Here is a 43,231-nt window from a genome sequence, read left to right as displayed (position 1 = left end):
GCAGGAGCGCTGGGCCGGAGCGCGGCGTCGCGAGCGCCGGCCGCGCCCGGGTCAGATAGGCGCGTACGGCGGCGAGCGCCGGCACGCCGAACGGGACGACTCGCTCCTTCGCTCCCTTCCCCAGCACCCGGACCGTGAGCCGCTCGAGGTCGACGTCGTCGACGTCCAGGCCGACCAGCTCGGAAACGCGGATCCCCGAGGCATACAGCAGCTCGACGATGGCGACATCGCGAAGCGCCTGGGCGTCGCCGTCCTGGGCACGCTGCGCGAGGGAGGTGAGGATCCCGTCCATCTGGGCTCGCGAGATGACCCGGGGCAAGGTCTTGTCGGGCTTGGGCGCGCGGAGGCGCGCCGCGGCATCGACCGGCGCCTCGGCCTCCTCGTCGCCACGCAGACCCGCGCCCGGACCGGCATCGCCGTCCCCGCGGCGACCCGCGCCCGCTCCGATGGGGGCGGCGGCACTGTTGCGCGCGGCCCACGAGCTGAAGCCGCGCGCCGCCGCCGAGCGGCGCGCCAGGGTGGCCTTAGACAGCTGGCGCTGGGAGGCCTCCCACAGCCAGTCTCGGTAATGGTCGAGGGTGAGGTCTCCCACCGTCCGGACGCCGCGCGTCTGGACGAACACGGCGAGCGCCTCCAGGTCCGACCGGTACGCGCGGACGGTACGCGGCGAGTACCCGCGCTCCACCTCCAGGTGTCGCGTGTACCGCTCGATCGCGTCCCGCAGTTCCACCCGTACAGCCTGCCCCGCTCCGCCCCGATCGGGCCGCAGCGACGCACCGCCAGGCAGCCGTCACCCTCGAGGTCGCGCGACCCACCCGTCGTGGACCTCGGCCGCGGCGCCCAGGGCCTCAAGGCGTCCGAGGGCGGCCCGCACCTCCCATGCCGACAGTCCGGTGCGGGACGCGATTCCCTCCGTCGACGTGCTCACGGTGCGGCGCATGGCGGCGAGTACCCGGTCATCGGATGAACCATGTGTCAGCGGCGGGTCGCCGGTCTGGACGTTCCCTCCCTCCCGGTCGGCACCGGTCTCCGCGGTGAGCGGTCCTGCGAGTTCCGCCATCTCGTCGACCGTGGTGACGCAGGTTGCGGCGTACTCGCGGATGAGCCGGTGGCAGCCGGCCGAGGCCGGCGACGTCACGGGCCCCGGCACCGCGCCGAGCGGGCGGCCCATCTGCGAGGCGTGACCGGCCGTGTTGAGGGACCCCGAGCGGTAACCCGCCTCGACGACGACCGTCGCGTTGCTGACCGCCGCGATGAGCCGGTTCCGCATGAGGAAGCGCCACCGTGTCGGCGTGGAACCGCAGGGGAGCTCCCCCACCAGGACGCCGGTGTCCGCGATCCGGCGCAGGAGGTCGCTGTGGCCGGCCGGGTACAGGCGGTCGACCCCGCCCGCGAGGAAGGCGACCGTCGGGTGCCCGGCGGCCAGCGCCGCACGGTGGGCGGCTCCGTCGATCCCGTAGGCGCCGCCCGACACGACTGCGAACCCGCGGGCACCCAGACCGGCGGCGCTCTCCATCGCGACGTGCTCGCCGTACCCCGTGGCCGCCCGGGCGCCGACCAGTGCGATCGACCGCTGGAGCACCGCCAGGCGCTTCACGTCGCCGCGGACCCAGAGCGCGAGCGGCTCCCCCGCGTCCAGGGCGGCCAGCCCCTCCGGCCACGACTCCCCCTCCGGCGTGACGAGCGACGCATGCACATGCGCTGCCGACTCGAAAGCCCGGATCGCCGTCGTCTGCGAGAGGCGGCCGCGCCAGCGCGTGAGCGCGTCGGTGAGGCGGCGGACCGCGCGCTTCTTGTCGGCGCTCTCCGCCGTCCCCGGAGGTACCGACCGCTCGGCTGTCTTCGTCCCGTCGGGAGCCACCGCCCAGTCCGAAATCACCGCCCGCTCGGGAAGCACTGCCCGCTCGGGAAGCACCGCCCGCTCGGGAAGCACTGCCCGCTCGGGAAGCACCGCCCGCTCGGGAAGCACAGTCCGTTGGGGATCTGGCACCCTCTCGGGCATGGCAGCCCCCTGTGCGAACACCGACGCGCCATCCGCGTGCGGGACGGCGGCGTTCCAGTCTGCGGCGAGGTCGTCGCCGGCGTCAGTCGCCACCGGCGTCCGGTGCGGCTGTTCGCCCGCGGGCGGTCGAGCCGGCGCGGCCACATCGTGCGGAGCGGCCTCCGCTGACCAGGTGCCCGCTGCGTACGCCAGGACCTGGGCCGCATCCCATCCGTCCACGATCGCCCGGAGCGTGTCGGCGGGGCCGAGCGCGTCGACCAGGTGGTGCGCGTCGGTGTCTCCCGGTTCGACGACGGTGGTCAGAGCGCCACGCGCGAACGCCGCGGCGAGCATCGCTCGGATGTCGCGATCTTCCGGGGGCGATCCCGGCCCGTGCCACGCTGCGAGATGCGGGGCTCCGACAGGAGCGAGCAACTCCTCCAGTCGCGTGTACGAGACGCCGAGGAAGGCGTCACGGGCGGCGGCGGGTGCCGTACCGTGCGTCCACGAGGCGGGGACGGCCGCCGACTCAGACATGCTCGTCCGCTCCCGTTTCCTGCCGCTCGCCGGGGCGCTCCACGGATCGAGCCAACGCCGACCTCGCGATGACCGCTGTCACCGGGCAGCGATCACACGGGCGGATCGGCACCAGGACCGCCGCTGAACGGCGCGCCTCCGACGGCTGCCGCCCGCTCATGCGGCGATCCCTCGGCGAAGGAAGAGTGCTCGGCCCACATGATCGGGGGTCGGCGACACGGCGCCGTCGAGGTCGGCCAGGGTCCAGGCGAGACGCAGGGTGCGGTCGTAGCCGCGCATCGTGAGCGATCCGCGTTCGAGGGCGCGGTCGAGCGGCGAGATCGCGGCCGGGCCGGGGCGGTGCTCCGGGGCGCGCAGCCAGCTGCCGTCGGCGTCGGCGTTGCGCGTCCACCCTGTCCCGGCAAGACGCGCTGCGGCGGCCGACCGGGCCGCCTCGACCCGGGCCCGCAGTGCCGCGCTCGTGCGCTCGCTCCGGCTGGATGGCGATGCCGGGTCACCCGGCTTAGCCGCCATGCCCATCGTCGCCGGGCCCTGTGCCGAAGCCTGCGCGCCATCCGAATGTGCGGAGGTCGCCAGGCCAGCCGAGTGCAGCGAACCCGCCATGCCAGCCGAGTGCAGCGAACCCGCCATGCCAGCGTCGTGCGGCGACCCCGGCAATCCTGAACCCTCCGCCGGCGACTGCACGTCCTCCCACGCCTGCAGCGCGTCCGGCGCCTGCCGCCCCTCCGCCGATGCGTGCAGCGCCGCCAGGCCGAGTCGGCGGACGGTGAGGCGGATGTCGATGCGGTCGAGCAAGGGTCCCGAGAGCTTGGCGAGGTAGCGGCGCCTGGCCATCGGCGAGCATGTGCATTCCTCGTCCGTGGAGCCGTAGCGGCCGCACGGGCACGGGTTCGCCGCGAGTACCAGCTGGAAGCGGGCCGGGAACGTGGCGGCGCCGATCGAGCGGTGGATGCTGATCGTGCCCTGCTCCAGCGGCTGCCGGAGGGCGTCGAGCACCGAGGCCGGGAACTCCGCCGCTTCGTCCAGGAACAGGACGCCGTTCGCCGCCCGCACGATCGCGCCCGGAGTGATCCGGCCGGACCCGCCACCGACCAGGGCGGCGGCCGACGCGGTGTGGTGCGGGGCCTCGAACGGAGGCCGGACCACCAGCGAGCCGCCGACGCCGAGACCCGCGAGTGACCGGATGGAGGTCGCCTCCAGCGCCTCCTCCGGGGTGAGGTCCGGCAGGAGCGACGGCAGGCGCCGCGCGAGCATGGTCTTGCCCGCACCTGGCGGTCCGACCAGGGCGGGGGGGGGCCCGCCGGGGGCGCCCGCGACCAGGGCCTCCACCGCCTCGTCGTTCCCCGCGATGTCGGCGACGTCGGGCTCGGGTGCGGCGACGACCGTGCCGCGCGGCCCGGGAACCGGATCGACGTCGATCGGGTCGAGCTCGGCACCGTGGGCGATGGCCGCCGCACGCAGCCCGGGGACCGCCACGATCTCCATGTCGTCGACCAAACGGGCTTCGTCGGCGTTCGCCGTCGGCACGAGCACCCGGCGGAAGCCGGCTTCACGGGCGGCGAGCACGGCCGGCAGCACCCCTGGCACCGGTCGCAGCCTCCCGTCGAGTCCGAGCTCGCCGAGGTGGACGGCCGCCGCTGCGGAGGTGCTCGGCACCTCGCCCGCCGCGGCCAGCGCGGCGATCGCGATGGCCAGGTCGAAGGCACTCCCTTGCTTTCGCAGCGACGCCGGGGACAGGTTGACCGTCAGCTTGCGCTGGGTCAGCGGACACCCGGCGTTCGCTGCCGCCGCCGTGACGCGCTTGCGCGACTCCCCCAGGGCGGCGTCCGGCAGCCCGATGAGGACGAACGCCGGCAGCCCGGCGGAGATGTCGGCCTCCACCTCGACGATGTCGCCGTCGACGCCGGTGAGCGCCACCGCGAACGTGCGTGCGAGCGCCATCACGCCACCCCCGCCAGGTGCTCGACCCGCGGTGCGGCGCTCCAGGCGTCGATCACCGCGACCGCGTCGATGCGGACAGGACCCGGCAGCGGGCCCTGTTCTCGGCACCACTCGGCGGCGAGCCGACGCAACCGTGCGGCCTTCCCCGCCGTGATCGCCTCGAACGGATGCCCGAACGCCACCGACGTGCGCGTCTTGACCTCGGCGAACACCGTCGTGGCGTCGCGGCGCACGATCAGGTCGATCTCGCCGGAGCGGCACCGCCAGTTGCGGTCCACCACCACGAAACCGCGCGCCTCGAACCACCTCGCCGCGACCAGCTCCCCGCGGCGGCCCAACTCGTCTTTCCATGCCATTGCTTCCTCCCGGGACCAGCCTCGCGGGAGGCGGGATCAGGAGGGACGGCGGGCGTGGATCAGTGGAGAAGTCGGCGCGGAGAGCGGCCTGTGGAGAAGCGTCGACGCACCCGGCGGCCGCGCCTGGTCACTCGTCGAGCGCCAGCTCCTTCGGGAGCTCGAACTCCTTGCTCGAGAGCTCCTCGATGTTGACGTCCTTGAAGGTCAGCACGCGCACCGACTTCACGAACCGGTCGGCGCGGTACACATCCCACACCCACACGTCGTTCATCGTCAGCTCGAAATAGAAGTCGTGCTCGGTGTCGCGGCGCACGAACTCCACCTCGTTCGCGAGGTAGAACCGCCGCTCGGTCTCGATCACGTACTTGAACTGCGAGACGACGTCCCGGTATTCGCGGTACAAAGCCAGCTCGACCTCGCGGTCGTAGTCGTCGAACTCGTCCTCATCCATCGTCCGTCAAGTCTATGCCGCTCTGACGGGAAGGTGAGCCGTTCTTGTCAGGCCGGCAGCTCCAGCTCGCGCAGCGCCGCCTCCGCGGCGGCCTCGGCCTCAGCACCCTCCGCCTCCACGACCTCCTCGAACGGCAGGTCGAGCGTCGGCGGCTTCAGCCAGGTGAGGCGGTGGAGGGCCGTCGGGCCGAGCGCGTCGATGGCGGCGAAGTGCTCCGGCGTCGAGTAGCCCTTGTTGCCCGACCAGCCGTACCCCGGATACTCGGCGTCGTGCGCGATCATCATCCGGTCGCGGTGCACCTTGGCGATCACGGACGCGGCGGCGACCGACGCGCAGTCGCGATCGGCCTTGATCCGGGTGACCACGCGCGCCGGCCGCATCAGCAGCGCATTCAGGTAGTCGTGGTTGCCGTCGAGGATGAGCGTGCTGTCGTGCACGGGTGCGCCCTGCTGCTCCAGCTGGGTGAAGGCGCGCGCACCGGCGAGGCCGAGGCAGTGGATGATGCCGAGCGTGTCGATCTCCTCCGCCGTCGCGATGCCCACGGCGTGATGCAGCGCCCAGCGGCGGCAGGCCGGCTCCAGCGCCTCCCGCACCGGCTCGGGCAACAGCTTCGAGTCACGGAGTCCGGGCGGGATGCGCTTGACCGCGGTGTCGATGACGACCATGCCGACCGCGACCGGGCCGGCGAGCGCGCCGCGGCCGACCTCGTCCACGGCGACGATCGACGTCACGCCCTGCCGGAAGAGGCCCTTCTCGAACCTCAGCGACGGCGTCACCGGTGCCATCATGACGTGCTTCCCTCCACAGCGCCGAGACCTCCGGCGCCCCGGCATCAGGATAGCTCGCGAACCTCCGCACGGCCGCCCGGAAACGCACGAGCTCCCGGCCCTGAACGGACCGGGAGCTCGTGATGCTGTTGCGCCTCGGGCGCGCGAGCGGCTGCGGACGACCGCGGCTCAGTTCTCGCGCTTCTCCTTGATCTTCGCCTTCTTGCCGCGCAGCTCGCGCAGGTAGTACAGCTTGGCGCGACGGACGTCACCGCGGGTGACGACCTCGATCTTGTCGATGACCGGCGAGTGGACCGGGAAGGTGCGCTCGACGCCGACCTGGAAGCTGACCTTGCGGACCGTGAAGGTCTCGCGGACACCCTCGCCGGAGCGTCCGATGACGACGCCCTGGAAGACCTGGATACGAGAGCGGCTGCCCTCGATGATGTTGACGTGCACCTTGACGGTGTCGCCGGCGCGGAAGGCGGGGATGTCCTGCTTGAGGGACGCGGCGTCGACCTGGTCGAGGATGTGCATGGCTGTTCGCTCTCTGTACCCGCCACAGGTCGGGGACGGACTCGGGGCTCCGGTCGCGCTCAGGCGCGGCTCGGGCCGTTCATTCGGTTGGGGTTGTGCGCGAGAGGTGCTGGCTCCCCTGAGGCAGAGCCTGGCCGCGGCACGAACAACAATTCTGCCATGCGCGGCGGGTTATCACCAAAAGCGACGGTCCCCGAGCGCCCCCGTGCTCAGCGCTCGGGGCGCTCCCGGCGCTCCTGCACGACGATCACCTCGGCGTCCTCGACGATCGTCGCCTCCGGCTGGCCGACCTGATGCGGCTGGGCGGCCTGCTCGTACGCGGCGAAGGTCTGCGCCACGCGCGCCTTCGCCTCGGTGACCAGCTCGTAGAGGACCAGCCAGAACAGGCCGAGGAAGAACAGGATGGCGAGCACCGCGAACCAGCCCGTCGCTCCGGGCTGGAAGAACCCGAAGCCGATCAGGGAGAGGTGCCAGCCCGCGAGGAGCCCGGCGTCTGGCCACGAGACCGCCCTCTGCAGCCGGGCGCTGCGGCGGGCGACGACGAGTCCGCCGACCGCGAGCATCGCGATGAACAGCACCGGGCAGAGGATGAGGAGGCCGAGCAGCGACCAGCCGCTCCCCTGATTGAATGCCGCCCAGCCGATCAGAAGCCAGGCGGGCAGCACCACGGCGGACGGGAAGAGCCACCAGTAGAACGCCCTGCGGATGATCACGCGACCAGAGTAGCCGCGGCCGGCTGTGCGGGGGCTGCGGGTTCGCCGAGGGCGCACCTCCCGTCGCCGGAAACGTGATGCCGCCGACGCGCGCATGGAAGACTGAGAGCGTGATCGAGTTGAGGACCCCCGCCGAGATCGAGCAGATGCGACCGGCCGGACGCTTCGTGGCCGACGTGCTCGCCGCGACCGCTGCCGCCGCGAAGGAGGGCGTCAACCTCCTGGAGCTGGACGGCATCGCCCACGACATGATCCGCAGCCGCGGGGCCGAGTCGTGCTACATCGACTACCACCCGTCGTTCGGCGCCAGCCCGTTCGGGAAGGTGATCTGCACCTCCGTCAACGACGCCGTGCTGCACGGGCTGCCGCACGACTACCGGCTGCGCGACGGCGACCTCCTCACCCTCGACTTCGCCGCAGGCGTCGACGGCTGGGTGGCCGACGCGGCCGTCTCGCTGGTCGTCGGGACGCCGCGCGACGAGGACCTGCGCCTGATCGACACGACGCGGCGCGCGCTCGCCGCCGGGATCGCCGCCGCACAGCCGGGGGGCCGCATCGGCGACATCTCGGCGGCCATCGGCGCCGTCGCCCACGCCGAGGGGTACTCGGTGAACCTGCAGTTCGGCGGCCACGGCGTGGGCCGGACCATGCACGGAGACCCGCACGTCGCCAACGACGGCCGCGCCGGGCGCGGCTATCCGCTGCGGCCGGGGCTCGTGATCGCGATCGAGCCGTGGTTCCTGCAGACGACCGACGAGATCTTCACCGATCCGGACGGCTGGACGCTGCGCAGCGCCGACGGCTCCCGCGGCGCGCACTCCGAGCACACCGTCGCGATCACCGAGAACGGCCCGCTGGTCCTGACGGCCCCCTAAGCCGCGAGTACGCGCGAATTCGGCCAGAACCCACCGAGTACGCGGACAATCTGCGTACTCGGCGGTTGCCCACAGGTCAGGGCAGGAGGTCGGGGCGGACGCGGCGCGTGCGCTCCAGCTGCTGCTCGTGGCGCCAGGCGGCGATCGCGCCGTGGTTGCCCGAGAGCAGGATGGGCGGCACCTCGTGGCCGCGCCACACCGCGGGCTTGGTGTAGCTGGGATATTCGAGGAGGCCGTCCTCGTGCGACTCCTGCACGAGGCTCTCCGGGTTGCCGACGACGCCCGGGATGAGCCGGCCGATCGCCTCGATCATCGCCATGGTCGCGACTTCTCCCCCGTTGAGCACGTAGTCGCCGATGCTCATCAGCCGCACCCGGGCGCGGGAGGCGGTGTCGTCGACCACACGCTGGTCGATGCCCTCGTACCGGCCGCAGCCGAACACCAGGTGCTGCTCCGCCGCCAGCTCACGCGCCGTCGCCTGCGTGAAGACCTCGCCGGCGGGCGACGGGAAGATCACCACGGGGTCGCCGCCGGTGCCGAGGATGCCGTCGAGGGCCTCCCCCCAGGGCTCCGGCTTCATCACCATGCCGGCGCCCCCGCCGTAGGGCGTGTCGTCGACGGTGCGGTGCCGGTCGTGGGTGTGGTCGCGGAGGTCGTGCACGCCCAGCTCGATCAGCCCGGACTCGCGGGCCTTGCCGAGCAGGGAGATGTCCAGCACATCGAAGAAGGTCGGGAAGATCGTGACGATGTCGATGCGCATGCCATGAAGTCTATTCAGGCGGGCACGGCCTCCAGCTCGCGGTCCCGCGGCACCAGCGGTGTCGCGACGGCCGGGCAGAGCGCGACCAGCGCGAACGCGGCCGGGTAGCCGAGCCAGCCGATCAGCGCGCCGACCGCGGGCCCGACGACCGACGCGGCGAGGAACTGGCCGGTGTTCTGCGTGCCGAGCGCCCGCCCCGACCAGAACGGCCCCGCGATCTCGGCGACGGACGTGTACGCCAGGCCGTTGTCGGCCACGGTCACGACGGCCGCGACGATCAGGATGATCGCGGCGGCGACGACGCCCAGCGCCGAGGCGACGGCGAGCAGCAGCATCACCGCGACCGCGGCGAGCGAGACCCAGCGCAGCGGCCGCAGGTGGCTGCCGACGCGGTCGCTCAGCACGCCGACGCCGATCCGTCCGATCGCGCCGGCGAACTGGCTGACGCCGATGATGACGCCCGCGGCCAGCGAGGGCACGTGGAGGCCGGACACCAGCCACACGAGCCCGAACGTCGACACCGTGAACTGCGGGACCACCAGCAGCATCGACACCGCGTGGATGCGCCACAGCAGCGTGGTCTCCCGGTACGGCCGCCACACCGCCTGCGGATGCGCCTCCTCCCCCGCGGCGGCACGAGGAGGACGCGGCGGGTCGACGATCCCGACCGCGCACAGCACGGCGGACACCGCGCACAGCACCGTCGGCACGAGCAGCGCCAGCGCCACGCCTCCCGCCGCGGCGAGCGTCGGGACGGTGACGGCCGCGATCGCGACGCCGAGCGGCTGGCACATCTGCCGGATGCCCATGGCCAGACCGCGGCGCTCCTTCGGGAACCAGCCGATCACCACGCGCCCGCTCGCCGCGTTCGGGCTGGCGGACGCCATCCCGCCGACGAGGAACAGCGCCGCCAGCCCCACGTACGACGACACCAGCATCGCCCCGAGCCCCGCCAGGGCGGTCAGGGCGAGACCCGACGCGATCACCCAGCGCTCGCCGATCCGGTCGCTCAACGCGCCCCACGCGATCAGCGTGAGCACCAGGCCGAGGGTCGGCGCCGAGGCCAGCAGCCCGGCCTGCGCGAGGCTGAGGCCCCGCTCGGTGTGGAGCAGCGGGATGAGGAACGCGGGCGTCGAGACGAAGACCGTGGAGCTGGCCTGCGCCGCGACGCCGAACGCCAGCATCAGCCAGGGGCGAGGGGTGCGCGATCGGGCGGTCATGCGGTATACATTAGCGGTATACCGCCACGGTATACCAAGGGAGCGTTCATGACCGAGCAGCCGACCGTCTACGACCGGCTCCGCGCCGAGATCCTCGCGCTGGAGCGCCTGCCGGGGTCGCGCGTGACCGAACGCGGGCTGGAGGCCGAGCTCGGCGCCTCCCGCACCCCGCTGCGTGCCGCGCTGCAGCGCCTGGAGGCGGAGGGACTCGTCGCGCACGAGGGCCGCGGCTGGCAGGTCTCCCCCATCGACCTCGGCGAGATCGGGCGGCTCTCCGAGCTCCGGGACGCGCTGGAGTCCTCGGCCGTCCGATACGGCTGCGCCCGCGCGAGCGACGACGAGATCACGGCGGTGGCACGATCACTCGGCGGCGAGGCGGACGCGCGCGATCACGACGCCGCGGTGCGCGCCGGCGAGGACTTCCACGTCCGGCTGGCCGCGCTCTCGGGCAACCACTTCTTCGCGGACGCGGTCCAGTCGGCCATGACCAGGCTCTCCAGGACCCGCTGGCTGGAGGTGCGCACCGAGCAGACCCGGCGCGCGGCGTGGGAGGAGCACCGCGCCATCGTGGAGCTCGTCGCCGCGCGGGACGCCGACGCCGCGGCCGAGCGCATCCACCGGCACATCGTCGCGACGCACGACCGCCTGCTGGCCGCGCTGGACGCGGACACGCGCGGGTTGCGCGCCCGGGGCCTCGCCATCGTGCGCTGACCCGAGCGCGCCAGGAACGACGAAGAGGGCGACCCGTGCGGGTCGCCCTCTTCGCGTGTTCAGTCCTGCGGCTCCTCGCCGTCGGGCTCGTCGCCCCCCGGCTCGTCGCCGTCGGGCTCGTCGCCGTCGGGCTCATCGTCGTCAGGCAGCTCCTCGAAGAGGCCGGCCGGCGGCGTGAGCGTCAGCGTCCCGGCGGCGATGTCGACCTCGGGCACGATCGCCTTGACGAACGGCACGAGGACCTCGCCGCTCCCCGTCGTGATCGCCAGGAGGTCCTGGGCGGGCAGGTGGTCGACGCGCGCGACCGTCCCGACGGGCTGCCCGTCGCGGAGCGCCGACAGGCCGACCAGCTGATGGTCGTACCAGGCGTCGTCCTCGTCGGGCAGCTGCGCGGCGTCCTGGCTCACCCAGAGGATGGCCTTGACCAGCGTCTCGGCCTCGTTCCGGTCCTCCACGCCGGCGAAGAAGCCGACCGGGTGACCGTTGTACCAGCGGAGCTCGCGCAGCTCCAGCGTCTTGCCGTGCCACTTGGAGGCCGTGGGCACCTGGAGGGTGAACACGGCTCCCGGCACGAACCGCTTCTCGGGCTCGTCGGTGTAGAGCTCCAGCTTCAGGGCGCCCTTGAGGCCGTGCGCCTTCGTCAGCCGGCCGACGCGCAGCTCGGTCTGACCGGGCCGCGGGGCGACGTCCCTGCGGGGCAGTTTGTGCTCCGACACCTCAGTCGTCGACGACGTCGACACGGACGCGCCGGCCGTCGGCCAGTGCGGTCACCACGGTGCGGAGGGCCTTGGCGGTCCGGCCGGAGCGGCCGATCACCCGGCCGAGGTCCTCGGGATTCACACGAATCTCGAGGACCTCGCCACGCGGGGAGCCCTTGGCCACGACGTGCACGTCGTCCGGGTGGTCGACGATGCCCTTGACCAGGTGCGTGAGCGCGGGTGCGAGCAAGGTGTTACGCCTTCTCGCCGTCGGCCTCGGCGGCCTCTTCGGTGATCTCTTCGGCCTCGGCGACGACCTCGGCCTCAGCGGCCTCCTCGGACTCGACCTCGGCCTCGACGACGGCCTCGGCCTCGGCGGTGACGTCGGCCGGGGCGGCCTTCGGCTTCACGACGGACGACTTCTTCTCGTCGGCGACGAACTCGGCCTTGGCGTCGGCGGTGCGGACGGTGCTCACGGCGTTCTTGTCGCCCTTGAACTTGCCCCAGTCGCCGGTGAGCTTCAGCAGCGCGAGGACCTGCTCGGTCGGCTGCGCGCCGACGCCGAGCCAGTACTGGGCGCGCTCGGAGTCGACCTCGATGCGCGACGGCTCCTCGGTCGGGTGGTAGAGGCCGATCTCCTCGATGACGCGGCCGTCACGCTTGGTGCGCGAGTCGGCGACGACGATGCGGTAGTACGGAGCGCGGATCTTCCCCAGGCGCTTCAGGCGGATCTTGACAGACACAATTCTCCTGTTTCGATGAGTGATGTTATGTCGAACTGACTGCCGTGGGCGTGGGGGCACACTCGGCAGGAGGTCTCTGGTCATCCCGCCGCACCGGATAGAGGGTCGGGTACGGGGAACTCAACTAGCTATTCTGTCAGAAACCGCCCCGGTCGGGCCAATCGAGCCCATCCGGCCGACGAGAACGGACGTCCCACCCCTCATGCAGATCGAATTCTCGCCGTCGGAGCGCTCGACCGTGGGCGTCGAGTGGGAGCTCGCCCTGGTCGACGGCACGACCGGCGACCTGGTGCAGATCGCCGACGACGTCCTCCGCGAGCTGGGCACGCCGGACGGCCGTGAGCACCCGCAGATCACGCACGAGCTGCTCCTCAACACCGTCGAGCTCGTCAGCAGGGTGCACCACACGGTCCCGGCCGCCATCGCCGACCTCCAGGGCCTCATCGACCTCGTCCGCGGCGTCACCGACCCGCTCGGGGTCGAGCTGATGTGCGCGGGGACCCATCCCTTCGCCCAGTGGTTCGACCAGCGGATCACGCCGAACGAGCGCTACGACCGGCTGCTCGACCGCACGCAGTGGTGGGGCAGGCAGATGATGATCTGGGGCATCCACGTGCACGTCGGCATCGACGCCCGCGACAAGGCGCTCCCCATCGTGAACGGCCTGCTCGCCTACTACCCGCACCTGCAGGCGCTGAGCGCGTCGAGCCCGTTCTGGGGCGGCGCGAACACGGGGTACGCCTCCAACCGGGCGCTGATGTTCCAGCAGCTGCCGACCGCCGGCCTGCCGTGGCAGTTCGGGACGTGGGCGAACTACGAGGAGTACGTGCAGGACCTCGTCACCACCGGCGTCGTCACCGACCACAGCGAGGTCCGCTGGGACATCCGGCCCTCGCCGAAGTGGGGAACCGTCGAGATGCGCGCGTGCGACGGCCTGTCGACCACCGACGAGGTCGGCGCGGTCGCCGCGCTCATCCACTGCCTGACCGACCGGATGTCCGGCCGGCTCGACGAGGGCGAGGAGCCGATGACGCTCCAGCCCTGGTTCGTGCGCGAGAACAAGTGGCGCGCCGCCCGCTACGGCCTGGACGCCGAGATCATCGTGGCGCCGGACGGCGCCGAGCGGCTGGTGTCCGACTGCCTCCTGGAGCTCGTCGACGATCTCGCGCCAGAGGCCGAGCGGCTCGGGTGCGTGGAGGAGCTGCAGACCATCCCGCGCATCCTGGAGGCCGGTGCCAGCTACCAGCGGCAGCTGCGGGTCGCCGAGGCCAACGGCGGCAGCCTGCAGGCCGTCGTCAGCTCGCTCACGCACGAGCTCCGCTCGGGACTGGGCCGCTGAGGCGCCGTACGCTGTCGGCATGACAGCACGCCGGGCCCTGGCCGCCGTCGCGCTCGCAGCGGCGGGCGCCCTCGCGCTCGCGGGCTGCACCTCCCCCACGGCGGGTGCCGCGAGCGTCGGCGATCCGGAGGGCGCCGTCCCGGCGGCGGGACCGGCGGACGGACTGCGGGTGGCCGTCATCGGCGACTCGATCGCGGCCGGGCTCGGGGTGCGGGCGCGCGACGCGTGGCCGGCGCTGCTGGGCGACGAGTACGGGTGGAGGCTGTCCAACGTCAGCTCCTCGGGCGCCGGCTTCGTCGCGACCGACGGCGACGGCGACGACTTCGGGGCGCAGGTGACCGCGGCGATCCGGGCGGACGCGCAGCTGGTCCTCATCGGCGCCTCCGACAACGATCTGGGCGCCGACGACGACGAGGTGCGGCGGGCCTCCGCCGACGCCGTGATGCGGCTCCGGGCCGGACTCCCCCTGGCGCAGCTCGTCGGGTATGGGGCGCTCACCGGCGAGGCCACCGCCGAGCAGCTCGCGCCCGTCGACCGGGCTCTGCGCGACGCCGTCACGGCCGCGGGAGGGACGTGGCTCGACCTCGGTCAGCCGTACCGCTCGCAGGAGGGCCTGGTGCAGGACGACGGGGAGCACCCCACCGCCGCCGGCCAGCGGGCCATTGCGGACGCGGTGCGTTCGGCGCTCGCGGCGGCGCAGGTGACGGTCACGGGGACGACCGCTTCCGTCTCCTCGGCCCCGGGCCCCTGAACCCGGCCTGACGACGCGCCGCGCGACGCACAGGCTTTTGGCAGGTAGCGCGTTCTACCCTCGCACCGTGCCCTCGTCAACCCCCAGCGGTGCGCGCCCGAATCGCCGCCGCAGCGCGTCGCTCGCGCTCGCCCTGGGGGCGCTCGTCGCCCTCGCCGCCGCCGGCTGCACAGCAGCGCCTGCACGGCCCGTCGCCGCCGACGGCGCCGCCGCCGCTGCCGCCCCCGCCGACAGCGACCGCCCGCAGGTCGTCGCGATCGGCGACTCCATCGCATTCGGCAAGGGCGTCGCACCCGACGAGGCCTGGCCCGCCGTCATCGCCGAGCAGCACGGCTGGGGGCTCACCGACCTCGCGGTCTCCGGCTCCGGCTTCGTGAAGCCGGGCTGGAACGGCACGACCTACGCCGACCAGGTCGACCAGGCGCTCGACCTGCACCCCGACTACATCCTCATCGCGGCCACCCGCAACGACCGCGCCTCCGACCCGGCGCTCGTGACGGAATCGGCCGACCGGCTGCTCGGCGAACTGCGCGATGCCTTCCCGAAGGCGCACATCATCGGGATCACGACGGTCTGGGGCGCCGACGCCCCGCCGCCCGAGGTCGCGCGCGTGAACGGCATCGTCGGCGCGGCGGTCCGCGATGTCGACGGCGACTTCCTGGACATCGGCTACCCGCTCGCCGGGCACCCGGAGCTCGTGCAGCAGGACGGCATCCACCCGAACGCGGCCGGCGAGCGCGCGGTCGCCGCGGCGATCGAGGAGCAGCTGGCGCCGCTCTCGAAGACGCTCTAGCGACGCACGCCGCGGGCGAGAACCTTCCCGCCCGCGGGCAGGCCCGCTACCGACCGAGGAACTTCTGCAGGGCCGCCATCTCGTCCTCGCTCGGACCGCCGGCCGGAGCCGTTGCCCCGCCGCCGCCCAGCCCGAAGCCGCTGCCCGACGGCGTGGAGCCGCCGCCGACCTTGCCGCCCGACGCCAGGGCGGCGTTCTCGGCGGCGCGCTTGGCCGGGTTGCCCGAGCGGGAGCCCTTCTTCTTCTGCGCCTGCTTCTTGCCGCGCCCGCCCGCGAAGCCCGCGCCGGGGATCGGGCCCATGCCGGGGACGTTCGGGACGCCGCCCTTGGCCACGGTCTTCATCATCTTGGCGGCCTGCTCGAAGCGCGTCACGAGCTGGTTGACCTCGGTGACCGTCGTGCCGGAGCCCTTCGCGATGCGGAGGCGGCGCGAGCCGTTCAGCAGCTTGGGGTTGGTGCGCTCGGCCGTCGTCATCGACTGGATGATCGCCTCGGTGCGCACGATCTCCTTCTCGTCGAAGTTGTCCAGCTGCTGCTTCATCTGGCCGGCGCCCGGCAGCATGCCCATCATCTTCTTGATGGAGCCCATGTTGCGCAGCTGCTGCATCTGCTTGAGGAAGTCGTCGAGCGTGAAGCTGTCGGTCGCGAACTTCTCGGCGACCTTGCGCGCCTCCTCCTCGTCGAACGCCTGCTGGGCCTGCTCGATGAGGGTCAGGATGTCGCCGAGGTCGAGGATGCGCGACGCCATGCGGTCGGGGTGGAACGGCTCGAAGTCGTCGAGGCCCTCACCCGTGGAGGCGAAGATGATCGGGCGGCCGGTGACGGAGGCCACGGACAGCGCAGCACCGCCGCGCGCGTCGCCGTCGAGCTTGGAGAGGACGACACCGGTGAAGTCGACGCCGTCCTGGAAGGCCTTGGCGGTGGCGACCGCGTCCTGGCCGATCATCGCGTCGATGACGAACAGCACCTCGTCGGGGTCGGTCGCCTTGCGGATGTCGGCGGCCTGCTTCATCAGCTCGGCGTCGACGCCGAGCCGGCCGGCGGTGTCGATGATGACCGTGTCGAACTGCTTATCGGAGGCGTACTTGAGGCCGTCCTTCGCGACGCGCACCGGGTTGCCGACGCCGTTGCCGGGCTCGGGGGCGAACACCGCGACGCCGGCCTGCTCGCCGACGATCTGCAGCTGCTGGACGGCGTTGGGGCGCTGGAGGTCGGCCGCGACCAGCAGCGGCGTGTGGCCGTCCTTCGCGAGCCACTTGCCGAGCTTGCCGGCGAGTGTGGTCTTGCCGGCGCCCTGGAGGCCGGCGAGCATGATCACCGTCGGCGGGCGCTTCGCGAACTCGAGCCGGCGCTGCTGCCCGCCGAGGATGCCGATGAGCTCCTCGTTGACGATCTGCACCACCTGCTGGGCGGGGTTGAGGGCCTTGTTGACCTCGTCGCTCAGCGCGCGCTCGCGCACCTTGCCGGTGAAGTCCTTGACCACCTCGAGCGCGACGTCGGCGTCGAGCAGCGCGCGGCGGATCTCGCGCACGGTGCCGTCGACGTCGGCAGGAGAGAGCTTGCCCTTGGTGCGCAGGTTCTTGAAGGTGTCCGCCAAGCGGTCGGACAGCGTCCCGAAAGTAGCCATGATCCTGTCAGTCTACCGGGGCGGGCTGGGCGTCAGTTCTGCGTCTCCACGGCGACCACGTCGCCGCGCACGTCGAAGGACACGGTGAGCAGCGAGTCGGTCTCGTCCGGCGCGATCGAGTAGTCGAACGTGGCGAACACCTCGTCCTCGTCGCTGTGGTCCGGCTGCAGCACCACCCGCATCAGCTGGAGCGACCGCAGCACGTCGATCGCGATGTCGCCCGAGTTGTACACCAGGAGGTCGAGGAGGCTCTCGCCCAGCTTGTCCACGTGCTCGTCGATGTAGCTGGTCGTCGCCGACTGGCGCGAGCTCAGCTCGGCGACGAGGGCGTCGCGCGCACGGGCGTCGAAGCCGTCGAGCGCCTGGAGGAGCGCGGCGGCGGCATCGAGGGCGAAGGCGGAGACCGCCTTCTCGTCGTCCGCGATCAGCTCGATGTCGACGTTCTGGTCGGCGAGCTCGACGCTGTCGTCCCAGGCCAGCCCGCCGCTGGCGGTCTCGTCGATGACGCCGAAGAAGTCGTGCTCGATGGCCATGTCGAGACCCTATCCGACCAGCTGCTGCGCGAACACGTGCGGGGTGAAGCCGGTGAGGTCGTTGATCCCCTCGCCCTGGCCGATCAGCTTGATCGGGAGCCCGGTGCGCTCCTGCACGGCGAGCACGAAGCCGCCCTTGGCCGAGCCGTCGAGCTTGGTGAGCACGAGGCCGGTGACGCCCGCGTGCTCGAGGAACGCCTCCGCCTGCGCCAGCCCGTTCTGCCCGGTGGTGGCGTCGAGGACGAGCAGGACCTCCGAGATCGGCGCCTGCTTCTCGACGACGCGCTTGATCTTCGACAGCTCGTCCATCAGGCCGCCCTTGGTCTGGAGGCGGCCCGCGGTGTCGATGATGACGATCTCGGTGCCGTCGTGCTTGGCCTTCTCGACCGTCTGGAACGCGACGGAGGCCGGGTCCTGGCCCTGCTGCTGCGGCCGCACGATGTCGGCGCCCGCGCGCTCGGCCCACGTGGCGAGCTGCTCGACCGCGGCGGCGCGGAAGGTGTCGGCCGCGCCGACGACGACCGACCGGTCGTAGGTGCGCAGGAACTTCGCGAACTTGCCGATCGTCGTGGTCTTGCCAACGCCGTTCACGCCGACGACGAGCACGATGGCCGGACGCTCGCTCAGCTTCAGCGTGGTGTCGAGCTTCGACAGCCGCTCCTCCAGCGTCTCGCGGAGCATCCGCTGCAGGTCGGCCGGGTCGGTGGTGTGATAGCGCTCGACCTTGGCGCGCAGGTCGTCGACGACGGCCTCGGTGACGTCCGGTCCGAAGTCGGCGGTGATGAGCGCCGTCTCGAGGTCGTCCCAGGTGTTCTCGTCGATGGTGCGCTTGGCGAACAGGCCCCGGAGGGCGTTCGACAGCGACCAGGGGGTGCGTTCGGCCATGACGTTCAGACTAGTTGGTAGCGTGTGGGCATGTTCTCCCTGGTGGCGGTGTCGGCCCAGCTCGCGGAGCAGCTCGTCGCGATCGAGACCGGGGGCGACGACGCCGTGCACCAGGCGCGCACCCGCGTCCGCCGCCTCCGCAGCATCCTCTCGGTGTACCGCAAGGCGTTCGACCGGGAGGAGGCGGCCCGGCTGCGCGAGCGGCTGAAGCAGCTGGGCGACCGGTTGGGAGCGGTCCGCGACCTGGAGGTGCGCGCGCTGGCGGTGGAGGAGCTCGTGCCGTCCGCCGGCGACCCCGTCGAGACCGGGCGCGCCCGTGCGCTCGCCACCGCGCTCTGGGCGGAGCACCAGGACGCTCTGAACGGCCTCCTGCACCACCTGCAGGGGCGCAGCCAGCGGCGGCTGCTCGCCGACGTGCAGGCGTTCGCCGCGGAGCCGCCGTTCTCGGACGCCGGCCGCGATGATCCAGAACGGATCGAACGCAAGGGACTGAAGAAGGCTCGCAAGAAGGCCCTCCGCGAGCGCAGCGGCGACGACCTCGCCGCGCTGCACGAGACCCGCAAGGCGGCGCGGCGCCTCCGCTACGCGGCGGAGGCCGTCGCCGACGACCTCGGCCGCGACGCCGTGCACCTGGCGGCCGCCGCGGAGTCGGTGCACGACGCGCTCGGCGACCACCGCGACCTCGTGCTGCTCGCCGGCTACCTGCGCGAGCACGGCCTCCCCGGGCTGGCCAGGCGCTGCGACCGCGACGCCGAGGCGGCGCTCGACCGCGGGCGTCAGGCGCTGGAGGCGCTGGCCCAGGTCTGACCGGAGGCGCTAGCTCGCCTGCTCCTGCGCGATGCGCTGGCCGACGACCGCCGAGACGCCGTCCTGCCGCATGGACACGCCGTACAGCGCGTCCGCGATCTCCATCGTCCGCTTCTGGTGCGTGATCACGATGAGCTGGCTGTTCTCGCGCAGGTCCTCGAAGATCGTCAGGAGGCGGCCCAGGTTCGCGTCGTCGAGCGCGGCCTCCACCTCGTCCATGATGTAGAAGGGGCTGGGGCGCGCCTTGAAGATGGCGATCAGCAGCGCGACGGCCGCGAGCGAGCGCTCACCGCCGGACAGCAGCGAGAGCCGCTCGATCTTCTTGCCCGCCGGCTTCACCGCGACCTCGATGCCGGTGGTGAGGAGGTCGTCGGGGTTCGTCAGCGAGATGCTGCCGGTGCCTCCCGGGAAGAGGATCGGGAACACCCGCTTGAACGCCTCCTCGGTGTCGGCGAACGCGGACTCGAAGATCGTCTGCATCTTCTCGTCGATCTCCTCGATGATGGTGAGGAGGTCCTTGCGGGTGTTCGTGAGGTCGGTGAGCTGCTCGGTGAGGAACTTGTGCCGCTGCTCCAGGGCCGCGAACTCCTCCAGGGCGAGCGGGTTCACCCGGCCCAGCTGGCCGAGCTTGCGCTCGGCCTGCGCGAGGCGCTTCTGCTGCTGCTCGCGGACGAAGGGGACGGTCGGGACCTCGTCGTCCTCCTGGTCCGCGTCGCGGTCCCTATCGACGGGGATGGGCACCTCCGGCCCGTACTCGGCGACCAGCACATCCTCCACCAGCCCGAGCTCGCTGCCCGCGCGCTCCAGCAGGCTGGAGAGGTGCAGCTTCTTCTCGTAGATCTGCAGCTCCAGGCCGTGCACGCTCTCGGTGATGCCGTGCAGGCGGTCGCGGAGGGCATTCTCCTCGCGACGGACGGTCGCGAGCTCCTCGTTCTGGCTGGCGCGCTGCGCCTCGGCCGCGGCGAGCTCGACGCGCGCCTGGGCGACCGAGCGGTCGGCGGAGTCGAGCACAGCGGGGAGGGCGTCGACGACACGCTGCGCGGCGTCGAGCTGGCGGCGGCGGATGACCGCGCGGCGGGCGGCCTCCTCCGCGGCGGCGCGCTCGGCCTCCAGCTGCTTGGCGAGGGCCGCTCCCCTGGCCTGCTCGGCGCGCACGCGCTCCTTGGCGGTCTCGACCGCGAGCCGCGCCTCCACCTCGGCCTCTCGGGCGGCGTCCAGCTCGGTCGACAGGGTGTCGCGGGCGCTCACGTCCAGGATCGGGCGCGGGCGGGAACGGGCCTCCTCGAGGGCCGCTTTCGCGGCGTCGGCGGCGGACTCGGCCTCCGCGACGCGCTCGGCGGCCTGCTCCAGAGCACGGGTCAGGCGGCCGACCTCGGCCTCCGCCGACTCGAGCTGCGAGCGGAGGCGGCTCTGCGCCTCCGACTGCGCCGCCAGCCGGGCGTCGTGCTCGCGGAGGGCCGCCAGCGCGGCCTGGGACTGCTCCTTGGCGACGGTCAGGACGCCGCGCTGCTCGGCAAGGGCGAAACCGGCGCGGTCGATCAGGGACAGCACCTCGGTGAGCCGATCCTGCGCGGCGTCGCGGTCGGCGATGAGCTCGATGCGGCTCTGCTTCGCGCCCGAGCCGCCGCGCAGCACGAACTCGCTGAGCACGTCGCCTCCGCGCGTGATGATCGTCACCGGGCTGACGGAGTCGGGTCCGCCGAGCCCGCGCTCGCGGAACGCGCGGGACGCCTCCCGAGCCGCGTCGAGGTCGTCGGCCACGGCCGTGAAGGCGAGGATGCCGAGGATGCCGGCCGGAGCCTCCACCACCGACGTCGCCGGCACGACGCCCGCCACGCCGGACAGGTCGACGGCGGGGGCCGATGCGTCGGCGACCACGACCTCCACCCGGCCCAGCTCGTCGGCGGCCGCCCGATCGACGGCGCCGAACGCGGCGTCGCGGTCGTCGGCGAGCACGGCGTCGGCGATCGTGCCGAGGGCGGCGGCGATGGCCGCTTCGTAGCCGGGGTGCACGCGGATGTGCTCGGCCACGAGCCCGCGCACGCCGGCCGGGCGCGCGGCGACCAGGGCGGCGGAGCCGTCCTTCTGGTCGAGCGCCGACGACAGGGCGCTGGTCCGCGCCGCGAGCGCGTCGCGTTCTCGCTCCAGCGTGTGCAGCTCCTCGCGCAGCCGCTCGATCTCGCCCTCGGCCTCGAAGACCTCGGCCTGGGCGACCTCGTACGCCTCGTCCAGTGCGCCCTCGGCGCCCTCGGTCTGGGTCTGCTCCTCGTGCGCATCGAAGGCCGCGGCCGCGCGGTCGCGGCGCTCGGCGGCGGCATCGAGCGCGTTCTGCTGGCGGAGCACCTCGCCGCGCACGGCGGCGAGGCGCTGGGCGGCGGCCTCCGCACGGCCGCCGAGGGTCGAGAGCTCGAGGTCGTGCCTGGAGACGAGCGCGCTCTGGGCGGCGATCTCCTCGTCCACCGCGTCCAGCCGCGAACGCGCAGAACGGGTCGCGGCCTGCGCCGCCTGCCACGCCGCCTCGGCCTCCACGACGACGGTGCGCAGGCGTTCGGTCTCATCCGCCGCGTCCTGCACCATCTGCGGGCTGACCCGCGGGCCCTCGTCAGGGGCGTCCGCCTGGCTGCCGAGCAGCGCGAGCCGCTGATTGGCGAGGGTGTAGAGCCCGCGCAGCCGCTCCTGCACCGACTCCAGGGCGAAGGCGACGCTGCGCGCGCGGTCGACCGCGTCGCCGACCTGCGCCTGCTCCAGCCGGGTGCGGCGCAGCTGCTTCTGCTCCAGCTGCTCCTGCAGCACGATCTGCTCGCTGTGCCGCTCCGCCTCGGTGCGGGTGTGGTCGTCGAGGCTCCGGCGCAGGCCGACGACCTCGTCGGCCAGGAGGCGCGCGCGGGCGTCGCGGACGACGGCCGCGATGGTCTGCGCCTCCCTGGCGATCTCGGCCTGGTGCCCGAGCGGCTTCAGCTGCCGCCGAACCTCCCCCGCCAGGTCGCTGAGCCGGGTCAGGTTGGCCTGCATCGCCTCCAGCTTGCGGAGGGTCTTCTCCTTGCGGCGGCGGTGCTTCAGGATGCCGGCGGCCTCCTCGATGAAGCCGCGGCGGTCCTCCGGGGTGGCGCGGAGCACCGCGTCGAGCTGGCCCTGGCCGACGATGACGTGCATCTCGCGGCCGAGACCGGAGTCGCTGAGCAGTTCCTGCACATCCAGCAGCCGGCAGGACTGGCCGTTGATGGCGTACTCGCTGCCGCCGTTGCGGAACAGCGTGCGCGAGATGGTGACCTCGGAGTACTCGATCGGCAGGGCGCCGTCCGAGTTGTCGATGGTGAGCTGCACCTCCGCCCGGCCGAGGGGGCCGCGGGTCGAGGTGCCGGCGAAGATGACGTCCTCCATCTTGCCGCCGCGAAGGGTCTTGGCGCCCTGCTCGCCCATCACCCAGGCGAGCGCGTCGACCACGTTGGACTTGCCGGAGCCGTTCGGCCCGACCACCGCGGTGACGCCCGGCTCGAAGGCGAACGTCGTCGGCTGCGCGAACGACTTGAAGCCCTTGAGCGTGAGACTCTTCAGATACACGCAGGTGAATTTACCGGACGTTCACGCCTCCGCCCGCGGGGAGCGCCGCGCGGAACGGGAGGAGATACGCCGCGACACGCCGCATCAGCGCGGAAAAGGGAGGAGGCCGTAGCCGTGGCGGCTGCGACCTCCTCCCTTTTCACGGGTCGGCTAGGCGACGCCCAGGTACGCCTCCTTGATGGCGGGGTCGGCGAGCAGCTCGCGGCCGCTGCCGGCGCGGGTGATGCTCCCCGTCTCCAGCACGAAGCCGCGATGTGCGCGGGCCAGCGCCTGGTTGGCGTTCTGCTCCACCAGCAGGATGGTCGTGCCCTGGTTGTTGATCTCGGTGATGATCGAGAAGATCTGCCGGATGAACTGCGGGGCGAGCCCCATCGACGGCTCGTCGAGCAGCAGCAGGCGCGGGTTCGACATCAGCGCGCGGCCGATGGCGAGCATCTGCTGCTCGCCGCCGGACATCGTCCCGCCGAGCTGCGTGCGCCGCTCGGCGAGTCGCGGGAAGAGGCCGAACACCCGGTCGAAGTCCTCGCCCATCTTCGAGCGGTCCTTGCGGCCGAAGGCGCCCATGTCGAGGTTCTCGTACACGGTCATGCCCGGGAAGATGCCCCGGCCCTCCGGCGCCTGCGAGATGCCGCGGACGACGCGGATGTGCGCCTTCATCTTCGTGATCTCCTCGCCGTCGAAGGTGATGGAGCCCTTCGACGGGTTCAGAATTCCCGAGATCGTCTTCATCGTCGTCGTCTTGCCGGCGCCGTTGGCCCCGATGAGACTGACGATCTCGCCCTCGTCGACCGAGAAGGACATGTCGTGGATGGCCTCGATGCGGCCGTAGGCAACGCTGATGTTGTTCAGCTCAAGCAACGTCATCTTCAGGCTCCCCGAGGTAGGCGGCGATCACGCGCGGGTCGTTCCGGATCTCGTGCGGCACGGCGTCCGCGATCTTGCGCCCGAACTCGAGCACGACGATCCGGTCGGTCACGCCCATGACCAGCTTCATGTCGTGTTCGATCAGCAGCACGGTGTACCCGTCGGCGCGGATGGTGCGGATGAGCTCCATCAGCTCCTCCTTCTCCGCCGGGTTGAAGCCGGCGGCCGGCTCGTCCAGGCAGAGCACCTTGGGGTCCGTGGCGAGGGCGCGTGCGATCTCCAGCCGCCGCTGGTAGCCGTACGGGAGGTGCCGCGACAGCGTGCCGGCGAGGTCGGCGATGCCGACGAACTCCAGCAGCGCCATGCCGCGCTCGATAGCCGACTTCTCCTCGCGGGTGTGCCGCGGGAGGCGCAGCAGCGCCCCTGGCACGGAGGTGCGGTGCCGGGCATCGAGGCCGACCACCACGTTCTCCAGCGCGGTCATCTCGCCGAACAGCCGGATGTTCTGGAACGTGCGCGCCAGGCCCATCCGGGTGATCCGGTGCTGCTTCTGCCCCTTGATGGAGGCGCCCTCCAGCAGCACGTCGCCGCTGGTCGGCTTGTAGACGCCGGTCATGGCGTTGAAGCAGGTCGTCTTGCCTGCGCCGTTCGGGCCGATCAGACCGAGGATCTCGCCGCGGCGGATGTCGAACGAGACGTCGTCGAGGGCCAGCAGGCCGCCGAACTTGACGGTCAGGTTGCGCACCTCGACGATGGGCTCGCCGACCTCGACCGCGATCTCGCGGTCGGGGGCCGCCGCCTCGGCGACGGCGAGGTCGATGCCCGCCGCCTCCAGCTCCTCCTCGTTGACGCCCAATGCCTCGTCCGGCACGGGCTGGGGGGTCCGCTCGTCGCTCATCGCAGGCCTCCTCTCGCCGCCTGGGCCACCGATTTATAGGCATGCCGTCCGTACGCGAGCAGCTTCTGCCGCGCCGGGAACAGCCCCTGTGACCGGAAGATCATGATCAGCACCAGGGCGATGCCGAAGATCAGGTACTTGTAGTCCGCGATGGCGGTGAACCGCAGCGGGATGTACGCCACGATCGCGCCGCCGAGCATCGCGCCGACCTTGTTGCCCGCGCCGCCGAGCACGACGGCGGCGAGGAACAGGATCGAGGTCTGCACGTCGAACTTCTGGTTGTTCACGAAGCCGACCTGCCCGGCGAACAGCGCGCCCGAGAGGCCGCCGACACCGGCGCCGATCGCGAACGCCCACACCTTGTACTTGAAGGTGGGAACGCCCATGATCTCGGCGGCGTCCTCGTCCTCGCGGATGGCGATCCAGGCGCGGCCGACGCGGCTGCGCTCCAGGTTGCCGACCAGCAGCAGGATGATGATGATCACGGTCACCGTCAGCCAGTACCAGGGCACGCCGTTCGAGTTCGAGAAGATCGGGATGCCGTCCGCGTTCTCCCCCGGCGGGTGGCCGACGTTCTGGAAGCCGACCTGGCCCTTCATCGCCGGGATGATGGTGGCCAGGATGCGCACGATCTCACCGAAGCCGAGCGTGACGATCGCCAGGTAGTCGCCGCGCAGACGCAGCGTCGGCACGCCCAGGATCACGCCGAAGATCATCGTGATCGCCATGGCGACCGGGATGGTCCACAGGTACGGGATCTTGAGGAACGGCGAGTCGGGACTCGTCAGCATGGCGGCCGTGTACGACCCGACCGCGAAGAACGCGACGTAGCCGAGGTCGAGGAGGCCGGCGTAGCCGACCACCACGTTCAGGCCGATGGCGACGAGGGCGTAGACCGCCATCGAGAAGCACGCCAGCGGCCAGTCGTTGCCGGGAGCCGTGGTCAGCGGGAAGAAGTTCAGGTACGGCAGCGCGTACGCCAGCGCGGCGACGATCAGCAGCCACAGCCACTGGATCGCCCGCGGGAGGTTGTTCCAGCGGTCGCGGACCGGCTGGAGGAACCCGCCGCGCTTGGTACCGCGCGCGGCCTCCAGCGCCTCCTCCGCCTGCTCCGACCGGCCGTCTGGCAGGACCTTGGGGCCTTCTGTCATGCTCATGCGCGGCTCCTTCCGAGCGAGGTGCCCAGGATGCCGGTGGGCTTCACCAGCAGCACCAGGACGAGGACCACGAAGGCGACGACGTCGGTCCACTGCGAGTCGCCCAGCAGGATCTGGCCGTAGTTGCCGATCACGCCGAGCAGGAGGCCGCCGAGCAGGGCGCCGCGGACGTTGCCGATGCCGCCGAGGACGGCGGCGGCGAACGCCTTGACGCCGAGCACGAAGCCGCCGTTGTAGATGACGCCGGACGGGACCAGCATCACGTAGAACAGGGCGGCCGCTCCGGCCAGGATGCCGCCGGTGATGAACGTGATCTGGATGATCCGCTCCTTGTTCACGCCCATCAGGGTCGCCGTGTCGGCGTCCTGCGCGACGGCGCGGATGCCGCGTCCGGTGCGGGTGCGGCGGATGAACAGGTCGGTGCCGACCATGAGGATCACGGACGCGATGACGATGATCAGCTGCTGGCTGTTCACGATCGTCCCGAAGACGTCGAAGATCGGCGTCGGGATGAACATCGTCACCGCCGGCTCCGCGTTGGCGCCGCGGATCAGGAAGATCAGGTACTGGATGGTGAACGAGGCGCCGATCGCGGTGATGAGGAACACCAGGCGGGGCGCGTTGCGTTTGCGCAGCGGCCGGTACGCGACGCGTTCCAGCACCCATGCTGTGAGCGCCGCCGCCACCATGCCGACCAGGCCCGCGAGGACGAGGTCGCCGATGATCGCCGCCGGGCTGAGGTTGGGGGCGCTCGGGCCGAAGCCGAGGGACGTGAGGGTGATCACGACGCCGTACGCACCGACGATGAACACCTCGGAGTGGGCGAAGTTGATGAGGTTGAGGACGCCGTAGACCAGCGTGTACCCGACGGCGATCAGGCCGTAGATGGCCCCGAAGGTGAGGCCGTCGAAGGTGGCGCTCCAGAAGTTCTGGACGAGGGCGTTGACGTCGAAGTTGATCCAGGAGTTGTCGCCGACAGCGGCATGCAGGGCGAGGGTTTCGAGCATTCGAGCTTCCAGGGGGTCGGTGCCGTCCGGGCAGGCCGGTCGGCGGACGGGGGCGGAACACGGAGGGTGGCGCCGGGCCCGGGGGGGGGCCAACCCGGGGGGGGCCGGGGGCCGGGGGGGCGGCCCGGGGCCACCGTCGCGTGTCGGTTACTCGCCGATGGTGCCGATCGGGACGATCTTGCCGTTCTCGACCTTGTAGCCGTAGACGGCGGGCGCCTGGAGCTCACCGGTGGAGTCCCACTTGTAGTGCTTGCTCAGGCCGTCCGAGTCGTAGTCCTTGACCCAGGCGAGCAGGTCGGCGCGGGTCGTCTTGCCCTTGTCGATGCCGGCGAGGAGGACGGTGGTGGCGTCGTAGCCCTCGATCGAGTACGTGCCCGGCTCGGCGCTCGCGAGCGACTTGTAGGCGGACTCGAAGTCCGGGATCAGCTCACCCGGGATGCAGGGGCAGGTGAAGTAGGCGTTGCTCGACGCGTCGCCGGCCAGCTTGATGAACTGGTCGTCCTTCACACCGTCCGGGGCGACGAAGGTGCCCTGGAAGCCCTTCGAGACCAGCTGCTGGTCGAACGGAGCGCCCTCGGCGTAGTAGCCCGCGTAGTAGACGGCGTCCGGCTTCGCGTTGATGATCTTGGAGATCACCGCGGAGAAGTCCTTCTGGCCGGTGGTCACCTTGTCGGTGCCGACGAGCGCGTCGCCGAGCGCCTTCGAGGTCTGGGTGCCGAGGCCGATGCCGTAGTCGGAGTCGTCCTGGACCAGGTAGACCTTCTTGGCCTTGAGCTGGTCGGTGAGGAACTTCGCCGCCGCGGGGCCCTGGACGGCGTCGTTGCCGAGGCCGCGGAAGAAGGTCTTCCAGCCGTTCTCCGTCAGGCCGGGGTTGGTGGCCGACGGGGTGATGTGGACCAGACCCTGCTGCTCGAAGATGTTGCCGGTGGCCTTCGACTCGCCCGAGAACGGGAGACCGACGACGCCGATGATGTCGGCCTCGTTGACGGCCTGGGTGACCGGGCCGGTGGCCTTGTTCGGGTCGCCCTCGGTGTCGAACTTCTTGAAGCCGACCTGGCAGCCCTTGTTGGACTCGTTGTGCTGGTCGATCGCCAGCTGGATCCCGTTGTAGATGTTGATGCCGAGCTGGGCGTTGGGGCCCGTCTCCGCGCCGATGTAGCCGATGGTCAGGCCAGCAGGACACGTGGCCTTTCCGTCGCCCGCGGGGAGGACGGCGTCCTTCGGGACATCCACGGACGTGATCGCGGGGATGTCGACCTTGCCCGAGCTCGCGCCGTTCGTGGATCCCCCGGTCGACGCCTGGTTGGCGCATCCCGCGAGGAACAGTGCGACTGACGCTGCAACAGCCGCACCGATGGTGACTTTCTTCCGTAGCATCTCTTGCCTCTCGACGTGAATTCGTCGCGAACGCGGCGTGGTTGCCGCGTCGCACCACGAATATGTGTGCTGAGACTACAGGGAATGCAACCTTTTGCAACCGACCGGGACGCGCAGATTTACACGATCGAAACGAAATCGGTCGGCGTTTTTCACACGGGAGGCGGGTCGGGGTTACGCTGCTGAGGCGCGTCAGGCTCGAGGAGGTGCCGCCCGTGGAGATCCGTCGTCTGCCGCTCCCCGACGCCTGCGGGACGCGCGAGTCGGCGGCCTTCGAGGAGCTGATCGGCGTGCTCAACCGCATCGCCGTCGACCTGTGGGGCGGTGACGACTTCGTCGAGACGCCCGAGGAGGCGCTCGCCTCGCTGAGCGCCCAGGAGTACGTGGAGAAGACGGTGCTCGTTGCCGTCGAGGACGGGACGATCGTCGGCCGGGTGCAGGTGGACCTCCCGCTCGATCGGGAGGCCGAGACGGCCTCCCTCCTGGTCGACGTGGCGCGCGCGGTACGGGGGCGCGGCGTCGGCTCGGCGCTGCTCTCCGCCGGCGAGGGGCTCGCGGCGGAGAGCGGACGGCACGTGATCAGCGTCTACACCGAGCACCCCGTCGCCGCGCTGCCGGCCGACGGGCCGTGGATCCACGCGCCCGTGGGTGCGACCGGGCTGCCGCGCGAGGATCCGGCCGTGCGCTTCGCCCTCCGGCACGGCTACCGGCTGGGCCAGATCGAGCGGTCCAGCGAGCTGGTGCTGCCGCTGCCCGCGGTGAGGGAGGCGGCGCTGGCGAGCACCGCCTCCACCGTGCAGGGCTACCGGGTGGTCTCGTGGTTCGGGTCGGCGCCGGACGAGCTGGTGGACGGCTTCGCCGCCCTGAAGGCCCGGATGTCGATCGATGCGCCGCAGGCCGCCCTCGCCGTCGATCGCGAGGAGTGGACGGCGGCCCGCGTCCGCGCGCAGGAGGCCGAGCTCGCCCGCCGCGGCGAGCCGCTGCTGGTGACGGCCGCGCAGCACCTCGCGACGGGCGAGCTCGCCGCCTACACCGAGCTGGCCGTCGCGGCAGACGGCGAGAAGGCGGAGCAGTACGACACGCTCGTCGCCCGCGACCACCGCGGACACCGGCTCGGGACGCTCGTGAAGCTGCACAACCTCCACGAGCTGCAGCGCAGGGCCACGCGCATCCGGCGCGTGCTGACCTGGAACGCCGACGAGAACGACCCGATGCTGGCGATCAACCGCGCCTTCGGGTTCCGGCCGCACGCGCTGACCGGGACCTGGCAGAAGGAGCTGTGACGCGTCAGCGCGCCGGCCGGGAGACGATGCGCGGGATGACCGCGCCCGCGATGGCCGCGCCGATCAGCGGCGGGACGACCGCGAGCCAGACCTGGCCCAGCGCCTCCTGGCCGCCGTAGATCGCCGAGGCGATGGCGCGGGCGGGGTTCAGGGAGGTGTCGGAGACGGGGATCGAGACCAGCGCGAGCATCGTCAGCGTCAGACCGATGGCGAGCGGTGCGAATGCGGTCTCGGCGCCGGCGGTCGTCACGCCGAGGATCACCGCGACGAACACGAACGTGCCGACGGTCTCGATGAGGAAGACGGAGCCGACCGAGAACCCGCCGGGCGACAGCGGGCCGGAGCCGATGGAGGCGAAGCCGGCCTTCTGCGCATCGGCGAGGAACCCGTGCGGGCCGCCCGCACCGACCAGGAGCAGGACGGTCGTCGCGAGGACGGCGCCGACCAGCTGCGCGAACGCGTAGGCGGGGACGTCCCGCCAGGCGAAGCGGCCGGCGACCGCGAGCCCGAGCGTGACCGCGGGGTTGAAGTGCCCGCCGGAGACCGGGCCGAACGCGGAGGCGGCGACGACGACGCCGAGGCCCAGCGCGAGGGCCACACCGGTGAACCCGGCGTTCAGGCCGCCGGCTCCGCCGGCGAACCCGGCGGAGAACACCGCGGTGCCGACGACTGCGAAGACGAGGATGAAGGTGCCCGCCGCTTCGGCCGCGAGCCGGCGGCGAAGCCCGGGAGCGCGCTCCTCGGTGCGGATGACGGGGATGGCGGAGGTCAGGGGGACGTCGGGCACGACAGACTGCTTTCACTGAAGGGGTCGGGGACCTCGGCAGCGTAGCCGCGCGTGGATCGCCCGCGAGCCCGTCTCCGTGCGGCCGGCGGCCGGCTTCAGTGGTGCTCGGCGGTGACCAGGGGGTCCGGCGTGCTGCGGGTGACCACACCCGCGGCCTCCACCGGGAAGCCGTTGCGCACCCAGTACTCGTAGCCGCCCAGCAGCTCGCGCACGTCGAGCCCCGCCGCGAGCAGGGTGCGGGCGGTCTGCGTGGCGCCGTTGCACCCGGGACCCCAGCCGTAGACGACGAGGGTCCGGTCACGGGGCAGCTCACCGATCCGCGCGTCGATCGCCGCGGTCGGCAGGTTCAGCGCGCCGGCGATGTGCCCGTGCTCCCAGGACTCGCGTCGCCGGGTGTCGACCAGGACGGCCTCCCCCGCTTCGACGGCCCGGGCGGCGGCCACCACGTCGAACTCGTACGCGAGGCGGGCCTCGACGTGGGCCAGCCTCGCGGACACGTCGGTCACGACCGCTGCGCGGGCTCGAGCAGGGAGGCCAGCTGCGGGAGCTGCGCCGGGTCCTCGAGCGCCGAGCCCACGGCGACCACGCGGAATCCGGCGCGCAGGAACTCGCCCGCGTTGGCCGCGCTCATGCCGCCCGTGGCGACGAAGCGCGCCTGCGGGAAGGGGCCGCGCATCGCGCTGAGCCACTGCACGCCGAGGACCGAGGCAGGGAACGCCTTCAGCCAGGTCAGTCCCGCCTTCATGGCCAGCTGCACCTCGCTCGCCGTTGCGACTCCGGGCATGCTGAGCAGCCCCGCGTCGTGCGACGCGCGGACGACATCGAGATCGAAGCCGGGGCTGACCGTGAAGGCCGCACCCGCCGACGCCGCCTGCGCGACGTGCTCCGCCGAGACGACCGTGCCCGCTCCGACGACCCTGCCGCGCTCCTTCGCGGCGGCCGCGACGACGCGCAGCGCCTCGACGTCCTCCGGGGTCTGGATCGGCAGCTCGACCACGTCGATGCCGAGGTCCCAGGCCGTCGTCGACAGGGCGAGGCTTCGCTCGGCGCCCATGCCACGGAGGATCGCCATGAGCGGCGCAGCGCCGAACAGCTCCTCGAATCCCGAATTGTCCACGGTCATCCCTTCTTTCCGGTCGGTCATCGCCGCTCCATCGTGTCCGCCGCGTCCGCCGCGTCCGCCGCGTCCGTCGCGTCCGTCGCGTCCGTCGCGTCCGTCGCGACGATGCCGACGACGTCGTCGGTCGACTGCAGCACGAGGTGCGCCCGTCGGTGGCCCGACTGCAGGCGGTCGGGCGACGCGTCGCCCGCGAGCATCGCGGCGAGCCAGCCCGCCGCGAACGCGTCTCCGGCGCCGACCGCCTCGAGGACCTCGGTCGGGATCGCCGGCACGAAGACGGCGCCGTCGGCGGAGAACTCGGTCGCACCCACGTCGCCGTCCTTGACGACGAGGTGAGCGGGAGCCGGGATCAGTGCCCGCACCTCCTCCGGCGTGGCGCACCCCCACAGCGTCTGCGCCTCGTCCAGGCCGACGAAGACGATGTCGGACCGGTTCGCCAGCGCGAGCAGGACGGGCGCCGCGTCCGACGCCGACCACAGCGCGGCCCGGTGATTGATGTCGAAGCTGAGCGATGCGCCCCTGGAGGCCGCCACCCGGTCGATGATCGCGTCGATCATGGCGGCGCACCCGGCCGAGAGCGCGGGGGTGATCCCCGAGAGATGCACGATCGCGGCCTCTTCGAGCGGGACGTGAGCGATGCTCTCGGCCGTCATCCGCGACGCGGCGGAACCGGCCCGGTAGTACAGGACGCCGTGCCCGGGGTCCTTGAAGTAGACGCCGGTGGGCGCGTCCGGGTCGAACGCGACCCAGCGCGTGTCCACGCCCAGCTCGGTCACGGTGCGGTGCACCCGGCGCCCGAGGACATCCGCCCCGAGCGCGCTGACCCAGGCCGTGCGCCGGCCCAGGGCGGCCACGTGGGCGGCGACGTTGGACTCGGCGCCGCCGATCGTCAGCCGGACGTCCTCTGCGTCGGCCAGGCGCGTCGCATCGCGCGGGGTGAGGAGCACCATCGTCTCGCCGAGCGCGATGAGGGCGGGCGTCGCCGTGGCAGCGCTCACCGTCGGGCCCTCGCCTCTTCGAGATAGCTGTACGCGGTCACCCGGGAGATGCCGAGCCGCTTGGCGATGGCCTCCACCGACTTGCGCATCTGCGTCGCGCCGCGCTGGTCGAGCCGCTCGAGGACGGTGATCTTGTCATCGCGCGACATGCTCTCGACCGGCCGGCCGATCTCGCGGATGGCATCGCTGATCATCGAGTCCATGACGCTCACCAGGTCGCTGCCGAAATGCTCCCGGGGCGCATCGGGGGCGGCCCCTTCGGGCGGCAGGAGGGCGGCGAGCACGTTGCGGGCCTGCTGCAGCGGGCTGAGGTCGACGTTGACGCACAGCGAGGCGATGATGTCGCCCGCGGCGTTGTGGAAGTAGACCGACGAGCAGCGCAGCTCGCGGCCGTCGCTGGTGTAGCCGGTGTAGCCGTACGCGTCGTGATCGCCGCGGCGGTCCTTCAGCACGTCGAGCCCGAGCGAGGTGGAGGGGCCGCCGACGGAGCGGCCGGTGACGTGGCCGTTCTCGATCGCCACGATCGTGTGGCCCAGGTCGACGTCGGCGCCGTCGAGGTTGTGCAGCACGATCTCGGTCGTGGGGCCGGCGGCCGCGGCGAGCGCCCGCATGACCGGGCGGTAGAGGCGCAGGACCTCCTCCGCGCTCTCGTAGGTCTGACGCGCGGCGTCGTCGGCGAGCGCCGCCGAGGCGTGCTCGGTCGCAGTTCTGATCGTCATCGCTCTCCCTGGACGGTGGGTACTGAACAAATAATACGGCAGTTGGACAGAATGTCTATTCGCCTGTTAGCTTGTCCCCACCCAACACACCCCACCCAGCAAGGAGGCTCGGATGACGACTGTGTCCGAAACGCGAGGCCTGTCCCGCACGCAACGCAAGACCGTTGCCGGCGGTGCCATCGGCACGCTCATCGAGTACTACGACTACTACCTGTACGGCCTCGCGGCGGCGGCGGTCTTCCCGACGGTCTTCTTCTCGTCGAACGACCCGGTGGTCGCCCAGCTCGCGTCGTTCGCGACGTTCGCGGTCGGGTTCTTCCTGCGCCCGCTCGGCGGCATCATCTGGGGTCTCGTCGGCGACCGGATCGGCCGCAAGACCGTGCTGATGAGCACCGTCATCGGGATGGGGCTCGCGACGGCCGGCATCGGCCTGATCCCCTCCGACCAGGTGATCGGCGTTGCGGCCCCGCTCCTCCTGCTGTTCTTCCGCCTCCTGCAGGGCTTCTTCGTCGGAGGCGAGATGGGCGGAGCCGCGACGATGGTCGTCGAGGCGGCCCCGACGGGCAGGCGCGGACTCTACGGCGCGTTCCTGATCAGCGGCGCCGGCATCGCGAACGTCGTCTCCGGCGGTTTCATGGCCGCACTCGGGCTCACGCCGGAGTCGTGGTTCCTGCAGTGGGGCTGGCGCATCCCGTTCCTGTTCTCGCTCGTGCTCGCGATCGTGGCGGTCGTGCTGCGCCGCCACCTGGAGGAGTCGGAGGAGTTCCTCGACACGCAGGCGCTGCAGATCGCCGCGGCCGGTAAGAAGGCGAACCCGCTGGTCGAGGCGTTCCGCCACCCGAAGAACGCGATCATGGGCATCCTGATCGGGCTGCCGCAGTCGATCGCCGGCTACGTCGTGCTCACCTACGGGCTGGCGTTCATGGTGTCGGACAAGAACCTCCCCGCGTGGATGGGCTTCGCCGGAACGATGATCGTCGGGCTGCTGCAGATCGTCGTCGCCCCGCTCTGGGGAGCGATCTCGGACCGCATCGGCCGCCGGACGGTGTACATCATCGGCTGCGTCGGCTTCGCCCTGATGGTCTACCCCGCGTTCATGCTGTTCAGCACGGGGAACCTGTGGCTGATCTGGCTGGGCCAGATCCTCGGGTTCGTCGTGTTCGGCGTGGCCATGCAGGCGACGCTCTCGACGATGCTCGCGGAGATGTTCGACCCGGAGGCGCGCACGACCGGCGTCAACATCGGCTACCAGGTGTCCAACACGCTCGGCGGCGGACTGGCCCCGCTGATCTGCACGGCGCTCGTGGCGGCCGCGGGCGGCTCGTTCTGGCCCGTCGTCGCGTATGCGGCCGTCATCTCCATCGTGGGCGTGATCGCTACGCTGGCGGCGTCGATCCGGCCCGATGTCGAAGGCGCCGGGCGGCTGCACGAGCTCGCGGCCACGACCGCGTCGGTCAAGAAGGTCCGCTGAGGGGAGGGTCCAGGATGATCCGGATGGATGACGCGCTGCTGACCGCACGCGACAAAGGGCTGCCCGATCGGGCAGTTGGGCGGACGATCGCCGAGTTCCTCGCGACGGCTCCCCGTCTGGAGGAGTTCTGGACCCCCCTCATCGCACTCGACGACGCCGCGATGGACGCCAACATCGCGACCATGGCGGCCTGGTGCGCCGAGCGCGGCTTCGACATCATGCCGCACGGCAAGACGACGATGGCCCCCGCGCTCTGGCAGCGGCAGCTCGACGCCGGGGCGACCGGCATCACCCTGGCGACGATGGGTCAGGTGCGCACCGGACGCGACCTCGGCCTCCGGTCGATCATGCTCGCCAACGCGGCCGTCGACCCCCGGTCGCTCGTCTGGCTCGCGGAGCAACTGGCCGACCCCGGCTTCCGATTCGTGTGCTGGGCCGACTCCGTCGCCACGGTCGAGGCGATGGAGCACGGACTGGCCGCGGCCGGTGCGCCGCGGGCGGTCGACGTGTGCGTCGAGCTCGGCGCGGCCGGCGGCCGGACGGGTGCGCGGTCGGTCGCGCAGGCCGTCGCGGTCGCCGAACGCATCGCCGCCTCCCCCGTGCTGCGCCTCGCCGGGGTCTCCGGCTACGAGGGCAGCCTCGGGCACGACCGCTCCCCCGCCCCCCTCGGCGCGGTGACGGCGTACCTGGAGGCCCAGCTGGAGCTGCACAGCGCACTCGCTCCGCTCTACGACGACGGCGAGCTGATCGTGACCGCCGGGGGCAGCGCCTACTTCGACGTCGTCGCCGACGTCTGGGCGGGGGCCGCTCGCGACGAGCGGACACGCTTCACCCTGCGCTCCGGCGCGTACATCACCCACGACGACGGCTTCTACCGCGGCATCTCGCCGTTCGACGAGAGCGCGGAGGGTCCGGATTCTCCGCGCTTCGTCAACGCCATGCACGGGTTCGCCCGCGTGGTGTCGAGCCCGGAACCGGGTCTCGCGCTGGTCGACGGCGGCAAGCGGGACTTCCCGTACGACGAAGGTCTGCCGATCCCACGGGCCTGGCGACCTGCTTCGTCGGAGCCGTGGCGCCCCCTTCAGGCCACGGTGTCGGCGATGAACGACCAGCACTCGTACGTGCGCTCCGAGGAGCGCCTGCCGATCGGGGCGGAGATCCGGCTGGGCCTGTCGCACCCGTGCACGGCGTTCGACAAGTGGCGCCTGCTGCCCGTCGTCGAGTCGGCCGCGTCCGACCGGGTCGTCGACCTCGTACGCACCTGGTTCTGAGGAGGCGCCGGATGACCACTCGTACGGTGCTGCGCGGCGGATCGGTGATCGGCCCCGAGAGGCCGGTCCGCGCCGACGTGGCGATCGAGGGCGGCGATGTCGCGGCGGTCGGCGACGTCACTGCCGAGCCCTCCGACCGGGTGCTCGACGTCTCCGGCCGGTACGTCCTGCCGGGGTTCATCGACGCCCACTCCCACGCGGACGGCCTGCTCGGCGACCCCGACGTCACCCGCGCACTGCTGCGCCAGGGCGTCACCTCGGTCATCGCCGGGCAGGACGGCGTGTCGTACGCGCCGGGCGACGGCGCCTACGCGACCGAGTACTTCGCGGCTATCAACGGGCCGCACCCCTCCTATCGCGGCGGCGGGGTGGCCTCCTACCTCTCCGCCGTCGACGGCGCCTCCCCGCTCAACGCCGGCTATCTCGTGCCGGCCGGGACCGTGCGCTTCGAGGTGTGCGGCCGCCACGACCGCCCGGCGAGCGACGACGAGCGTCGGCGCATGGCCGCCCTCGTCGCCGAGGGGATGGCCGCGGGCGCGCTGGGCCTCTCGACCGGGCTCGACTACGTGCCCGGCATCTTCCAGGACGCGGCCGAGATCGCCGCCCTCTGCGCACCCGTCGCGGCGAGCGGAGGCGTCTACGTCACCCACATGCGCGGCGGCTACGAGTCGAACACGGCCGCAGGGATCGCGGAGATCGCCGACATCGCGCGCCGTGCCCAGGAGGAGTCCGGCGCGCCGCTGAATGTGCACGTCTCGCACTTCCACGCCGATGCCGACATCCTGCTCGGACAGCTCGCCGCGCTCGAGGAGACCGGGGTGGACGCCACCTTCGACGCGTATCCGTACACCCGCGGCTGCACCCTGCTGGGCATGCCCCTCCTGCCGCCGGAGGTCTCGGCGCTCCCCCGGGCGGAGGCCGTGGCGGTGATCGCCGACCCGTCGCGTCGCGCCTGGCTGCGGGAGGTCGGCGAGCGGCGCGCGACCGGCTCCGCGAGCCTCGGCCCCGACTGGCCCGACATGATCACGCTCGCCCACATCGCCTCCCCCGGCCCCGCCTGGGCACACGGGCTCACCCTGCGCGCCGCCGCCGAGCGCGCCGCCACCACCCCGATCGACTTCGCGCTCGACGTGCTCGCGGCCTCGCGGCTCGAATGCAGCGCGGTCATGGCGGTGCGGAGCCCACGCTCCAGCGCCGAGCTCGCCCGCATCTTCGCCCACCCTGCCCACACCGGCGGCTCCGACGGCATCTTCATCGGCGCGCACCCGCACCCCCGCGCGGCCGGTACGTTCGCCCGCTACCTCCGCGAGTTCGTGCGCGAGCTGGGCGCGTGGAGCTGGCCGGACGCCGTCCATCACCTCTCCACCCTGCCGGCCCGCCGGTTCGGCCTCGACCGGCGCGGCGTCGTCGCGCCGGGAGCGGTGGCCGACCTCGCGATCGTGGACCCGGCGACCGTCGCCGACCGCGCCACCTACGAGCAGCCGCGCGAGACGGCCGTCGGCATCGACGACGTCTTCGTCGGCGGTGAGCGCGTCCTCGCCGACGGCGAGCCGACCGGCGCCCTCCCCGGCCGCGGGCTGCGCCGCACCGGTGCCGGGCGCCCCTGAACCTCCCCGCACGGGGATGACCCCTGTTGTCAACAGAAAGGAACAACACCATGCCGAAGACCGGCTTCTACGCAGAGGGCGCACCGGCCCCCGCCGGACCCTACAGCCACGGGGTCGTCGCGAACGGCTTCCTGTACACGGCCGGGTTCGGCCCGCAGGACGCCGCGAACGGCAACGCGATCGCGGACAACGTCTGCGACCAGACCCGCCAGGTGCTGCGCAACATCCAGACGGTCCTCGCGGTGCACGGCCTGACGATGGACGACATCGTCAAGTCGACGGTCCACCTCCAGGACCTCGCCGACTTCGCCGAGTTCAACACGGCCTACGAGGAGTTCTTCACCGCGCCGTACCCGGTGCGGACGACCGTGGGCTCGCAGCTCGCGAACATCCTCGTCGAGATCGACGTCGTCGCGGCGCTGCCGCAGGCGTGACCCGCGACGGCGGGGAGCCCGATGCGGGCTCCCCGCCGTCGGGCGTTCGCCTTCAGTGCCGCGAGGCGCGCACCCGCTGGCACCGCGGGCAGAAGTGCGATCCGCGGTTCATGAACTGCTCGCGCACGATCGGGGTCCCGCAGCGCGGGCAGGGCTCGCCCTGGCGGCCGTAGACGTTGAGGCTGTGCGAGAAGTAGCCGGAGGCGCCGTTGACGTTGACGTACTGCGCGTCGAAGCTCGTGCCTCCCTCGGCCAGCGCCTTCTCGAGCACGTGGCGGATCTCGGTGAGCAGCGTGCGGACCTTCTGCCGGCTCAGCGTGTCCGCCGGCTGGTCGTAGTGGATGCGCGCGGCCCACAGCGACTCGTCGGCGTAGATGTTGCCGATGCCGCTGACCAGCGTCTGGTCGAGCAGGCCGCGCTTGATGCCGGTGCGCTTGCGGGCCAGCGCGGCCGCGAACGCCGCGTCGTCGAAAGCCGGGTCGAGCGGGTCGCGGGCGATGTGGGCGACCTGCGTCGGGAGGAGCGGCTCGTCCGTGCCGAAGCCGCCGTGCTCGCCGTCCGCCGTCGCCACCAGCTGGTCGACCGCCATCGAGCCGAAGATGCACATTCGAGTCCCAACTACATCACCCCCCTCGTGACTTCCGATGAGGTTGTCCGAATTGGTGTGAAGTATGTCGGCATCCTCGACTAATCCGTAGATGCGATCATCGGCATCTCTCGTGACAGTCCGGACGCTACGTCTGAGAGGAACCAGCGATCCACCTTCGTAAGCGCGGAAAGGACTCGTTGGTCCTTGGCCATACGCACGACCGAGGACACGACTTCTTCAATGCTGTCGCCACGCAGCCCCATGCTTGCAAGCTTCGCACCTACAGGAATAGGCAACCCGTAGTCCTCAAGTTCAGCGATGAACGCGGGGAGATACAGAGATTCAATTTCTCGAATTACGTACTCGTAATTGGAAGCACGTTCGCCTCGATCCTGAGCAACTTCGCGTTGGATCGAGCTAGCGGCGCGCAACATGGAAGGGATTTTGAAGCCCATCCAGTTGCGCTGAAAGCTAAGCACATCATCGACCACATTGCTCCGCGTCTGACCAGGGCGAATGTATGGCATTGCCGCGTCGACCAGGGCACCCACATCGCCTCGTGCAGCCCGAGCAGCACCGAGCTTCGCGAGGATAGATTTTGCATTCTCTCCGCTTCGATCGCGCCCCACGATCAACTCGTCATACCCGAGCGACACAACCGCTGCCAGTTGCTCCCGGGTTGGGGTGCCACTCCAAGACAGGTCACGGAATTCGCTTCTCCCGCTCTCACGCATGTGGCGTGCGGCACCGATCTGCAGTAGAGGATCAAGACCTCGATTCCGGCGAATAGTGTCGATCGAGAGAACGTTCTGCTCGAGGACATCGTGTAACCTCTCCGCGGACTCCTGGGTTAGTTCGAATGGCTCGAGCTGGATCAAAGTTGCGAGGGACGCTGCTCGCGATTGTGATTCGATAGGAAGATCCACTGTCGCGGTCTCCGGTTCGGGTTGATCGGCATAGGACACGACTCGACCCACGAAGTGTTTGAGCATACGTCCGGCTCTGCCTCGGATGTTCGAGAAAGTGAAGAAGTCGATCGGCTTGCGATCGATCTTCTTATCGTAAATGACGACATTTCTCGCTACGGTGTTCACTCCCTCGATCAGCGTTGTCGTGCACACAAGGCGATCAATCTTTTCCATTGCAAACAGGCGAATCATCGCTCGCTGCAAACTCCGCGGCATCGGACCGGTGTGTGTACCCACACCTCCACGCAGAGCTTTGGCAACGAACCACTCCGGATCGTAATGCTCTGCGATCCAGTCAGCGATATCAATCACCAGTGGGTCGGCAGCTCCCGTGGCGAGCTCGAATGCAACCTCGTTAGCACGCCCTGGGCTACTTACGAAGATCAGGCTCGGCCCATCGGCTTCCTCGTCTAGGAACGCCTTCATATCTGAGAGTCGGTCTTCGATGTGGGACCGGTCCTCGACATCAACGACTACGGGATTGAAGTCTGACGAGATGAAAGACTCCGACAACTCACTGTCCGAATCGAATCCTAAAGCATCGATGTTGGGGCCCAGAAGGTAATACTGGGCTCCTGTTTTACGGAGGAGCCGCCAGGCGATGTTGAGATTTGACCTCCGCTTTTCGTCGGTTTCACCGTCTCCGAGCTTATAGAATTCATCGATTATGAAGAAATCAACCAAGGGCATCGGATCGAGCTCCAAGAAACGCTCCTGCGTAAGCACATAAATGTTCTTGAGCGCAGGTTGTTGGCTGGGGTGTGAAACGATCGTGTAGCCCGTATCGAGCTCGACAAGTCGACGTCGTGTCTCATCGATCAGTGAAATGGTCGGAACGACGATTACGATGTTCTCCCACTTTTCGGACAGGACCAGAGCGTCCACGATTGCGGATTTCCCAAAGGACGTTGGGGCCGAGAGTATGACGCTCGCGCCGTCCATGAGGCGCTCGTATATCTTCTGTTGCTCCGAGTGGAAAGTAAACCCTCGCTTGCTTAGAGCGCGGGGAGAGTGATAAGCAACCATAAGAGCCTCTGCTTCACTCACCTTGTCGAGGTTCGGGGACATGTACGGGAATAGTCCCAATCTTGCCGCCAGTGAATCGACGATTACGCTCAGAGGGCCCTTGCCCGGGTATTGATCCAAGAACCGAATAAAGCGGTCGCGGGCTTCCTGCTCATATTCGTCAGTCAACAGCAAGTTGGAGATATCGCGCAGCGCAGCGAAGTCGTCGGTTGCCATTAGATCCCCTGCAGAGCTTTCAGTTTTGCGTGCATCAGTTCCACCAACTTTTCCTTTGACTTTAACGGAAGAAGTATCAGACGAATCTCAACTTCTAGCGGCTTGGTCAGCCGCGACTCGAATCTCGACAGTGCGGCTGCTGTCTCGTCGGTCATTGCGGCAATGTAGCTGGCGCCTACGACATCGTGACTGTCGACTGCGTCGCTGTCATACGTCAAGAAGATCGGCATGACGATCGAATTCGCAATATCGTCCAGACTTTGAGCGCGCGCGATCATGTCCTTAAAATGCTGAGCGTGCGGCCAGGAGGCGTCCACCTTGCGGGTGATGAACACAAACTCCCTGCGGAGAAAATCGATTCGTAGGTGCGCCTGTATGTCGTCGAGCACGCTATCCATGGCGCTGTCGAGCGACGAATAAAACTTCGCCTCTCCTAGCCAAATCTTCAAGTCGCCGTTGCTATCCGCTACGACATGAACGCTGTCGAACCCCTTGACAACGTCGTTTGAAGAGTCCTCGTAGTAGATCTTGCTGACCGCGGGCTCTGCGCCATAGAAGTCCACTAGCGCGGAGTGCAGGAGAAGTTCACCGAATTCGCCGCGTCGCCGATACTTATCAGTCGAGTACACGGATACCGCTGCATCCCTGATGGACTGCAGGGCTGTGCTGCTGGAAACGCCTTTTGCCTCTGTATAGGTGAGGGCAAAATCCAGCAGGTGGCGATCGAAGACATCTTCGACGAGTTGGCTCGCTCGCCAGGTACCCAACTCGTAGCCAGCGCATAAAGCGTTAGCAGCGATGGAGTTGGGTACGAGTTCGACTCGAACCTGCAGTACCGGCATACTTTGCCTTCCTCTTGGACGTGACCACCCGGTGCAACAATATCGGCGTCCGCCCTAAACCTCCGGAATCGACGGCGGCTGGGAGCCAGAGGTGTTTCCATCGGCTGCCCGCAAGACTCGCGGGCGTCCGACTTCCCCAGGACGCCTATAACGTATGTCGGCCGGATTGGCGATCACGGGCGAGCTAGTCCATTGCGCGGCTGGTCAACAGTGTTGCTAACGCCCCTTTACGAGGCCCTCAGCCGCCTTCTCACCAACACCGCGCTGACTGCCTCGTCAACAGCGCGGGCCTTGTATCAGAAGCCGCGCCGAACAAGCCCAAACGTTGCGGGCGCAATTCCAATGACGAAACCGTAGATAGCATTCACGCGGTACAAAGCGCACTTGAAGCGCACCTGGGACGCAGGGCTACACAGATCTTGACGGCGACTGAGAACGAACGCTTCGCTGGCATCGCGGGCAGAAGTGCGATCCGCGGTTCATGAACTGCTCGCGCACGATCGGCGTCCCGCAGCGCGGGCAGGGCTCGCCCTGGCGGCCGTAGACGTTGAGGCTGTGCGAGAAGTAGCCGGAGGCGCCGTTGACGTTGACGTACTGCGCGTCGAAGCTCGTGCCTCCCTCGGCCAGCGCCTTCTCGAGCACGTGGCGGATCTCGGTGAGCAGCGTGCGGACCTTCTGCCGGCTCAGCGTGTCCGCCGGCTGGTCGTAGTGGATGCGCGCGGCCCACAGCGACTCGTCGGCGTAGATGTTGCCGATGCCGCTGACCAGCGTCTGGTCGAGCAGGCCGCGCTTGATGCCGGTGCGCTTGCGGGCCAGCGCGGCCGCGAACGCCGCGTCGTCGAAAGCCGGGTCGAGCGGGTCGCGGGCGATGTGGGCGACCTGCGTCGGGAGGAGCGGCTCGTCCGTGCCGAAGCCGCCGTGCTCGCCGTCCGCCGTCGCCACCAGCTGGTCGACCGCCATCGAGCCGAAGATGCGCTGGTCCACGAAGTGCACCCACAGCTCGCCGTGAAGCGGGTGCTCGATGTGGAGGCGGATGCGCAGGAGCCCGGCCTCCACAGTCCCCGGCTCGCGCAGCAGGATCTGTCCGCTCATCCCGAGGTGGGCGACGATCGCCCGGCGCGGGCTGCCCACGAGCGGGATCCAGAGGAACTTGCCGCGGCGGACCGGAGTCTGCATGACGCGGCCGGTCAGGAGCGTCTCGAACGCGCCGGCCAACGGGTCGTGCCGCTTGAGCGAGCGCGGCTCGAACACCTCGACGCCGAGGATGGTCGCGCCCGTCACTGCCGGGGCGAGCCCGGCGCGGACGACCTCAACCTCGGGAAGCTCGGGCACGCCGCTCGTTCAACTCGGTCCACGCGGTCAGCGCGGCGGCCATCTCGGCCTGCTTCTTGCTGGTGCCCTCACCGCTCGCGGTGACGACGCCCTCCACCTCGACGGTCGCGTGGAACGTCTTGGAGTGGTCGGGGCCGGTGTTCGTGACCGTGTACACGGGCGCGCCGGCACCGCGGCGGGCGGCGGCCTCCTGCAGCGCGGTCTTCGGGTCCATCGCGGCGCCGAACCGGTCGGGATCCGCGAGCAGCGGCTCGATCAGCCGCAGGACCAGCGCGGTCGCGACGTCGCCGCCCCGGTCGAGGTAGGTCGCGCCGATGATCGCCTCGACGGTGTCGGCCAGGATGGACGCCTTCTCGCGGCCGCCGCTCTGGTTCTCGCCGCGGCCGAGCCGGAGGTACTCCCCCAGGCCGATGCCGCGGGCGACCTCCGCCAGGGCGACGGAGCTGACCAGGCTGGCGCGGCGCTTCGCGAGCTCGCCCTCGTCGAGGTCCGGGTTCTCGCGATACAGCTTGACGGTGACGGCCTGCCCCAGGATGGAGTCGCCGAGGAACTCGAGGCGCTCGTTGGTGGGGATGCCGCCGTGCTCGTACGCGTACGAACGATGGGTCAGCGCAAGCTCGAGAAGCTCGGGGGGGGTGGAGGCCCCCCCCGTCGGCGGCCGGGGGCGGGGGGGAGGGAT

The 43,231-nt window shown here is 70.7% G+C and carries 43 protein-coding genes; 11 read left to right on the top strand and 32 right to left on the bottom strand.

What is annotated here, in order from left to right:
* The 8 genes from ACR9ZG_RS04920 to ACR9ZG_RS04885 all read right to left on the bottom strand — a co-directional run.
* Positions 1-730, bottom strand: a 730-nt coding sequence (locus ACR9ZG_RS04920) for a site-specific integrase (RefSeq protein ID WP_481283703.1), incomplete at its 3' end; no start/stop codon positions are given.
* Between the two features lie 60 nt (positions 731-790).
* Positions 791-2,518 carry a DNA-processing protein DprA gene (gene dprA, locus ACR9ZG_RS04915; RefSeq protein WP_481283702.1) on the bottom strand — a complete coding sequence of 576 codons (1,728 nt, stop codon included), beginning with the start codon at positions 2,516-2,518 and terminating at the stop codon, positions 791-793.
* 156 nt (positions 2,519-2,674) lie between these two features.
* Entirely contained in the window at positions 2,675-4,459 is a 1,785-nt protein-coding gene (locus ACR9ZG_RS04910) for a YifB family Mg chelatase-like AAA ATPase (protein WP_481283701.1), read from the bottom strand.
* Positions 4,459-4,815: a YraN family protein gene (locus ACR9ZG_RS04905; protein WP_481283700.1), complete on the bottom strand. Its 357-nt coding sequence runs from the start codon at positions 4,813-4,815 to the stop codon at positions 4,459-4,461. The genes ACR9ZG_RS04910 and ACR9ZG_RS04905 overlap by 1 nt, the downstream gene beginning before the upstream one ends.
* A 127-nt stretch (positions 4,816-4,942) precedes the next feature.
* The gene (locus tag ACR9ZG_RS04900; protein ID WP_018190696.1) at positions 4,943-5,266 is read right to left on the bottom strand and encodes a DUF2469 family protein; all 324 of its coding nucleotides are present in this window, start codon (positions 5,264-5,266) and stop codon (positions 4,943-4,945) included.
* 47 nt (positions 5,267-5,313) lie between these two features.
* A complete protein-coding gene (locus ACR9ZG_RS04895) occupies positions 5,314-6,051 on the bottom strand; it encodes a ribonuclease HII (RefSeq protein WP_481283705.1) in 738 nt (245 codons plus the stop codon).
* Positions 6,052-6,222: 171 nt separating this feature from the next.
* The gene (rplS, locus tag ACR9ZG_RS04890; RefSeq protein WP_175337439.1) at positions 6,223-6,570 is read right to left on the bottom strand and encodes a 50S ribosomal protein L19; all 348 of its coding nucleotides are present in this window, start codon (positions 6,568-6,570) and stop codon (positions 6,223-6,225) included.
* Between the two features lie 209 nt (positions 6,571-6,779).
* Positions 6,780-7,283 carry a hypothetical protein gene (locus ACR9ZG_RS04885; protein WP_481283699.1) on the bottom strand — a complete coding sequence of 168 codons (504 nt, stop codon included), beginning with the start codon at positions 7,281-7,283 and terminating at the stop codon, positions 6,780-6,782.
* 110 nt (positions 7,284-7,393) lie between these two features.
* On the opposite strand from ACR9ZG_RS04885, the gene map reads away from it, so the two are divergent.
* The gene (map, locus tag ACR9ZG_RS04880; protein WP_481283698.1) at positions 7,394-8,158 is read left to right on the top strand and encodes a type I methionyl aminopeptidase; all 765 of its coding nucleotides are present in this window, start codon (positions 7,394-7,396) and stop codon (positions 8,156-8,158) included.
* Positions 8,159-8,234: 76 nt separating this feature from the next.
* Here the strand turns inward: map and trmD are convergent, their stop codons facing one another.
* Positions 8,235-8,918: a tRNA (guanosine(37)-N1)-methyltransferase TrmD gene (gene trmD, locus ACR9ZG_RS04875; RefSeq protein ID WP_481283697.1), complete on the bottom strand. Its 684-nt coding sequence runs from the start codon at positions 8,916-8,918 to the stop codon at positions 8,235-8,237.
* A gap of 14 nt (positions 8,919-8,932) precedes the next feature.
* Complete coding sequence (locus ACR9ZG_RS04870; RefSeq protein ID WP_481283696.1) at positions 8,933-10,138, bottom strand: MFS transporter; 1,206 nt, start codon at positions 10,136-10,138, stop codon at positions 8,933-8,935.
* Between the two features lie 48 nt (positions 10,139-10,186).
* On the opposite strand from ACR9ZG_RS04870, the gene ACR9ZG_RS04865 reads away from it, so the two are divergent.
* Positions 10,187-10,849, top strand: a complete 663-nt coding sequence (locus ACR9ZG_RS04865) for a GntR family transcriptional regulator (RefSeq protein WP_481283695.1) — start codon at positions 10,187-10,189, stop codon at positions 10,847-10,849.
* A gap of 59 nt (positions 10,850-10,908) precedes the next feature.
* Here the strand turns inward: ACR9ZG_RS04865 and rimM are convergent, their stop codons facing one another.
* The 3 genes from rimM to rpsP are packed head-to-tail and all read right to left on the bottom strand — an operon-like array spanning position 10,909 to position 12,290.
* Positions 10,909-11,565: a ribosome maturation factor RimM gene (rimM, locus tag ACR9ZG_RS04860; protein ID WP_481283694.1), complete on the bottom strand. Its 657-nt coding sequence runs from the start codon at positions 11,563-11,565 to the stop codon at positions 10,909-10,911.
* A 1-nt stretch (position 11,566) separates the two neighbouring features.
* Positions 11,567-11,797 carry an RNA-binding protein gene (locus tag ACR9ZG_RS04855; RefSeq protein ID WP_301208960.1) on the bottom strand — a complete coding sequence of 77 codons (231 nt, stop codon included), beginning with the start codon at positions 11,795-11,797 and terminating at the stop codon, positions 11,567-11,569.
* Positions 11,798-11,801: 4 nt separating this feature from the next.
* Positions 11,802-12,290 carry a 30S ribosomal protein S16 gene (gene rpsP / locus ACR9ZG_RS04850; RefSeq protein WP_481283693.1) on the bottom strand — a complete coding sequence of 163 codons (489 nt, stop codon included), beginning with the start codon at positions 12,288-12,290 and terminating at the stop codon, positions 11,802-11,804.
* Between the two features lie 202 nt (positions 12,291-12,492).
* Here rpsP and ACR9ZG_RS04845 point away from each other — a divergent pair, with 202 nt between their 5' ends.
* The 3 genes from ACR9ZG_RS04845 (at position 12,493) to ACR9ZG_RS04835 (ending at position 15,173) form a co-directional block, all read left to right on the top strand.
* Positions 12,493-13,629: a glutamate--cysteine ligase gene (locus tag ACR9ZG_RS04845; protein ID WP_481283692.1), complete on the top strand. Its 1,137-nt coding sequence runs from the start codon at positions 12,493-12,495 to the stop codon at positions 13,627-13,629.
* Between the two features lie 19 nt (positions 13,630-13,648).
* Positions 13,649-14,380, top strand: coding sequence for an SGNH/GDSL hydrolase family protein (locus ACR9ZG_RS04840; RefSeq protein WP_481283691.1), 732 nt, complete (start codon positions 13,649-13,651; stop codon positions 14,378-14,380).
* 67 nt (positions 14,381-14,447) lie between these two features.
* Complete coding sequence (locus ACR9ZG_RS04835) at positions 14,448-15,173, top strand: SGNH/GDSL hydrolase family protein (protein WP_481283690.1); 726 nt, start codon at positions 14,448-14,450, stop codon at positions 15,171-15,173.
* Positions 15,174-15,219: 46 nt separating this feature from the next.
* Here the strand turns inward: ACR9ZG_RS04835 and ffh are convergent, their stop codons facing one another.
* From ffh to ftsY, 3 genes are read right to left on the bottom strand one after another with little or no spacing between them, the layout of a single operon-like run.
* Positions 15,220-16,800, bottom strand: a complete 1,581-nt coding sequence (ffh, locus tag ACR9ZG_RS04830; protein WP_481283689.1) for a signal recognition particle protein — start codon at positions 16,798-16,800, stop codon at positions 15,220-15,222.
* Between the two features lie 32 nt (positions 16,801-16,832).
* On the bottom strand, positions 16,833-17,333 hold the full coding sequence (locus ACR9ZG_RS04825; RefSeq protein WP_481283688.1) for a DUF2004 domain-containing protein: 501 nt from the start codon (positions 17,331-17,333) through the stop codon (positions 16,833-16,835).
* Between the two features lie 9 nt (positions 17,334-17,342).
* A complete protein-coding gene (gene ftsY, locus ACR9ZG_RS04820) occupies positions 17,343-18,218 on the bottom strand; it encodes a signal recognition particle-docking protein FtsY (protein WP_481283687.1) in 876 nt (291 codons plus the stop codon).
* A gap of 30 nt (positions 18,219-18,248) precedes the next feature.
* Here ftsY and ACR9ZG_RS04815 point away from each other — a divergent pair, with 30 nt between their 5' ends.
* Positions 18,249-19,025 (top strand): CHAD domain-containing protein, encoded by a 777-nt coding sequence (locus tag ACR9ZG_RS04815; protein WP_481283686.1) that lies wholly within the window; start codon positions 18,249-18,251, stop codon positions 19,023-19,025.
* Positions 19,026-19,034: 9 nt separating this feature from the next.
* On the opposite strand, the gene smc is transcribed toward ACR9ZG_RS04815, so the two are convergent.
* The 6 genes from smc to ACR9ZG_RS04785 form a co-directional block, all read right to left on the bottom strand.
* Complete coding sequence (gene smc, locus ACR9ZG_RS04810) at positions 19,035-22,586, bottom strand: chromosome segregation protein SMC (protein WP_481283685.1); 3,552 nt, start codon at positions 22,584-22,586, stop codon at positions 19,035-19,037.
* 150 nt (positions 22,587-22,736) lie between these two features.
* Positions 22,737-23,450, bottom strand: coding sequence for an ABC transporter ATP-binding protein (locus tag ACR9ZG_RS04805; protein WP_481283684.1), 714 nt, complete (start codon positions 23,448-23,450; stop codon positions 22,737-22,739).
* On the bottom strand, positions 23,437-24,348 hold the full coding sequence (locus tag ACR9ZG_RS04800) for an ABC transporter ATP-binding protein (protein ID WP_481283683.1): 912 nt from the start codon (positions 24,346-24,348) through the stop codon (positions 23,437-23,439). The genes ACR9ZG_RS04805 and ACR9ZG_RS04800 overlap by 14 nt, the downstream gene beginning before the upstream one ends.
* Positions 24,345-25,505, bottom strand: a complete 1,161-nt coding sequence (locus ACR9ZG_RS04795) for a branched-chain amino acid ABC transporter permease (RefSeq protein ID WP_481283682.1) — start codon at positions 25,503-25,505, stop codon at positions 24,345-24,347. The genes ACR9ZG_RS04800 and ACR9ZG_RS04795 overlap by 4 nt, the downstream gene beginning before the upstream one ends.
* Positions 25,502-26,512 (bottom strand): branched-chain amino acid ABC transporter permease, encoded by a 1,011-nt coding sequence (locus ACR9ZG_RS04790; RefSeq protein WP_481283681.1) that lies wholly within the window; start codon positions 26,510-26,512, stop codon positions 25,502-25,504. Before ACR9ZG_RS04790 ends, ACR9ZG_RS04795 begins: the two co-directional genes overlap by 4 nt.
* 147 nt (positions 26,513-26,659) lie before the next feature.
* Entirely contained in the window at positions 26,660-27,889 is a 1,230-nt protein-coding gene (locus ACR9ZG_RS04785; protein ID WP_481283680.1) for a branched-chain amino acid ABC transporter substrate-binding protein, read from the bottom strand.
* A gap of 215 nt (positions 27,890-28,104) precedes the next feature.
* On the opposite strand from ACR9ZG_RS04785, the gene ACR9ZG_RS04780 reads away from it, so the two are divergent.
* Complete coding sequence (locus ACR9ZG_RS04780) at positions 28,105-29,172, top strand: GNAT family N-acetyltransferase (RefSeq protein ID WP_481283679.1); 1,068 nt, start codon at positions 28,105-28,107, stop codon at positions 29,170-29,172.
* A gap of 4 nt (positions 29,173-29,176) precedes the next feature.
* On the opposite strand, the gene ACR9ZG_RS04775 is transcribed toward ACR9ZG_RS04780, so the two are convergent.
* The 5 genes from ACR9ZG_RS04775 to ACR9ZG_RS04755 form a co-directional block, all read right to left on the bottom strand.
* Entirely contained in the window at positions 29,177-29,959 is a 783-nt protein-coding gene (locus ACR9ZG_RS04775) for an aquaporin (protein ID WP_481283678.1), read from the bottom strand.
* Positions 29,960-30,054: 95 nt separating this feature from the next.
* On the bottom strand, positions 30,055-30,465 hold the full coding sequence (locus ACR9ZG_RS04770) for a rhodanese-like domain-containing protein (protein ID WP_481283677.1): 411 nt from the start codon (positions 30,463-30,465) through the stop codon (positions 30,055-30,057).
* On the bottom strand, positions 30,462-31,082 hold the full coding sequence (locus tag ACR9ZG_RS04765; protein WP_481283676.1) for a bifunctional 4-hydroxy-2-oxoglutarate aldolase/2-dehydro-3-deoxy-phosphogluconate aldolase: 621 nt from the start codon (positions 31,080-31,082) through the stop codon (positions 30,462-30,464). The genes ACR9ZG_RS04770 and ACR9ZG_RS04765 overlap by 4 nt, the downstream gene beginning before the upstream one ends.
* A 17-nt stretch (positions 31,083-31,099) precedes the next feature.
* Positions 31,100-32,077 (bottom strand): sugar kinase, encoded by a 978-nt coding sequence (locus tag ACR9ZG_RS04760; RefSeq protein WP_481283675.1) that lies wholly within the window; start codon positions 32,075-32,077, stop codon positions 31,100-31,102.
* Positions 32,074-32,796 (bottom strand): helix-turn-helix transcriptional regulator, encoded by a 723-nt coding sequence (locus tag ACR9ZG_RS04755; protein WP_481283674.1) that lies wholly within the window; start codon positions 32,794-32,796, stop codon positions 32,074-32,076. Before ACR9ZG_RS04755 ends, ACR9ZG_RS04760 begins: the two co-directional genes overlap by 4 nt.
* Before the next feature lie 121 nt (positions 32,797-32,917).
* Here ACR9ZG_RS04755 and ACR9ZG_RS04750 point away from each other — a divergent pair, with 121 nt between their 5' ends.
* From ACR9ZG_RS04750 to ACR9ZG_RS04735, 4 genes are read left to right on the top strand one after another with little or no spacing between them, the layout of a single operon-like run.
* Positions 32,918-34,267, top strand: coding sequence for an MFS transporter (locus tag ACR9ZG_RS04750; protein WP_481283673.1), 1,350 nt, complete (start codon positions 32,918-32,920; stop codon positions 34,265-34,267).
* Between the two features lie 14 nt (positions 34,268-34,281).
* Positions 34,282-35,538: a type III PLP-dependent enzyme domain-containing protein gene (locus tag ACR9ZG_RS04745; protein WP_481283672.1), complete on the top strand. Its 1,257-nt coding sequence runs from the start codon at positions 34,282-34,284 to the stop codon at positions 35,536-35,538.
* A gap of 11 nt (positions 35,539-35,549) precedes the next feature.
* Positions 35,550-37,145, top strand: coding sequence for an N-acyl-D-amino-acid deacylase family protein (locus tag ACR9ZG_RS04740; RefSeq protein ID WP_481283671.1), 1,596 nt, complete (start codon positions 35,550-35,552; stop codon positions 37,143-37,145).
* 50 nt (positions 37,146-37,195) lie between these two features.
* Positions 37,196-37,579: a RidA family protein gene (locus tag ACR9ZG_RS04735; protein ID WP_481283670.1), complete on the top strand. Its 384-nt coding sequence runs from the start codon at positions 37,196-37,198 to the stop codon at positions 37,577-37,579.
* Between the two features lie 52 nt (positions 37,580-37,631).
* Here ACR9ZG_RS04735 and ACR9ZG_RS04730 read toward each other — a convergent pair whose 3' ends face one another.
* From ACR9ZG_RS04730 to rnc, 5 genes are all read right to left on the bottom strand, one after another.
* Positions 37,632-38,333 carry a zinc finger domain-containing protein gene (locus tag ACR9ZG_RS04730; RefSeq protein WP_481283704.1) on the bottom strand — a complete coding sequence of 234 codons (702 nt, stop codon included), beginning with the start codon at positions 38,331-38,333 and terminating at the stop codon, positions 37,632-37,634.
* Complete coding sequence (locus tag ACR9ZG_RS04725; protein ID WP_481283669.1) at positions 38,267-40,378, bottom strand: DEAD/DEAH box helicase; 2,112 nt, start codon at positions 40,376-40,378, stop codon at positions 38,267-38,269. The genes ACR9ZG_RS04730 and ACR9ZG_RS04725 overlap by 67 nt, the downstream gene beginning before the upstream one ends.
* Entirely contained in the window at positions 40,378-41,220 is an 843-nt protein-coding gene (locus ACR9ZG_RS04720; protein WP_481283668.1) for a HamA C-terminal domain-containing protein, read from the bottom strand. Before ACR9ZG_RS04720 ends, ACR9ZG_RS04725 begins: the two co-directional genes overlap by 1 nt.
* 408 nt (positions 41,221-41,628) lie before the next feature.
* Complete coding sequence (gene mutM, locus ACR9ZG_RS04715; RefSeq protein WP_481283667.1) at positions 41,629-42,552, bottom strand: bifunctional DNA-formamidopyrimidine glycosylase/DNA-(apurinic or apyrimidinic site) lyase; 924 nt, start codon at positions 42,550-42,552, stop codon at positions 41,629-41,631.
* Positions 42,530-43,231 (bottom strand): ribonuclease III, encoded by a 702-nt coding sequence (gene rnc, locus ACR9ZG_RS04710; RefSeq protein ID WP_481283666.1) that lies wholly within the window; start codon positions 43,229-43,231, stop codon positions 42,530-42,532. Before rnc ends, mutM begins: the two co-directional genes overlap by 23 nt.

This window comes from Leifsonia sp. KNZ12-8B (genome assembly GCF_056755495.1).
This window is presented reverse-complemented; position numbering and strand designations above follow the sequence as displayed.

Excerpts from the sequence above, each read along its gene's own strand:
- ACR9ZG_RS04740 (WP_481283671.1), top strand. The coding sequence starts at position 35,550 with ATGACCACTCGTACGGTGCTGCGCGGCGGATCGGTGATCGGCCCCGAG.
- ACR9ZG_RS04910 (WP_481283701.1), bottom strand. The coding sequence starts at position 4,459 with ATGGCGCTCGCACGCACGTTCGCGGTGGCGCTCACCGGCGTCGACGGC.
- ACR9ZG_RS04720 (WP_481283668.1), bottom strand. The coding sequence starts at position 41,220 with ATGCCGGTACTGCAGGTTCGAGTCGAACTCGTACCCAACTCCATCGCT.
- ACR9ZG_RS04805 (WP_481283684.1), bottom strand. The coding sequence starts at position 23,450 with ATGACGTTGCTTGAGCTGAACAACATCAGCGTTGCCTACGGCCGCATC.
- ACR9ZG_RS04845 (WP_481283692.1), top strand. The coding sequence starts at position 12,493 with ATGCAGATCGAATTCTCGCCGTCGGAGCGCTCGACCGTGGGCGTCGAG.
- ACR9ZG_RS04840 (WP_481283691.1), top strand. The coding sequence starts at position 13,649 with ATGACAGCACGCCGGGCCCTGGCCGCCGTCGCGCTCGCAGCGGCGGGC.
- ACR9ZG_RS04735 (WP_481283670.1), top strand. The coding sequence starts at position 37,196 with ATGCCGAAGACCGGCTTCTACGCAGAGGGCGCACCGGCCCCCGCCGGA.
- trmD (WP_481283697.1), bottom strand. The coding sequence starts at position 8,918 with ATGCGCATCGACATCGTCACGATCTTCCCGACCTTCTTCGATGTGCTG.
- ACR9ZG_RS04755 (WP_481283674.1), bottom strand. The coding sequence starts at position 32,796 with ATGACGATCAGAACTGCGACCGAGCACGCCTCGGCGGCGCTCGCCGAC.
- ACR9ZG_RS04870 (WP_481283696.1), bottom strand. The coding sequence starts at position 10,138 with ATGACCGCCCGATCGCGCACCCCTCGCCCCTGGCTGATGCTGGCGTTC.
- ACR9ZG_RS04825 (WP_481283688.1), bottom strand. The coding sequence starts at position 17,333 with ATGGCCATCGAGCACGACTTCTTCGGCGTCATCGACGAGACCGCCAGC.
- ACR9ZG_RS04865 (WP_481283695.1), top strand. The coding sequence starts at position 10,187 with ATGACCGAGCAGCCGACCGTCTACGACCGGCTCCGCGCCGAGATCCTC.
- ACR9ZG_RS04795 (WP_481283682.1), bottom strand. The coding sequence starts at position 25,505 with ATGAGCATGACAGAAGGCCCCAAGGTCCTGCCAGACGGCCGGTCGGAG.
- ACR9ZG_RS04745 (WP_481283672.1), top strand. The coding sequence starts at position 34,282 with ATGATCCGGATGGATGACGCGCTGCTGACCGCACGCGACAAAGGGCTG.
- ACR9ZG_RS04815 (WP_481283686.1), top strand. The coding sequence starts at position 18,249 with ATGTTCTCCCTGGTGGCGGTGTCGGCCCAGCTCGCGGAGCAGCTCGTC.
- ACR9ZG_RS04785 (WP_481283680.1), bottom strand. The coding sequence starts at position 27,889 with ATGCTACGGAAGAAAGTCACCATCGGTGCGGCTGTTGCAGCGTCAGTC.
- ACR9ZG_RS04895 (WP_481283705.1), bottom strand. The coding sequence starts at position 6,051 with ATGGCACCGGTGACGCCGTCGCTGAGGTTCGAGAAGGGCCTCTTCCGG.
- ftsY (WP_481283687.1), bottom strand. The coding sequence starts at position 18,218 with ATGGCCGAACGCACCCCCTGGTCGCTGTCGAACGCCCTCCGGGGCCTG.
- ACR9ZG_RS04900 (WP_018190696.1), bottom strand. The coding sequence starts at position 5,266 with ATGGATGAGGACGAGTTCGACGACTACGACCGCGAGGTCGAGCTGGCT.
- ACR9ZG_RS04765 (WP_481283676.1), bottom strand. The coding sequence starts at position 31,082 with ATGACCGTGGACAATTCGGGATTCGAGGAGCTGTTCGGCGCTGCGCCG.
- dprA (WP_481283702.1), bottom strand. The coding sequence starts at position 2,518 with ATGTCTGAGTCGGCGGCCGTCCCCGCCTCGTGGACGCACGGTACGGCA.
- ACR9ZG_RS04725 (WP_481283669.1), bottom strand. The coding sequence starts at position 40,378 with ATGGCAACCGACGACTTCGCTGCGCTGCGCGATATCTCCAACTTGCTG.
- ACR9ZG_RS04790 (WP_481283681.1), bottom strand. The coding sequence starts at position 26,512 with ATGCTCGAAACCCTCGCCCTGCATGCCGCTGTCGGCGACAACTCCTGG.
- ACR9ZG_RS04800 (WP_481283683.1), bottom strand. The coding sequence starts at position 24,348 with ATGAGCGACGAGCGGACCCCCCAGCCCGTGCCGGACGAGGCATTGGGC.
- ffh (WP_481283689.1), bottom strand. The coding sequence starts at position 16,800 with ATGGCTACTTTCGGGACGCTGTCCGACCGCTTGGCGGACACCTTCAAG.
- rplS (WP_175337439.1), bottom strand. The coding sequence starts at position 6,570 with ATGCACATCCTCGACCAGGTCGACGCCGCGTCCCTCAAGCAGGACATC.
- ACR9ZG_RS04905 (WP_481283700.1), bottom strand. The coding sequence starts at position 4,815 with ATGGCATGGAAAGACGAGTTGGGCCGCCGCGGGGAGCTGGTCGCGGCG.